The sequence below is a fragment of the Marinobacterium sedimentorum genome (assembly GCF_024267675.1).
GTDB classification, from domain to species: Bacteria; Pseudomonadota; Gammaproteobacteria; order Pseudomonadales; family Balneatricaceae; genus Marinobacterium_A; species Marinobacterium_A sedimentorum.
This window is the reverse complement of record NZ_JALDYX010000033.1, coordinates 1-51,755: the sequence shown is the minus strand read 5'-3', so window position 1 is coordinate 51,755 and position 51,755 is coordinate 1. Positions and strand designations below refer to the sequence as shown.

General features: G+C 59.7%; 47 protein-coding genes. 17 read left to right on the top strand and 30 right to left on the bottom strand.

What is annotated here, in order from left to right; translation table 11 throughout:
• Window positions 1–13: 13 nt before the first annotated feature.
• The gene (locus MRS74_RS20010) at window positions 14–301 is read right to left on the bottom strand and encodes a helix-turn-helix domain-containing protein (RefSeq protein ID WP_254582050.1); all 288 of its coding nucleotides are present in this window, start codon (window positions 299–301) and stop codon (window positions 14–16) included.
• 235 nt (window positions 302–536) lie between these two features.
• Between MRS74_RS20010 and MRS74_RS20005 the strand changes: the two genes are divergently transcribed.
• Entirely contained in the window at window positions 537–1,889 is a 1,353-nt protein-coding gene (locus tag MRS74_RS20005; RefSeq protein WP_254582049.1) for a DEAD/DEAH box helicase, read from the top strand.
• A 135-nt stretch (window positions 1,890–2,024) separates the two neighbouring features.
• Here MRS74_RS20005 and MRS74_RS20000 read toward each other — a convergent pair whose 3' ends face one another.
• Entirely contained in the window at window positions 2,025–2,447 is a 423-nt protein-coding gene (locus tag MRS74_RS20000) for a VOC family protein (protein ID WP_254582048.1), read from the bottom strand.
• 100 nt (window positions 2,448–2,547) lie between these two features.
• On the opposite strand from MRS74_RS20000, the gene MRS74_RS19995 reads away from it, so the two are divergent.
• Together MRS74_RS19995 and MRS74_RS19990 are read left to right on the top strand one after the other, a co-directional pair.
• Window positions 2,548–2,853, top strand: a complete 306-nt coding sequence (locus MRS74_RS19995; RefSeq protein WP_254582047.1) for a putative quinol monooxygenase — start codon at window positions 2,548–2,550, stop codon at window positions 2,851–2,853.
• A 164-nt stretch (window positions 2,854–3,017) separates the two neighbouring features.
• A complete protein-coding gene (locus MRS74_RS19990; protein ID WP_254582046.1) occupies window positions 3,018–4,775 on the top strand; it encodes a DEAD/DEAH box helicase family protein in 1,758 nt (585 codons plus the stop codon).
• 70 nt (window positions 4,776–4,845) lie between these two features.
• Here MRS74_RS19990 and MRS74_RS19985 read toward each other — a convergent pair whose 3' ends face one another.
• The 3 genes from MRS74_RS19985 to MRS74_RS19975 form a co-directional block, all read right to left on the bottom strand.
• Window positions 4,846–6,327 carry an amidohydrolase family protein gene (locus MRS74_RS19985; protein ID WP_254582045.1) on the bottom strand — a complete coding sequence of 494 codons (1,482 nt, stop codon included), beginning with the start codon at window positions 6,325–6,327 and terminating at the stop codon, window positions 4,846–4,848.
• Window positions 6,328–6,342: 15 nt separating this feature from the next.
• Window positions 6,343–7,533 (bottom strand): amidohydrolase family protein, encoded by a 1,191-nt coding sequence (locus MRS74_RS19980; protein ID WP_254582044.1) that lies wholly within the window; start codon window positions 7,531–7,533, stop codon window positions 6,343–6,345.
• 118 nt (window positions 7,534–7,651) lie between these two features.
• Window positions 7,652–8,356 carry a GntR family transcriptional regulator gene (locus MRS74_RS19975; protein ID WP_254582043.1) on the bottom strand — a complete coding sequence of 235 codons (705 nt, stop codon included), beginning with the start codon at window positions 8,354–8,356 and terminating at the stop codon, window positions 7,652–7,654.
• Window positions 8,357–8,831: 475 nt separating this feature from the next.
• On the opposite strand from MRS74_RS19975, the gene MRS74_RS19970 reads away from it, so the two are divergent.
• From MRS74_RS19970 to MRS74_RS19935, 8 genes are all read left to right on the top strand, one after another.
• Complete coding sequence (locus tag MRS74_RS19970; RefSeq protein WP_254582042.1) at window positions 8,832–10,403, top strand: ABC transporter substrate-binding protein; 1,572 nt, start codon at window positions 8,832–8,834, stop codon at window positions 10,401–10,403.
• Between the two features lie 67 nt (window positions 10,404–10,470).
• Window positions 10,471–11,457, top strand: coding sequence for an ABC transporter permease (locus MRS74_RS19965; protein ID WP_254582041.1), 987 nt, complete (start codon window positions 10,471–10,473; stop codon window positions 11,455–11,457).
• A gap of 57 nt (window positions 11,458–11,514) precedes the next feature.
• Window positions 11,515–12,447, top strand: a complete 933-nt coding sequence (locus tag MRS74_RS19960) for an ABC transporter permease (protein ID WP_254582040.1) — start codon at window positions 11,515–11,517, stop codon at window positions 12,445–12,447.
• Between the two features lie 14 nt (window positions 12,448–12,461).
• Complete coding sequence (locus MRS74_RS19955) at window positions 12,462–13,571, top strand: ABC transporter ATP-binding protein (RefSeq protein ID WP_254582039.1); 1,110 nt, start codon at window positions 12,462–12,464, stop codon at window positions 13,569–13,571.
• A gap of 2 nt (window positions 13,572–13,573) precedes the next feature.
• Window positions 13,574–14,620: an ABC transporter ATP-binding protein gene (locus MRS74_RS19950; RefSeq protein ID WP_254582038.1), complete on the top strand. Its 1,047-nt coding sequence runs from the start codon at window positions 13,574–13,576 to the stop codon at window positions 14,618–14,620.
• A 134-nt stretch (window positions 14,621–14,754) separates the two neighbouring features.
• The gene (locus MRS74_RS19945; protein WP_254582037.1) at window positions 14,755–15,399 is read left to right on the top strand and encodes a flavin reductase family protein; all 645 of its coding nucleotides are present in this window, start codon (window positions 14,755–14,757) and stop codon (window positions 15,397–15,399) included.
• 135 nt (window positions 15,400–15,534) lie between these two features.
• Window positions 15,535–16,008 (top strand): hypothetical protein, encoded by a 474-nt coding sequence (locus MRS74_RS19940; RefSeq protein ID WP_254582036.1) that lies wholly within the window; start codon window positions 15,535–15,537, stop codon window positions 16,006–16,008.
• A 6-nt stretch (window positions 16,009–16,014) separates the two neighbouring features.
• Window positions 16,015–16,605, top strand: coding sequence for an acyl carrier protein phosphodiesterase (locus MRS74_RS19935; RefSeq protein WP_254582035.1), 591 nt, complete (start codon window positions 16,015–16,017; stop codon window positions 16,603–16,605).
• A 48-nt stretch (window positions 16,606–16,653) separates the two neighbouring features.
• Here the strand turns inward: MRS74_RS19935 and MRS74_RS19930 are convergent, their stop codons facing one another.
• Window positions 16,654–17,973 carry a Na+/H+ antiporter NhaC family protein gene (locus tag MRS74_RS19930; protein ID WP_254582034.1) on the bottom strand — a complete coding sequence of 440 codons (1,320 nt, stop codon included), beginning with the start codon at window positions 17,971–17,973 and terminating at the stop codon, window positions 16,654–16,656.
• 283 nt (window positions 17,974–18,256) lie between these two features.
• On the opposite strand from MRS74_RS19930, the gene MRS74_RS19925 reads away from it, so the two are divergent.
• Together MRS74_RS19925 and MRS74_RS19920 are read left to right on the top strand one after the other, a co-directional pair.
• A complete protein-coding gene (locus MRS74_RS19925; RefSeq protein ID WP_254582033.1) occupies window positions 18,257–20,266 on the top strand; it encodes a DNA topoisomerase III in 2,010 nt (669 codons plus the stop codon).
• Window positions 20,267–20,448: 182 nt separating this feature from the next.
• Entirely contained in the window at window positions 20,449–21,213 is a 765-nt protein-coding gene (locus tag MRS74_RS19920) for a TSUP family transporter (RefSeq protein ID WP_254582032.1), read from the top strand.
• A 241-nt stretch (window positions 21,214–21,454) separates the two neighbouring features.
• Here the strand turns inward: MRS74_RS19920 and MRS74_RS19915 are convergent, their stop codons facing one another.
• The 8 genes from MRS74_RS19915 to MRS74_RS19880 all read right to left on the bottom strand — a co-directional run bounded on the left by MRS74_RS19915 (window position 21,455) and on the right by MRS74_RS19880 (window position 31,028).
• Window positions 21,455–21,691, bottom strand: coding sequence for a hypothetical protein (locus MRS74_RS19915; protein WP_254582031.1), 237 nt, complete (start codon window positions 21,689–21,691; stop codon window positions 21,455–21,457).
• Window positions 21,692–22,170: 479 nt separating this feature from the next.
• Window positions 22,171–22,335, bottom strand: coding sequence for a hypothetical protein (locus tag MRS74_RS19910; RefSeq protein ID WP_254582030.1), 165 nt, complete (start codon window positions 22,333–22,335; stop codon window positions 22,171–22,173).
• A gap of 250 nt (window positions 22,336–22,585) precedes the next feature.
• Window positions 22,586–23,533, bottom strand: coding sequence for a hypothetical protein (locus MRS74_RS19905; RefSeq protein WP_254582029.1), 948 nt, complete (start codon window positions 23,531–23,533; stop codon window positions 22,586–22,588).
• Window positions 23,534–23,675: 142 nt separating this feature from the next.
• Window positions 23,676–25,733 carry a hybrid sensor histidine kinase/response regulator gene (locus MRS74_RS19900; RefSeq protein ID WP_254582028.1) on the bottom strand — a complete coding sequence of 686 codons (2,058 nt, stop codon included), beginning with the start codon at window positions 25,731–25,733 and terminating at the stop codon, window positions 23,676–23,678.
• 113 nt (window positions 25,734–25,846) lie between these two features.
• Window positions 25,847–26,569: a response regulator gene (locus MRS74_RS19895; protein WP_254582027.1), complete on the bottom strand. Its 723-nt coding sequence runs from the start codon at window positions 26,567–26,569 to the stop codon at window positions 25,847–25,849.
• Between the two features lie 34 nt (window positions 26,570–26,603).
• The gene (locus MRS74_RS19890) at window positions 26,604–27,146 is read right to left on the bottom strand and encodes a hypothetical protein (RefSeq protein WP_254582026.1); all 543 of its coding nucleotides are present in this window, start codon (window positions 27,144–27,146) and stop codon (window positions 26,604–26,606) included.
• Window positions 27,147–27,281: 135 nt separating this feature from the next.
• Complete coding sequence (locus MRS74_RS19885; RefSeq protein ID WP_254582025.1) at window positions 27,282–29,930, bottom strand: ABC transporter transmembrane domain-containing protein; 2,649 nt, start codon at window positions 29,928–29,930, stop codon at window positions 27,282–27,284.
• A gap of 171 nt (window positions 29,931–30,101) precedes the next feature.
• Window positions 30,102–31,028, bottom strand: coding sequence for a LysR family transcriptional regulator (locus tag MRS74_RS19880; protein WP_254582024.1), 927 nt, complete (start codon window positions 31,026–31,028; stop codon window positions 30,102–30,104).
• A 237-nt stretch (window positions 31,029–31,265) separates the two neighbouring features.
• Between MRS74_RS19880 and MRS74_RS19875 the strand changes: the two genes are divergently transcribed.
• The gene (locus MRS74_RS19875; RefSeq protein WP_254582023.1) at window positions 31,266–32,090 is read left to right on the top strand and encodes a YiiX/YebB-like N1pC/P60 family cysteine hydrolase; all 825 of its coding nucleotides are present in this window, start codon (window positions 31,266–31,268) and stop codon (window positions 32,088–32,090) included.
• Here the strand turns inward: MRS74_RS19875 and MRS74_RS19870 are convergent.
• The 4 genes from MRS74_RS19870 to arsC are packed head-to-tail and all read right to left on the bottom strand — an operon-like array spanning window position 32,087 to window position 35,217.
• Window positions 32,087–33,853 carry a SufS family cysteine desulfurase gene (locus MRS74_RS19870; protein WP_254582022.1) on the bottom strand — a complete coding sequence of 589 codons (1,767 nt, stop codon included), beginning with the start codon at window positions 33,851–33,853 and terminating at the stop codon, window positions 32,087–32,089. The two genes, MRS74_RS19875 and MRS74_RS19870, sit on opposite strands and share 4 nt — an antisense overlap.
• The gene (locus MRS74_RS19865; RefSeq protein ID WP_254582021.1) at window positions 33,853–34,245 is read right to left on the bottom strand and encodes a DUF2069 domain-containing protein; all 393 of its coding nucleotides are present in this window, start codon (window positions 34,243–34,245) and stop codon (window positions 33,853–33,855) included. Before MRS74_RS19865 ends, MRS74_RS19870 begins: the two co-directional genes overlap by 1 nt.
• On the bottom strand, window positions 34,242–34,865 hold the full coding sequence (gene wrbA, locus MRS74_RS19860; RefSeq protein ID WP_254582020.1) for an NAD(P)H:quinone oxidoreductase: 624 nt from the start codon (window positions 34,863–34,865) through the stop codon (window positions 34,242–34,244). Before wrbA ends, MRS74_RS19865 begins: the two co-directional genes overlap by 4 nt.
• Window position 34,866: 1 nt before the next feature.
• Window positions 34,867–35,217, bottom strand: a complete 351-nt coding sequence (arsC, locus tag MRS74_RS19855; RefSeq protein ID WP_254582019.1) for an arsenate reductase (glutaredoxin) — start codon at window positions 35,215–35,217, stop codon at window positions 34,867–34,869.
• A gap of 163 nt (window positions 35,218–35,380) precedes the next feature.
• On the opposite strand from arsC, the gene MRS74_RS19850 reads away from it, so the two are divergent.
• Window positions 35,381–36,634, top strand: a complete 1,254-nt coding sequence (locus MRS74_RS19850; RefSeq protein WP_254582018.1) for a virulence factor BrkB family protein — start codon at window positions 35,381–35,383, stop codon at window positions 36,632–36,634.
• On the top strand, window positions 36,634–36,924 hold the full coding sequence (locus MRS74_RS19845) for an acylphosphatase (RefSeq protein ID WP_254582017.1): 291 nt from the start codon (window positions 36,634–36,636) through the stop codon (window positions 36,922–36,924). The genes MRS74_RS19850 and MRS74_RS19845 overlap by 1 nt, the downstream gene beginning before the upstream one ends.
• Before the next feature lie 10 nt (window positions 36,925–36,934).
• Here the strand turns inward: MRS74_RS19845 and MRS74_RS19840 are convergent, their stop codons facing one another.
• From MRS74_RS19840 to MRS74_RS19825, 4 genes are all read right to left on the bottom strand, one after another.
• Window positions 36,935–39,871: an HD domain-containing phosphohydrolase gene (locus MRS74_RS19840; protein ID WP_254582016.1), complete on the bottom strand. Its 2,937-nt coding sequence runs from the start codon at window positions 39,869–39,871 to the stop codon at window positions 36,935–36,937.
• Window positions 39,872–40,092: 221 nt separating this feature from the next.
• On the bottom strand, window positions 40,093–41,811 hold the full coding sequence (locus MRS74_RS19835; RefSeq protein WP_254582015.1) for a proline--tRNA ligase: 1,719 nt from the start codon (window positions 41,809–41,811) through the stop codon (window positions 40,093–40,095).
• Between the two features lie 124 nt (window positions 41,812–41,935).
• A complete protein-coding gene (locus MRS74_RS19830; protein ID WP_254582014.1) occupies window positions 41,936–42,415 on the bottom strand; it encodes a 2-thiouracil desulfurase family protein in 480 nt (159 codons plus the stop codon).
• Between the two features lie 72 nt (window positions 42,416–42,487).
• The gene (locus MRS74_RS19825) at window positions 42,488–43,525 is read right to left on the bottom strand and encodes a diguanylate cyclase (RefSeq protein WP_254582013.1); all 1,038 of its coding nucleotides are present in this window, start codon (window positions 43,523–43,525) and stop codon (window positions 42,488–42,490) included.
• Between the two features lie 291 nt (window positions 43,526–43,816).
• Between MRS74_RS19825 and MRS74_RS19820 the strand changes: the two genes are divergently transcribed.
• On the top strand, window positions 43,817–45,160 hold the full coding sequence (locus MRS74_RS19820) for a L,D-transpeptidase family protein (protein WP_254582012.1): 1,344 nt from the start codon (window positions 43,817–43,819) through the stop codon (window positions 45,158–45,160).
• Between the two features lie 51 nt (window positions 45,161–45,211).
• Here the strand turns inward: MRS74_RS19820 and MRS74_RS19815 are convergent, their stop codons facing one another.
• The 8 genes from MRS74_RS19815 to ccoS form a co-directional block, all read right to left on the bottom strand.
• Window positions 45,212–45,841 carry a YigZ family protein gene (locus tag MRS74_RS19815; protein ID WP_254582011.1) on the bottom strand — a complete coding sequence of 210 codons (630 nt, stop codon included), beginning with the start codon at window positions 45,839–45,841 and terminating at the stop codon, window positions 45,212–45,214.
• On the bottom strand, window positions 45,834–46,988 hold the full coding sequence (locus MRS74_RS19810) for a cation diffusion facilitator family transporter (RefSeq protein WP_254582010.1): 1,155 nt from the start codon (window positions 46,986–46,988) through the stop codon (window positions 45,834–45,836). The genes MRS74_RS19815 and MRS74_RS19810 overlap by 8 nt, the downstream gene beginning before the upstream one ends.
• A 397-nt stretch (window positions 46,989–47,385) precedes the next feature.
• Window positions 47,386–48,018 (bottom strand): 7-carboxy-7-deazaguanine synthase, encoded by a 633-nt coding sequence (queE, locus tag MRS74_RS19805; RefSeq protein WP_254582009.1) that lies wholly within the window; start codon window positions 48,016–48,018, stop codon window positions 47,386–47,388.
• 101 nt (window positions 48,019–48,119) lie between these two features.
• A complete protein-coding gene (gene rdgC, locus MRS74_RS19800) occupies window positions 48,120–49,055 on the bottom strand; it encodes a recombination-associated protein RdgC (RefSeq protein WP_254582008.1) in 936 nt (311 codons plus the stop codon).
• 116 nt (window positions 49,056–49,171) lie between these two features.
• On the bottom strand, window positions 49,172–49,714 hold the full coding sequence (locus MRS74_RS19795) for an adenine phosphoribosyltransferase (protein WP_254582007.1): 543 nt from the start codon (window positions 49,712–49,714) through the stop codon (window positions 49,172–49,174).
• A gap of 96 nt (window positions 49,715–49,810) precedes the next feature.
• Window positions 49,811–50,566 (bottom strand): fumarate/nitrate reduction transcriptional regulator Fnr, encoded by a 756-nt coding sequence (gene fnr / locus MRS74_RS19790; protein ID WP_254582006.1) that lies wholly within the window; start codon window positions 50,564–50,566, stop codon window positions 49,811–49,813.
• Between the two features lie 134 nt (window positions 50,567–50,700).
• Window positions 50,701–51,363 (bottom strand): sulfite exporter TauE/SafE family protein, encoded by a 663-nt coding sequence (locus tag MRS74_RS19785; RefSeq protein ID WP_254582005.1) that lies wholly within the window; start codon window positions 51,361–51,363, stop codon window positions 50,701–50,703.
• Window positions 51,356–51,598: a cbb3-type cytochrome oxidase assembly protein CcoS gene (ccoS, locus tag MRS74_RS19780; protein ID WP_254582004.1), complete on the bottom strand. Its 243-nt coding sequence runs from the start codon at window positions 51,596–51,598 to the stop codon at window positions 51,356–51,358. The genes MRS74_RS19785 and ccoS overlap by 8 nt, the downstream gene beginning before the upstream one ends.
• Window positions 51,599–51,755 lie beyond the last annotated feature (157 nt).

Sequence of the window (51,755 nt, the reverse complement as noted above, 5' to 3'; positions counted from 1 at the left end):
AATCCATCAGATGCTATTGCTCCAGCTCCTCTTTAAGCAGCGGTAGATTGCTGCGTACCCAGCTTCGCCTGATAGGGCCCCAATCCATGACCCGGTAGAGACCGCAGTTATTGCGTTCGCCATTGCTCTGTTCAAAGATGCAGCGGATGCCGATATCTTCGAGGTCCTTGAGGCTGTCCTGCAGGGTGCGTCTTGGCATGCCGGTTTTCTCCTGCAGGGTGCGCAGGTTGTGTCGGCCATTATCTATCAGCCAGGCTAGATAGATTTTGCGGAAGAACGCGCGTTGAGATCTGCGGGTCATTTGCCGGTTCCTCTCGTACGTAACTGCAATCAGCCTAGTCCAACGCACGCAGTCTGACCATTTTCAGGCGCTGCAAGGCTTGCAGGCCGATGCGTGGCACATTATCCACGGTGTTGAATAGTACTCGCACCCGGGGGGGCTTTACGGTAAGCTGCGCCGCTTAGCTGTATCCTGGGCCGGTGCCGTATGAACAACACGTCAGGGCCTGCCGACCGATTCCACACTACGGACATTCATGACTGCTTTTTCCTCTCTCGGACTTTCCGACGCACTGCTGCGTGCTGTGCAAGAGCAGGGGTACGAAACCCCATCCCCAATTCAGGCCCAGGCAATCCCGGTTGTACTGGAAGGGCGCGACCTGCTGGCCGCTGCCCAGACAGGCACCGGTAAAACCGCCGGCTTTACCTTGCCCATGCTGCAACTGTTATCCGAGCATCGTCCACCGGACGGTCACCAGCTGCGTGCGCTGGTACTGACACCCACCCGCGAACTTGCCGCCCAGGTAGGCGAGAGCGTCAGCACTTACGGTCGTCATCTGCCGTTGCGTTCGGCCATCGTCTTCGGTGGTGTCAGCATCAACCCGCAGAAAGACCTGCTGCGCCGCGGCGTGGACATTCTGGTGGCGACACCGGGCCGCCTGCTGGATTTGCAGGGCCAGGGGTGCGTTGATCTGTCCCACGTCCAGATGCTGGTGCTCGACGAAGCCGACCGCATGCTGGACATGGGCTTTATCCACGACATCAAGCGCATCCTGAAACTGTTGCCCAAGAAACGTCAGAACCTGATGTTCTCGGCCACTTTTTCGCCGGAAATTCGCCGCCTGACCAGTGACATCCTGCATAACCCCACCAGCATCGAAGTGTCGCGCAATGTCACGGCGCACAAGATCGAACAGCGTTTCCACTCAGTGGAAAAGACCGAGAAGATGACGGTGCTGGCGCACATGATTCTGGCCGGTAACTGGTCCCAGGTGCTGGTGTTCTCGCGTACCAAGCACGGTGCCAACCGCCTGAGCCAGCAGCTTGAGCGCAACGGTATCAGCGCCGCGGCCATTCATGGCAACAAGAGTCAGAATGCCCGTACGCGCGCGCTGTCCGATTTCAAGGGCGGGCTGGTGCGGGTTCTCGTGGCCACCGATATCGCGGCCCGTGGTCTGGATATCGACCATCTGCCCCATGTGGTGAACTACGAGCTGCCCAATGTACCGGCGGACTACGTGCACCGTATTGGCCGTACTGGTCGTGCTGGCGCCAGTGGTGAGGCGATTTCCCTGATCAGCCGCGATGAAGACAAGGAATTCCGCGCCATTGAGCGTCTGCTGCGTCAGAAGTTCGACGTACAGCCTGCGCCTGCGGTGGATCTGGATATGTTGCAGGCCAGCGCCGCCAGCTATGTACCCCAGCCTGAGCCACCGGCTGCTGCGCCAAGAGCCGCCAAAAGTGGCAATGGTCAGCGTCGTGGTGGCCCGGGTCGCGCGAAACCCGCGGGTGGCGAACAGTCTCGCCGTGCCAGCGGTAATGAAGCGGCGCCGGGCAATAAGCCGCGTCGCCGGCGTCCCCGTCGCAGTGCACCGTCCGCGGCACATTAACCGACAACCCGCTGTAGCGGCACTTTCGAGTGCCATCTCGCTGCCGACCCGTTGTGATCCTTGCCCTGTGCATTGATCATGGCGGGTCGGCAGTGTCGTTTGCGGGGGCTGTTATCCTGGCCTCTCGCCTGGTTGTCAGGGCTTGACCAGGCGCTGGCCTGATACCGCCGGGTGATAGATCGGCTGTACGGTATTGCCGGCGGGGTCCAGGCAATAGAAGCTGCGTACCCCAGGGTCATTGCTGTGGTCGTGAGGGCGGCCGAGGATTTCCACTCCCTGCTGTGCCAGGTAGTCCGCCCAGGCGTCCACATCGCCGGGTTCGTCACAGATAAAGCCGAAATGATCCAGTCGTTGCGGCCCGCTGGCACGCTCAGATGCGCTGCCACGACTGAGTGACAGGTTGTCGTTGCCCAGCGTCAGATAGACCAGATTCTGGTGCGGGCGGTGCAGTACCTGCATGCCCAGCAACTCGACGTAAAAGCGTTCCACTTCTTCCAGGTTCTCCACCGTAAAGGCGATATGGCGCATGCCATTGAGGGCGTTTGGCCGGGTGCTCATTGGGGCTCTCCTTGTTTTAAATGCAGTTTGTAATTAAAGTCTCAATAAATTGTGCACATAACATAATAATTATTGAGAACACTTACAATCGGAGATACCCATGTACTGCATTTTTATCAGTGTCGATCTCAAGCCCGGCGCAAAAAAAACCTACCTGGAGCTGATTCAGGCCAACGCCCGGGCATCGGTGGAGCAGGAGCCAGGCTGCCATACCTTTGATGTGCTGCTCGACCGCGAGAATGACAGCCGGGTCTATCTGTACGAGCTATACGAGAGCCCGCAGGCGCTGCAGGCGCACAAGGAAACGCCGCATTACCTGCGGGACCGCGAGCAGATCAACGCGCTGATCGAACGCCAGCAGGTCGTGCGGGCCGATGTGGCGGGCCTCTTTCCGCCCCGGGGCTAGGTTAATGTGGTCTCAAGTAATATTGGCTGCGCTATCTAAATCCCGGCGTGAAGGTTTCTGATGGGACGGACGGCTTAGCTTGAGTGATTGGCGGGCACGCTTCCTGTTGTAAGATAGGGGGCTGTGGTAAACGTTCTTCGACTTTGCTGACCCAGGCGTTATCTATGAAAAGCACCGAATATTCAGCGTGGAACCCCGGTCTTGGATCAGATATTCCTGTCGAATATCTATCCCTTGAAACTATCCATCGACCGGAAAATGTCTTCACCAACCGTGCTGATGTGGGAGAAGTCGCCCAGCAGGCTGGGCTCGCGCAGGAAGAGTTAGTCGCTTTCAGACCCGAGCGTCTGGTATTGCATGAGCTTCTGGTTAGAGTCACCGCTGATATCGTGGCGTTTGAAGGGGAGGACGAGTTTGGTCTTGGCGTCCACTTTCGGCAGATTGCCGAGCAGCTTCTCTGCGATTATATCGAACCGAATTTGACCTCTATTACGCAGGCGCATGTCGAATTGCGGCAGCAAGTAGAGACGCAGGTACGCCAGGAGCTGACAAGTGCATTGATTGCGCCTGTTCAGGCGAAGGAGCCAGAAAGACGCTTTTCTGTCCTTCGGTTAATTCTAAAGCCCAGGCCCAAGCCAGGTTCCAGGGTTCAGGAGTCCACCCAGGAAAAACAGTATCGCATCATTGCCGGGTTCAAAGAGAAAGGCCTTGTCGAGCGAAGTCCCCTCGCCAAGGCGGTCTACAGAAGTCTCTATCGCGTACTCGGGTCCATTGCCAGTTCGAGCGGCTTTATCGGATCCGATATCGAGTATCTTTCAAGGCTGGTCACTAACCATGTGTGCAACAGCTATGGCAGCCAGGTGATTGGCCACCAGATTGCGCCCCTGGTACAAGGAGCGATCCAGCAGCTTGGGCTTACGCCCACAGTCGCGGCGGAAAAACCGGTACTGATAAGCTTGAAAGGGTCCTCCGCTGCAGGCAAAAGCTCCCTGCGACCCATGCTCAAAAAAGTTATGGGCGATCACGGCATTCAATCGGACGGCTATGGCACGATCAGTCCCGATATCTGGCGGCGCCTTCTGCTGGATTACGCCACGCTGGGCGACGCATACAAGTATGCCGGACGATTGACCAGCAAGGAGGTGGCAATAATCGATCGGAAACTGGATTACTACATTCGCGACAAAGCCAAACGAGATAGGTCGATCCCTCATCTGCTGGTCGACCGCTTTCGTTTCGACAGTTTTTCCACCGAAAGCATATCGCGAATACTGCATAGTACCTATGCCCAGTATGTCGATACGATGCTGATGTATTTCGTGATTACGCCGCCGGAAGAAACGGTACAACGGGGCTGGGAAAGAGGACTTAAAGTCGGTCGCTACAAAGCCGTGGAGGACTTTCTCGGCCACAGCGTTGAAACCTATGTCGGTATCCCAAAATTGTTCTTTAAATGGCTGGCGTGTCGCAAACCGATTTACAAATACGAGTTCCTGGATAACAGTGTGCCCAAGGGGACCTATCCCAAGACCATTGCCTTTGGCAATCAGCAAGAGATGGTCATTTTCAGCCCCCTGGCGTTTATCGATATCGAGCGCTATCAAAAAATAAATATAAAAGCCAAGTTACCCGACGAGGTTTACCCGGACAATGCGGCATTGTCTGCCAGGAACAACCTGGGATTCCTGATGCAATGTCTTGGCAAAATACCCGTGGTCCATTTTATGGACGAGGCAACGAATGAAATTTATCTGAGGGTAGAGTCAGGAGTGATTGAAGTTGTAAGCCCGCGGATAATGGCAGCAAAGCTGTGCGACCCCGGCACGCGTGATATTTTTCAGTCAATGGCGCCGAAAATTATTGAGAATTTGGAGCTTGACGTCTCCGGTGCGGGGCCGGTGGGGGCAGAAAGCGACGCCTGATTGCAACAGCCGACCACGCCGACAGCAGACCGTTGTCAGTCGACAGTCTCCAGTTCGCGCGTCTCAGGCCTCAGCGGTCTTCATCCGCAAGCAGCGGGGCAAAGCTTGGCGCAAAGATGTCCTCAACCGGTGGATGCAGGTGGGTGCGCTCCGGGTAGCTGGCGCGAAGCCGGTCGTACTGATCCTGGGCGCGCTGGTGCCAGTCTGCGTAGGGCACTCCCTCGATGCGGTAATCCTCCACCCGGATGCGGCCGTCGACAATAACGGTTTTAAAGTCGCTGCCGCTGCCGTTCATGATCATGGTCTGGATAGGGTCAACGCGCTGGCCAAGGTGAAAGCCCGACAGATCGAACACCGTGATATCCGCCTTGGCGCCGGGCGCGAGACGGCCGAGGTCGTCGCGCCCCAGGGCGCGGGCGCCATCCAGGGTGGCGGCATTGTAGAAGTCGGCGGCGCTTACCGCCTGGGCGTCATCCTCCAGCACCCGGTTCAGCATCACGCCGGCGTGCATGTTGCGGATCAGGTCCGCCGGGAAGGTATCGGTGCCCAGGCCAATATTGATGCCACGCTGGCGCAGGCGGCTGAAGCTGTTCAGTGCCTTGCCGCTGCGCCCGAACACAATGGGGCAGTGCACCAGGGTGCTGCCGGAATCCGTCAGGCTGTCCAGCTCCTGCTCTATGTCTTGGTGTCGCGCCTGGACGCCCCCCAGAAAGAGCCCGTGTGGCAGCAGGGTGCGGGGGCCCAGAAAGCCGATGTCCTGCAGCAGCGCAAGCGACGAGGTGCCAAAGCGCTGATGCATGCTGTCCACTTCCAGTTGTGACTGGCAGCAGTGCAGCCGCACCGGGCACTGCAGTGCGTTGCTCGCGTCGCGGGTGCGTTCCAGCAATTCCCGGGTGCAGCCCTCGATACGGTCGGGGGCCAGCATGGCACGTACCAGGCCGCCGTGGCTGTTGTCGAAGGTTTGTGCAAAGCGAATTCCATCGTCCAGTCCTTGCAGGCCCCGGGCCTCATTCCAGTGCATGTCGAAACGACCATCAGGCCGGATCATCGACAGCCCGGTGCGATAGGCCGGCCCCAGATAGACCCGCAGGCCCATTTCGGCGGCGATGTCGGCGGCGCGGGCAAACTCGTCGTAGGTTTCGGCCCATTCACGGTACAGCAGGGATGTAATGGGCAGGGCGGTGGTAATGCCGTTGTGCAGTAGCTGGGCATAGGCGTAGCGCTTCATGAAATCTTCGTCGCTGCGGTCATAGACTTCCCGCGGGCCCTGCTCGACGTAGCTGCTGGCCCAGACGCGGCCACAGCGCCAGGCCGGGCCGTTGTCGAAGGCCAGCACGGTGGAGTCCAGATCCGCCAGCGCATCCAGATCGATAAAGCCCGGCCCCACCACCGCGTTGCCGGCGTCGATCTCCCGGTCGACCTGACCGCTGTAGCCAAAACCGCAGAAGACGATGCGGTCATCCTGATACACCACTTCGCCGTTTTCCAGCAGGCGATGGCCCGTGCCATCAAAACCGATGACATAGCGGCCGGTAATGCGGGTGCAGCTCATGACGGTGCTCCTCGTTCAGACCAGGCATTCGCCGTTGCGGGCGACAATGCGGCCGGCCTTGCAGACCAGGGCGCGGGACGGGCGGCTGACAATGGCGTGGGTGGGTGTTTCTGCGTCCACCAGCACAAAGTCGGCGCTGCAGCCCGGTTCCAGTCCATAGTCGGTGGCGCCCATCACCCTCGCGCCGCCAAAGCTGCAGATATCCAGAAGCATTTCCAGTTCGTCATCGTGGCGGTAGTTGCTGCGAAGGCCCATCAGCATGGCGCGCTCAAGCATGTCGGCATTGCCGTAGGGACCCCATGCATCACGGATGCCGTCCGAGCCTGCGCAGACCTTTACACCTGCTTCATACAGCCGCTTGATGGGCGGGAAGGCGATATGACCCGGGCCGTGGGTCATGATGGTGATATCCAGAGCCTGGAACTGGGTGATCAGTTCGCTCAGCTGGGCCTCGCCGATCATGCCCAGACAGAAGGCGTGGCTGATGGTGACCTTGCCCTGCATGCCCAGCGCCCGGGTGCGCTCCAGAATCAGCTCGATGGAGGTCGCGCCCAGCTGGTCGGCCTCGTGCAGGTGAATGTCGATGCCGACCTGCTTGCGCTCGGCGATATCAAAGATGCAGTCCAGATGGCCGGCGGGGTCGCGGTCGATAGCGCCGGGGTCAATGCCGCCGACCAGGTCGGCACCCGCGTCTATGGCGGCTTCCAGCAGTTCCTGCGTGCCGGGCCGAGTCAGCAGGCCGCTCTGGGGGAAGGCCACCAGCTGCAGTGTCATGCTGTCGCGGAATATCTCCTTGCTGGCCAGTACCGCTTCGATGCTCGACAGGCCGATGTCGGTGTCCACATCCACGTGGGTACGGATATGGGTAGTGCCCATGCGGATGGCCTGGCGGATCTGGTTGGCGGACTGCACTTGCGCGGACAGGTTGAGCTCGCGACGCAGGCGGCGCTCGTTCTCGATCTTGTCGATGATGCGCGGACCCGCCTGGTGGCGTTGCCAGGGCTGGCCCCAGAAGGTCTTGTCGATATGGGTGTGGGCGTCGACCAGACCCGGCAACAGCAGCTGCCCGGCGCCGTCGATGAGGTCTGCATCGGCAGCTTCGAGACCTGGGGCCATGGCGGCTATCTTGCCATCGCGCAGCAGCAGGTCGGTGGCGTTCCTGCCCAGCGGGCGTATGTTTTGGATCAGCAGGCTGTTGTTATGCATTGTTGTAGTAGCTCCTATCACGAAAAAAAGGCAAAGGCAGCCCGGGGCTGTACAAGGCACAGCCTGGCGGGGGCTTGTATCGGTCAGATGGCGGCGGGGTTGGCCGTTGCCGCCGGGCTCAGGCGAATACTTTTTTCAGGTCGACGTGCTGTTCCAGTGGTGGATCCAGGTCGAGCTGGTTTTCGAGTTCCTGCAGGTGCTCGTCCATGACGGCCGCGGCCTGCTCGACCCGGTGTGCGGCGATAGCATCAATCAGGTCATGGTGCTCGGAGCAGGCGCGGTCACCGGCGCTGCGGCCGTTGGCCGAGTGGGAGCGCTGGTACAGCGCCACAATAAGCGAGGCGCGGGAAATGATTTCGTGCAAAAACTGATACAGCACCGGGCGCTCGGCCAAGGCGCCAATCAGCAGGTGAAATTCCCCCGACAGCCGGATACGCAGGCTCTTGTCGCCGCTGGTATGGGCTTCATGTTCGCGGTGCACATGCTTTTCCAGCATCTTCCGGTCCTGGGCGCTGCACTTGCGTGCCAGTTCGCGCACCATCTCTAACTCCACCAGGCGGCGGGTCTTGAAGACTTCCAGCGCCTCTTCGCGGCTGGGACGGGCCACGAAGGCGCCGCTGTTGGGTATCAGCGTGACCAGGTGATGATGGGCCAGCTGCTGCAGCAGCTTGCGCACATGGCCCCGGCTGATGCCGAAAGTTTCGCAGAGATCATCTTCCTTGAGCCTTGTTCCGGGCAGCAGCCTGTGGGAGACAATGGCCCCCCAGACACGCTGGTAGGCGGCATCAAGCTGATTGTTTACGGACGTCTTGTCGGTGCCCATGGCAAGTTTCTCATTCTGTAAAAATGATCATCAGTACAGCACAGAGAATGCTTTCTGTGCAGTCCCGCCAGGCATGCAGGTAAGGGCCAGAGCCGGGACACTGAAAACTAGGCTAGCGCGCTTGTGCTAACGATGCAATAAATAATCGTTAACGAAAATCGGGCTGGTGCCCTGGCTGCACCCGCCGGGGTGCCCAATCCTGCCCGAGTGAAATTATATCAAGTGCAGCCCCAAAGTCTGCGTTACTTCCAAGTCGCTGAATTAAGGATACAAGCGCCGATAAGCTGACTAATTGGTCAGGTGTAATCCAATATTTTTACTTGACAGTCGCTAACGGGTGGTGTGTATTGAATGCAAGATTGTTAACGAAAAAATAATTGATCGTTAACCTCTGGTGTCGGAGTTGTCGCAGAGCCACAGGTGGCAATTCCGGTGGAACCTTGACGGTAAGAGCAGCAGCCACGAGAGAATAATAATGCGAAGAAAACTGCTTTGTGTAGCAATGACCCTAAGCCTGGGCGCGGCGATGACGTCGCAGGCGAATACCCTGCGCATGGCCGAAGCCTCGGATATCGCCTCGCTGGATCCCTATTCGGTGACCGAAAGCAATACCCTGGGTTTTCTGCACCATATTTACGAGCCGCTGGTGCGCTATAACGCCGACCTCAAGCTGGAGCCGGCCCTGGCGACGAGCTGGGAGCTGGTTGAGCCCAATGTCTGGCGCTTTGAGTTGCGCGAGGGCGTCAGCTTCCACAATGGCAATAGCCTGAACGCCGATGATGTGGTGGCCTCGATTCATCGCGCCATTGACCCCAATGCACCCATTAGGGTCAACGTGCCGACCGTGGTGGATGCCCGCAAGGTGGGGGAGATGAGCGTCGAGATCGTGCTGAGTACGGCGGATCCGCTGCTGCTCAATTACCTCACCAACGTGTACATTTTCGACAAGGAATGGATGACCGAGAACAATGCGCTCAATGCCATTGATCTGCGCAAGGGTGAAGAGAACTACGCCACCACCCATGCCAACGGCACCGGCCCCTTCCAGCTTGAAAGTCGCCAGCCCGATGCCAAGACGGTGCTGGCGGTCAATCCCAGGTGGTGGGATACACCGCAGCACAATCTGACCCGCATCGAGTTCACCCCCATTTCCTCCGATGCAACCCGCGTGGCGGCCTTGCTGTCGGGTGAGATCGACCTGATGTACCCGGCACCGCTGCAGGACGTGAAACGCATCGACTCCACCGCCGGCGTCAAGGTACTGCAGGCGCCCTCGCTGCGTACCATCATGTTTGGCATGGATCAGCGCGACGACCAGTTGCATGACTCCGATATCAAGGACAGGAATCCGCTCAAGGATGCGCGGGTGCGCAAGGCCCTCTATCAGGCCATCAACATGGAGCTGATTCATAAAAAGGTCATGCGCGGCAATTCTCGCAATTCAGCCCTGGTGGTGGCGCCGGAAGTGCCGGGCTATGACGCCGCGCTCAATCAGCGTTTCCCGTTCGATCCCGAGGCGGCCAAGGCGCTGCTGGCAGATGCCGGCTATCCCAATGGTTTTCGGGTCGGGCTCGACTGCACTAACGATCGCTATGTCAATGACGAGGAAATCTGCCAGGCGGTGGTCTCCATGTGGGCACGGGTGGGCATCAGGGCCAACCTGACCGCCCAGAGCAAGGGCAACCACTTCCAGAAAATGCTTGGCGGCGGCTCGGACATCTACATGTTTGGCTGGGCGACCTTGCCAATGCTGGATACCTTCAGCGCCCTGACAGGCTTTCTGGCAACACCGGCCGACAAACTGGGTACCTGGAACCCGGGTGGCTATTCCAATGCCCGTATCGACAGTCTGATCGATCAGATTTCCGGTGAGCTGGATGAGCCCAAGCGCCGCGCCATGCTGGCGGAAACGCTGGAAATTGCGCGCGACGAGGTGGCGGTGATTCCGCTGCATCAGCAGCCGCTGTCCTGGGGTATCCGTGATGGCATCACGCTGCCACAGACACCGGATGACAAGCCTCGCCTGTGGTACGCCAAGGTTAACTGATCACAGCGGCCGGCCGCTGTGCCGGCCCTCTGGTAACCCATATCCGTTATCCGCAGGAGTCATTCCCATGCTTAGTTTTCTAATCCGTCGGCTGGGGCAGTCGTTGCTGGTGATGCTGGCCGTCGCCTTGCTGGCGTTCAGCATGTTCCGCTACGTCGGTGACCCGGTCACCAATATGCTGTCCCAGGACGCCTCCGTGGAGGAGCGCGAACAGCTGCGTGAAAGCCTCGGGCTGAGCGAGCCGCTCTATGTGCAGTTCTCCACCTTTGTGGTGCAGGCCGCCCAGGGCGATTTCGGCATCTCCTATCGTAACCAGCGCCCGGTGTCCGAGCTCATCGCCGAGCGCATGCCGGCCACGCTGGAGCTGGTGGCGGTGGCCTTTATCATCTCGCTGCTGGTGGGGGTCCCCATGGGGGTTTATTCGGCCCTCAAGCCCCACAGCTGGCTCAGTCATGTGTTCCAGACGCTGTCGCTGATCGGCATCTCGCTGCCCACCTTTGTCACCGGCATACTGCTGATTCTGACCTTTTCCGTCACGCTGAACTGGCTGCCATCCTTTGGCCGCGGCGAGGTGGTGAGCATCGGCTGGTGGAGCACCGGCCTGCTGACCGCCAGCGGCCTTAAATCGCTGATTCTGCCGGGCATCATGCTGGGGCTGTTCCAGGTCACGCTGATCATGCGCCTGGTGCGGGCTGAAATGATGGAGGTGCTGCGCACCGATTACATCCGTTTTGCACGGGCACGGGGCCTGAGCAACCGCGCCGTCAACTTTGGTCATGCCCTGAAAAACACCCTGATGCCGGTGATCACCATTATCGGTCTGCAGCTCGGTGCCATGATCGCCTTCGCCATCATCACCGAAACCGTGTTCCAGTGGCCGGGTATGGGCTTCCTGTTCATTCAGGCGGTGAGCTTCGTTGATATCCCGGTGATGTCGGCCTATCTGCTGCTGGTGTCGCTGATCTTTGTTGTGATCAACATGATCGTCGACATGCTGTATTTCATGCTGGATCCGCGCCTGTGCGCCGATCGCGGCACCGCCAATTCACACTAGGAACCTCGCCATGACAAGTACCCATTGCTTTGTTTCACCGCGTGGAGGGCAAGCACCATGCAACGCTTAATGAATATGCGCGACGACTGGCACCGCTTTCTGGACAGCGACCTGTTCTACAGTTTCAAGGGCTCGCGCATTACCGTGATCGCCACCCTGGTGACGGTACTGATGATACTGGCGGCGCTGTTTGCGCCCTGGATCGCACCCCACAACCCCTTTGATGTTGCCACCCTTGACCTGATGGACAGCGAACTGCCGCCGATGTGGCTGGAGGGCGGCGATGCGCGCTTCCTGCTGGGTACCGACAGCCAGGGGCGCGATGTGCTCTCGTCCATGCTGTATGGCCTGCGGGTGTCCCTGGTGGTGGGTTTTGCCGGCGTCTTCGTGGCCATGATCATAGGCGTGGGCCTGGGGCTTTTGAGCGGATTTCTCGGTGGCGTGGTGGATGCTTTCATCATGCGCCTGGCCGACATGATCCTGAGCTTTCCGGCCATCCTGGTGGCACTGCTGATCAACGGCGTAGCGCTGAGTTTTCTGCCCCAGGAAGTGATGCACGAGTCGGCCCTCTATGTGCTGGTGCTTGCCATTGCGCTCACCAGCTGGGTGCAGTATGCCCGCACCGTGCGTGGCTCCACCATGGTGGAAAAATCCAAGGAATACGTGCAGGCGGCCAAGGTGATCGGGCTGCATCCGCTGCTGATCATGATCCGCCATGTACTGCCCAATGTGCTGGGGCCTGTGCTGGTCATCGCCACTATCAACCTGGGGCTGGCGATTCTGACCGAGGCCATGCTGTCGTTCCTGGGTGTGGGCATGCCGCCGACCGAGCCGTCCCTGGGTACCCTGATCCGTATCGGTAACGAGTTCCTGTTCTCCGGTATCTGGTGGGTGGTGATCTTCCCGTCGCTGACGCTGGCGCTGCTGGTGCTGGCGGTCAACCTGCTGGGTGACTGGCTGCGCGATGCGCTGAACCCGAAGTTGCGCTGAGAGGAGAGTTGAACATGAACAACAACAAGACAAACAGCGGCGCCCTGCTTGACGTCAAAGGTCTGCGTATCGAGTTCCCGACCAGGCGCGGTACCCTCACGGCCATCGACGGTGTCTCCCTGAGCCTCAAAGCCGGTGAAATTCTCGGTGTGGTGGGGGAGTCCGGTGCCGGCAAGTCTCTCACCGGCACCGCCATTACCGGCCTGCTGGAGCGGCCCGGGCGTATCGCCGGCGGCGAGATTCACTTTAACGGTCAGCGCATCGACAACCTGCCGAGCGAGGCCATGCGCAAGCTGCGTGGCAAGCAGATAGGCTCCATCTTTCAGGATCCGCTGACCAGCCTCAATCCGCTGTTCAGCGTCGGCCGCCAGCTGATCGAGACCATTCGCACCCACACGGACCTGACACCGCGCCAGGCCCGGGCACGGGCCATCGAGATGCTGACTCAGGTGGGGATACCGGCGCCGGAGCAGCGTATCGATCAGTACCCGCACCAGTTTTCCGGTGGCATGCGCCAGCGGGTGGTGATCGCGCTGGCGCTCTGCGTCAATCCCAAACTGGTGATTGCCGATGAGCCGACCACGGCGCTGGATGTGTCGGTACAGGCGCAGATCATTGATCTGCTCAAGACCCTGTGCCGCGAGCACGGTTCGGCAGTGATGCTGGTGACCCACGATATGGGCGTTATCGCCGAAACCTGTGACCGGGTGGCGGTGATGTACGCCGGTCGTCTGGTGGAAATCGGTCCGGTGCAGGAGGTGGTCAAGCATGCGCGCCATCCCTATACCCGAGGCCTGATGGGGTCCATTCCAAAGCTCGGGGAGGAGGTGGAGCATCTGGTGCAGATCGACGGCGCCATGCCGCGCCTGAGCCATATTCCCCAGGGCTGTGCCTTTAACCCGCGCTGCCCCTACGCCACGGCACGCTGTCGTGAGGAAAAGCCCGAATTTGCCAATGTCGGCCAGGGCGAGGTGGCCTGCTGGCTGTGGGATGGCGTGGATCCCGCCACCGATCCCGACCGGTTGTTTAGTAACGTGACGCTGGCGCAGCGTGCCAGACAGCAGGCGGACGGAGTCGGTTCTGCGCCAAAGAAGTCCATGCAGGCCTGCGAGCAGGAGGTGTAATGATGAATGCAAATGTAGCGCAAGGCCGCATGGCGACGGCAACCGATGAGGCCGCAGCAGAGCCGATTCTGCGGGTGCGCAACCTCAAACGCCACTTCGATGTGTCGCCACCCTGGCTCAATCGGGTGCTGGAACGCAAGCCGCGGCAGTTCCTGCGGGCGGTGGACGGTATCGATTTCGAGATTAAAAAGGGTGAAACCTTTGGCCTGGTGGGCGAGTCCGGCTGTGGCAAGTCGACGGCGGCGCGCCTGGCCGTGGGGCTCTATGCGCCCAGCAGTGGCAGCATCGAATTCGAGGGTGTGGATATCGGGCCCCTGAGCCGCAAGCAGATGGCGCCGCTGCGCAGCCGCATGCAGATGATTTTTCAGGACCCTTACGCCAGCTTTAATCCGCGCTGGCGTGTAAGCAAGATCATCGCCGAGCCAATCCGGGTGTTTGGCCTGCTTAAAACCGCGGCCGAAGTGGATGCACGGGTGGCCGAGCTGCTGACCCAGGTAGGTCTGATGCCGGTCGATGGCGACAAGTACCCCCATGAGTTCAGCGGCGGCCAGCGCCAGCGCATTTCTATTGCCCGGGCGCTGGCGAGCAATCCGGATTTTATCGTCTGCGACGAGCCAACCTCGGCACTGGATGTGTCGGTACAGGCGCAGATTCTCAATCTGATGCGCGACCTGCAGCGCCAGTATCGCCTGACCTATATGTTTATCAGCCACGATCTGGCGGTGGTCTTCCATATTTCCGATCGCGTCGGGGTCATGTATCTGGGGGCCATGGTAGAGCAGGCGCCCTCGGCCGAGCTGCTGCGCAACCCGCGTCACCCCTATACGCGCATGCTGCTGGATGCCATTCCGGATCTGGACATGAGCGGGCGGGCCCGCACGCCGGTCAGTGGCGAGGTGCCCAGCCCGATCTCACCGCCCAGCGGCTGCACCTTTCACCCGCGCTGCCCCCACGCCAATGCGCGCTGCACGTCGGAGCGCCCGGCTACCATAGCCACCGATGGTGGTGGTCAGGTGGCCTGCCACGCAGTAGAGGAAGGGCGTATCTGACCTCAGACCCCTATTAACCAGGTTGTACCTCCGGTGCCTCGTTGGCCCGTCGGCTCCTTAGAGCTGGCGGGTCCTTCTTCGCGCCGGGATGAACAATGCCGCACACGGGCACAGGGCCCGTCTGGAGATCCATGATGGAATTTGATTTCACGCGCCTGAGCAAGCAGGAAAAATACAAGCTGCTGGTGAGCTTTGTTGTGCCGCGCCCCATAGCGCTGGTGACCAGCCGTTGCCCCGACGGAATCAACAATGCAGCCCCCATCAGCTTTTTCAATGTGTTCAGTGACGAGCCACCGCTGCTGATTCTGGGCATTCAGCACAAGCCAGGTGGTACCCCCAAGGATACGACCCGCAATATTCACGCGACAGGCGAATTTGTCGTCAATATGGTGGACGAGAGCATTGCCCGCCAGATGATCGTTTCGTCGATTGATTTCCCGCCGGAGGTGGATGAGTTGGATGCATCGGATTTGACCTGCGCCGACAGCAGTCAGGTGATGCCGGGTCGCATTCTGGAGGCGCCGGTGGCATTCGAATGCCGCCTGGAGCGCAGTGTGGAATACCCCAATCGCTCAATTATTTTTGGTGAAGTGGTAAACATGCACGTGCAGGATCAGTATATCGATGCCGAACGCCTGCGTGTGCGCTCGCCGGCCTACTGCCCGATCTCGCGCATGCACGCCGATACCTACACCTCGACGCGGGATCAGTTCCAGTTGCCAAGAGTCAGCTACGAAGAGTGGCTCAACAGTCACGAGCGACGAATCAACCAGGCCTGATGGCATCTGTCATGGGGGCGGCTATGCAGCTGCTGGTGCGCCTGGCCGCGCAGTGCCGCAGGAGGGCGGGTATTGTCACAGCGGGCCGGGTGGGGGGGCTGCCCTAACCCCGTCGGGCGTGCTACATTGAATTCCATGTCCCTATCCCGATCTGCCATCGATACCAAGCCCTATGCCCGCGCCGGACAGGCGGATCGCAGCAAGATTTTGCTGCGCTGCCTGCATTTGGCCGTTGGTTTGCTGGGCCTGCTGGCGTTCCTGCTGGCAGGGCTTTATTTCTATCTGGAATTGCCCGACCGTAGCGATGTTTCTCAGGTGTCCAGCTTGCTCTATCGCGCCAACCATATCTATCTTCTCTGTGCGGCCCTGCTCAATGTGCAGCTGGGCTGTTACCTCAGCGTGCTGAATCTTCCCCTGGCCCGTGGGCTGCAATGGACCGGGTCGCTGCTGCTGTTACTGGCCCCCGCGCTGCTGTTGCTGTCCATCTTTGATGAACCGGTGAATAGCGGGCCCGAGCTGCCCTACACCTTGCCGGCGGTGATCGCATTGTTCGTGGGTGTGACCCTGCATGCGGCAGCCCGTGTGCTGGCGCGGCGGCAGAGTCGTTGACGCGACATGAACTATCTGGCCCATTTTCATCTTGCCACCCGTGCGGGCAGTTCGCTGACCGGCAACTATCTCGGTGATGCGGTCAAGGGGGCAGCGCTGGATGCCTGGCCGCTGGCGATCGCCGAGGGTATTCGGCTGCATCGCAGCGTCGATGCCTATACCGACCACCACCCTGAGGTACTGCGTACCCTGGGGCTGATTGAGCCACCGCGGCGTCGGTTTGCCGGTATTATCGTGGATATGGCTTTTGACCATTTCCTGGCCCGCCACTGGGCGTCGTTTCACGCTGACCCCCTGGCTGATTTTAGCCGCGCAGTTTACGAGACCATGGCGCCGGAGGCGCCCCTGATGCCGGCCCTTGCAAGGGCGCGTTTCGCGCACATGCGCGAGCATGACTGGCTGCTGAGTTACCAGCGACTGGAGGTGATCGATCGGGCGCTGGATTCCATCGCCGGGCGCCTGAGTCGGCGTACCGCGCTCTATGGTGCGGCGCAGGAGATCGAGCGCCACTACGGGGCGCTCGAAGAGGCATTTCTGTGTTTCTACCCGCAGTTGCTGCACTGGGTAGAGCAACCGGAAAGAGCCAGCAAGGCCTAATCCTAAACTCAGCCGCTGGCTAAATTGGCCGGGGCAGATAACGCGGTCTCAGGCCTGGGGCAGGGGTGAGGTCTGTGTCTGCAGGCGCGGCAGACCGGCAATAATGGCGATGATCGCGGCTATCCCCAGCAGCCAGCAATAATAGATGCTGCCAATCAGCGCCAGCGGCGACAGCGCAGCAATGGAACCTGCCAGCAGCACCTGGGCGCCATAGGGCAGCAGGCCCTGGACCACGCAGGAAAATATATCCATCAGGCTGGCACTGCGCCTTGGGTCCACGCCGTGACGCTGGGCAATGTCCCGTGCCAGTGAGCCGCTGAGAATAATCGCTACCGTGTTGTTGGCGGTCGCGAGATTGGCCAGTACCACGCTGGCGGCGATGCTGATTTCACCGCTGCGCCGCTGACTGCCCCGCGCCAGACGATCGATCAGGCGGGCGAGAAATTCCAGCCCGCCCTGATGTTTCATCAGGGCGCCAAGGCCGCCAATCAGCAGCGACAGAATCAGGATCTCCTGCATGCTGCCATAACCCGCGTATATGTCGGCCGAAAGCGTGGCCAGGCTGTAGTCGGCAGTCTGGCTCAGGCCGACCAGGCCCGCCAGCAGAATGCCGCTGAACAGCACCAGCATGACGTTCAGCCCCATCACCGCCAGTACCAGCACCGCCACATAGGGCAGCACCTTGATCAGGTCATAGTCTTGCGGGGCCTTGATGCTGCCGCCGCTGCCCTGCAGGTAGAGTACCACCAGAGTTATGAGCGCCGCCGGAACCGCAATCATGAAGTTGAGGCGAAACTTGTCACGCATCTCGCAGCCCTGGGACCGGGTGGCGGCGATGGTGGTGTCAGAGATGATCGACAGGTTGTCGCCGAACATGGCGCCACCAATCACGGTGCCGACGGTGAGTGTCAGCGGCAGATCGGTGGCGTCGGACAGACCTACGGCCACCGGCGCTATGGCGGCTATGGTGCCCATGGAGGTGCCCATGGAGGTGGCGACAAAGGCCGTAATCACGAAGAGCCCCGGCAGTACCAGGGACTCGGGTACCACGCTGAGGCCGAAATTCACAGTGGCATCCACGCCACCCACGGCCTTGGCGACACTGGCAAAGGCGCCGGCCAGCAGGTAAATAATGCACATGGTGATGATGGTGCTGTCACCCACGCCCTTGATAAAGGTCTCTATGCGGCTGTTGAGCGCACCCCGGCCAAGCAACAGAGCCAGCACTATGGCGGGGAGAATCGCCACAGGTGCGGAAATCTGATAGAAGGCAAAGTCGGTGTTCTGCGCCTGGTAGTACAGACCGCTGCCGATAAAGAGCGTCAGGAACAGCAGCAGAGGTAACAGGGCGATCGCTCTGGGTTGCATCGCAGTCTCCAAGAGTGTGCCGCCTTGTAGGCGACGGATAAATAACAGGGCGCTGGGGTAAAACGCCTTAGTGGTCAGGCTCGCTGCAGTGCGACTGCGTGGATGATTCTGACGGCAAGCGCGGCATTATACGGGTAGCGCTGCGGGGTACTAAAGATTGTCTGGTTATATTCTAATAAGTTCTTATTTATTTGATTTATATAACTAAGACCGCTTTCGTGACGCTGGCGCCGGGCAGGGCTTGCAGCTAATATGACTGTCTATTTATACAGCTATTGATGCCATGATTCTTTATATCGCAGAAAAACCGAGCCTTGGCCGCGCCATCGCCGATGTATTGCCCCGGCCCCATCAAAAAGGCGACGGCTTTATCCGTGCCGGCAATGGCGATACTGTCAGCTGGTGCATCGGACACCTGCTGGAGCAGGCCGAGCCCGATACCTATGATCCGGCCTTCAAGCAGTGGCGCCTTGAGCATTTGCCCATACTGCCGCAGCAGTGGCAGCTGACGCCCAAGCCCAAGACCCGCAAGCAGCTGACGGTGCTGCGCAAGCTGGTCAAGGAAGCGGATCAGCTGGTGCATGCCGGTGACCCGGATCGCGAAGGCCAGCTGCTGGTGGATGAGGTTATCGAGTATCTGGGCGTCAAGGATGCCAAACGTGCGGCGGTACAGCGTTGCCTGATCAGCGACCTGAACCCCGAGGCGGTGCGCCGGGCCCTGCAGCGCCTGAGGCCCAACCGGGAGTTCATACCGCTGTCGACTTCGGCCCTGGCCCGCTCCCGGGCCGACTGGCTGTACGGACTCAATATGACCCGCGCCTACACTATTCAGGGGCGCAAGGTGGGGTACGACGGTGTGCTGTCTGTCGGCCGGGTACAGACGCCGCTGCTGGGGCTGGTGGTGCGCCGGGATCAGGCCATTGCCGCTTTTGTACCCAAACCCTTTTATGAGGTGCGCGCACATCTGCTGACCGATGCGCGCGAGGCCTTCCATGCGAAGTGGCAGCCCAGTGAGGCCTGCGCGCCTTACCAGGATGAGGAGGGGCGGGTACTGTCCAGGCCCCTGGCCGAAAACGTGGTAAAACGCATTAGCGGGCAGCCCGGTACTGTGCTTGAGGTCGACAAGAAACGTCGTCGCCAGGCGGCGCCCTTGCCTTACAGCCTGTCCAGTTTGCAGATTGATGCCGCCAAGCGCTTTGGTCTGAGCGCCAAGGAAACCCTGGATTGCTGCCAGAGCCTGTATGAAAAGCACAAGCTGATCACCTATCCCCGTTCCGACAGCCGCCATCTGCCGCTGGAACATCTGGCCCGCGCGCCCCAGGTGCTGGGCGCCATTAGCCACAATAGCGAGGCGCTGCAAGATGCGCTGGCGGCGGCGGACAGCCGGCGCAAGAGCCAGGCCTGGAACGACAGCAAGGTGGATGCGCATCACGCCATCATACCGACCGAGAAGAAGCAGGCTGCGAGCGGGCTGCAGGGGCGGGAGCGGCAGCTGTACGAGCTGATCGCGCGCCAGTATGTGGGGCAGTTTCTGCCTGACTTCGAGTATTTTGAAACCCGGGTGGAAATCGATATTGCCGGCGGGCGTTTTCGTACCCAGGCGCGGGAAGTCATAGTGGCGGGCTGGAAACCGTTCTTTGGGCGCCAGGAACCAGCCGGCGATGAGGCGACGCAACTGCTGCCCGCACTCAGTGTGGGTCAGGTACTGCAGTGTGAGCGTGGCGAGCTGTTGGAAAAGATGACCCAGCCGCCCAAGCACTTTACCGATGCTACCCTGCTGGCGGCCATGACCGGTATCGCCCGCTTTGTGGAAGATCGCTCGATCCGCCAGATTCTGAAGGATACCGATGGCCTTGGCACCGAGGCGACCCGTGCCGGCATTATCGAATTGCTGTTCCGCCGCGGTTTTCTGGAGCGTCGGGGCAAGGCCATCCATGCCACGCCTGCAGGCATCGGTCTGATCGACAGCCTGCCACGGCAAACCACACTGCCGGACATGACGGCGCAGTGGGAAGCGCGCCTGGAGGCCATCTGCCAGCGTGAGGGCAGCTATGGCGACTTCATGGGCGCGCTGGTGACTGCACTCGCAGAGTTAATTCAGACCGCCAGCAATACGTTGCCCCAGGGACTGCAGGGCGTTCGCAGCGCCACACCCGGGCGGGGTCGGCGCAGGGCGAGTTCAAGTAGCGGCGCAGGCCGTAAAACGGCCGGTAAGAGTGCGTCTGCAACGCCCGCCCGCAAGGCACCGGCCAGGCGGCGCAGTCCCGCAAAATCAGCCAGCAAGACCAGTTAAGTCTTCTTTGCCGGGATTCGGCGCCGGTTTTTAGTGCAGTGCAATACCAGACTGTTGTGCGGGGCCTGGGGCAGGCGTAGAGTTCAGCCCGCCGCGCAGGGGCCCGTAACAGGGAGTACGGCGCGGGATCTGGCCCATCCGTTCGAGATGGTTTCTGAGCGATCTTGCGAGAGAAATACTACATGGATCTGGTTTTGTCACCGGAGTTGCTGGCGGCGCTGTTTGGTGTTGCGCTGCTGGCGGGGTTTATCGACACCATTGCAGGCGGCGGTGGCCTGCTGACGCTGCCGGCCCTGTTGCTGGCCCAGGTGCCGCCGGTGGCGGCATTGGCCACCAACAAGCTGCAAAGCTCCTTTGGCAGCCTGACGGCGGCACTCACCATGTTGCGCCGGGGGATTGTCAGATTCGATGATATTCGGGGCCTGGTGGTGGGGAGTCTGGTGGGCTCGGTACTCGGGACCCTACTGGTGCAGTTTACTGATCCGGGCATTCTGATGTTTCTGATTCCGCTGGTGCTGGTCATGATCGCGCTCTATTTTTTGCTGGTGCCCACCGCAGGGCTGGAGGAAACGCCGGCGCGCATGAGTCGACGCACGTACAGCATGACGCTTGCGCCGCTGGTTGGATTCTACGACGGTTTTCTGGGGCCCGGTACCGGCTCCTTTTTCGCCTTCAGCAAGATCTGGTTTCGCGGGCGTAACCTGCTTGGTGCCACCGGAGCGGCCAAGGTGATGAACTGCGCCAGCAATGTGGCTTCACTGGTGGTCTTTATCGCAGGAGGCAAGGTGGTCTGGAGTCTGGGCGCGGCTATGATCGCCGGGCAGATTCTGGGCGCGCTGATTGGCAGCCATACCATGATTCGCCATGGCAGCCGGATTATTCGCCCGCTGGTGGTGTGCATGTGCCTGTTGATGGCCGTCAGCTATATCTGGAAAGAGGTTCTGTAGCGCAGCGCTAGGCTGGCAGCAGAAGGGGTGTCTTTAAACCGTGCTGTAACAAAGGGTGAGGTACTAAATCGTTAGCAACTACCGTGAGTTACTAAATGGTGGGGTACTGAGCGGAGCGGGGTAAGCTTTGGGTCTAGCCGGTGTCGTCAGATGGGAAAGACGGCTGGCATGTGACTTGTGCCGCTTCGCAGCTCAGCCTGTGGCCAGGATGGGCTGCGAAGCGGGCGGTGGCACTGCATGCTCAGCGTCCGAGCAGGGCGTGCAGGCTGGGGGTGCGGCTGACGTGGAGCTTGCTCAGCAGGTTCAGCAGCGAGGTTTTGATTTTCAGCATGCGGGCAGCACGCAGTTCAGCCTTTTTGGCAGCCTTGGCTTCATTGGCAATACGGAAAATGTATTCGATTTCCGTTTCGCGACGGCTGCCCGGGTAGCCGACAGGCGAGTTCATGTGCATGTTGTAGTGTGGAAGCATGTTGTTCATTAAATTCTCCTTGGCAGGGCATTCGGGGTAAAGCCCTGAAGGGCTGGATGCTCTTCATGTCTGCTTTACCTGCGGTTGTTACCGCTAACCTGCAACGCCAGAATACGGAGATTACGCAGGTGCAGCAAATGATCCTTTTTTTTCTAAGAGGTGAAATTATCTCACCTATTTATTTCTGACGCTGTTCGCGATCAAGCCCTAGCCTCATTCTGAATGACAGATAAACGCCGACAGGCCAGGGGTGTCGCTCATTTTTGATCTCAGCTTCTTATCGCTTGGCGGCACAGGCCATCAGGTAAGAGCAAGCTTCCTTCATGGATGCTGACAGATTACACAGCTGGTTGCCCGGGCGTCGTGAGGAGGATGGGCAGATGATTACAGGGGGTGAAAACTGCAGTGTGTGACGGCGACAATCCGGGACAGGTGATGGGGCCCGTCCCGGTCTGTTGTGGTTGCAAACGCCGGGACAGCCCCGGTTGTCATGACGCCAGCTCGCGCCAGAGTCGTTCATTCCTGCGGTGTTCCGCGGCCATAGGATCGACCCCGATATCCCTGAGCGTATGCGCGCTCAATTGGTGCAGCGGTTGGCGCTCGTCACGGCTTTTGCGGTTTTTTTGCCTAAAGATACGTTTGAGGATGTTCATGGCTGGTTTCTCCGACGTCGGGCCAAATAAGGGCCGGCAAAAAAGCAGACCCGTATTGGGGTCGTTGCGGTGATGCTGGTGACTGCTAGGAGTCTGTCGGGCTTGGCCGATCATAGCGAGGGAAAGTCCGTTTTGAGGCAGTTTTTGAGCTCTTTTGAGGCAAATAGTGGTTCTATTTAACAAAAAAGAGCACGCATAATGACCAAAATCGGCTTTTCCGCAGTAGATCAGTGTTAAGTACGACAGGCTGCTAGGCGACCTGCTGGGCGTTGGACTCTGCTGTCAGGATGGGTGCCAGGGCCTGCTGAATCCGTGTTAGCTGGCTATCCGTGGTTAGCTCTGACAACACTCTTACAAAGTGCGGATGTTGTACGCCCGAAACAATGAATTGCCAGCGGTAAGCTTTAACCAGTGTTGCAGCAATGCATGCCTGCTGCGCCGGACCATAGGATTGAGCCGTATTGCGACAGAAGTAATCAGCATCGCTGGCAGCCTGAGCGCAGACAATGCCGTCTACGGCCGCCACCAGATCGATCAGGTCGTCAACAGCCTGCTCCCTTTGTGCTTCACTGAGCTGGCTGTCCTCACGACGCCATTCTATTTCATCCATGATTGCGTGCTGGGACTCTTCTCGCCAGTGGTACAGAAACAGGTCCTTGTAGAGCGGCGACAGCGCCATATCCGGTGCGATGCTCTGCTTGTAATGCAATTGCGTAAACAGCTCGATATGACAGGTTAACGCGAGCACCGCCCAGGTACACTTGCTGAGCACGGCCTGCGCCACGGCGTTTGCCTGTGGCAGGAAGCAGTAGCCGGCGGGCAACTGTTCAGCCGCCATCTGCTCGATACGGCGAAACAGGGCCTGATGTTTGAGTTCTTCGTCGCTAAAGCGGATCAGGCCTTCGAGTGCGACCTGATCATCCAGCAGGTAATCGCGGCTCAGGTCCAGAATCTTGGCGCAGATAAAGCGCTCAACCAGGCCGAAGATGTTGGCGTAGGTGCGCCCCTGCACCTGACTGAACAACTGTTTGTCCGCCATGCACATGAAGTCCAGATCCTGTACACAGGACAGCCCGTCGGGCAGAAATTTTCTGTCTGCGTCAAGTGTGCGGCCGCGGATCAGGTCCTGCTCTATGTCCCAGCGTACCCGTTTGGATGCATCGATACAGTGGGCGTAACTTTTGGTGTTGGCGTGCATGCTGGCTGACCTCGTTGTTTTGTTTATTGGACGAGATCAAGCATATGAGCTGGAGGTATCGGTCGGATGTCTGTCAGGTTTCTTTATGTAACTGTTTTGTAGTGCAAAGCGGCAGTCTCCGTCGGTTCAGCGGTTCAGCGGTTCAGCGGGACAGCAGCCGCGCCAGGGTCTGACGTAACCGGTCTGTATCCACCGGCTTGCGGAAGAATTCGCGGATGCCACCCTGACGCAAGGCCGCATCATCGATGCCTTCGGCGAAGCCGCTGTAAAGAATAATCGGGATATCGGGCCGGACGCTCATCAGTTGACGGGCCAGCTCGGTGCCGGTCAGGCCAGGCATGGTCTGGTCAGTGATAACGATGTCAAATTTGTCGCCGTCGGTATCCATTCGCTTAAGCGCCTGTTCGGCGCTGTGGCATATAGCGACTTCCAGGCCCCAGGTGCTGAGAAGATCCGCCATAAACTCGGCGACGGTGGCTTCGTCATCCACCAGCAGTAAACGCCCGTAGAGTTTCTCGTTTAACGGTGCCTTTAGCGGGTCCTGGGTTTCGTCCGGCAAACGATACTGGCTGGGCGGAAACAGGATGCGGAATGCCGCTCCCGTCCCGGGTGCTGTATCCACCAGTATATGGCCGTGATGCTCATGCACTATGCCATGTATCATTGCCAGTCCCATGCCGCTGCCCTGGCCGGCGGGTTTTGTGGAATAGAAGGGCTCGAAGACGCGCTCGAGGGTGAGCGGGTCCATGCCGGGCCCGGTATCGGCAACCTGCAGCTCGATATAGTCTCCGCCCAGGTTTGCATGGCAGGAGGCGCAGACATGGTCCTGCAGATGCAGGGCATTCAGTGAGACCCTAATGTCGCCGTTGCCCTTGAGTGCATCGCGGGCATTGATGCACAGGTTCATCAGAATCTGTTCGATCTGCATCGGGTCGGCCAGTACCGTGGGAAGGCGCGTACCCAGGTGTTCATTCAGGCGAATGCCAGAGGGCAGTATGGCGTCCAGCATGCGCAGGCCTTCGTAGACAGGATCAGACAGCTGAATGGGTTGTCGTTCACCCTGCTGACCCCGGCTGAAGGTGAGCAGCTGCTGGATTTGATGGCTGGCCCGCTGGCTGGCGGCTTGAATGCGGTCAAGATATCGCAGCATCAGTGGATCCTGAGACCCTGCTGCCTGCTCTTGGGCGAGTACGATATAGCCCATCACCGTAGTCAGTATATTATTGAAGTCATGGGAAATACCCCCGGTTAACTGTCCAATGGCCTGCATTTTCTGGGCCTGACGTAGTTGCGATTGCAACCGTTTTTCAGTGCCCAGGGCTTGAATTCTGTCCCGAATATCACGCAGATAGCCGATAAATATCGCACTATCCTCTTCATCGCGGGCGACCTCGATGGTGAGCTCGACCGGGATTTCCTCGCCATTGGCGGCGAGCGCCGGTACCTCGACCCGGCGACCGATATAGTCGCCTTTCCCCATGGCATGAAAACGGGCCAAACCGGCCTGGTGTCCGGTTCGAAGACGCGCTGGAATCAGTACTTCGGCCAGCGGCTTGCCGATGACGGTGTTTTTCTTGTAGCCAAAGCAGGCCTCTGCTGCCGGGTTCAGATCGATAATGCGACCCTCCCCATCCATGCTGATAATCGAGTCAAGTGCGGCCTCGAATATGGCGCGATAACGCAGTTCGGAACGCCTGTGGGCACTGGTATAGTGCTGGCGTTCAAGCTCAAGTGCTGCCCGGGAGGAAAAGATGCGCATGACCGGCTGAATCATGTCTTCGTCCTGCAGCATTGCGCTGTGCATGGCGAGCATCAGGCCAAGGGTGTTTCCCTGCGAATCAAACAAGGGTATGGCGGCATAACTTTCGATATTGAGTTCGACCAGGTGCGGATCGGGGAACAGCTGGCGCATGTTGCGTGGGAAATAGCGAAAGCGCTGGCCGACCACCTGCTCACAGGGCGTTCCGGCCAGGTCATACTGGTAACTGTCGACGACGTTTCCCAGGCTGTAGCCGGTGATCACCTGGATCCGATCAGTCTGACCCGGTACCAGCACGCCGATCAGGGCATGTTCAACCCCCAGTGCCAGTGTCAGGCGCCTGGCCAGTTCTCGCAAGATATCGTCACCTGCGTTGCAGGTTACGGCTTCAGCTGCCTGATTCAATGCCTCGCGCAGCCGGTGCTCGATCAAGTGCTTCATGGTGGTCATCGCCCTGGCTGTTCCCATAGGCTGCAGTCTATCAGCGGGCTGCTGGCCGGATGGTTTCTGAAACCGATCGTTACAATTGATACGCGGCTGAAACAAACCGGATGTCAGTCACTGCACGGCACGAACATGTAACCGCTGCCTCGAACGGTGCGGATACTGCGGGGGCGTTCCGGGTCGGATTCAATCTTGCGCCGCAGCCTGGCGATACGAATGTCAATGCTGCGGTCATTCGGGTCCCAGTCGCGATTATGGGTGAGGTTCAGAATCTGATCTCGGCTCAGCACCCGGTTGGGCCTTTCGATCAGGACGCGCAACAGATCGAATTCCATCTGTGTCAGTGGCAGTTCCTGATCCTGCGCATCGAACAGCTGCTGTGACGCCAGATCCAGGCGACAGCAGCCGACCCGCACGGGTTCGGAGGTTTCCATGCCGGGGCGGGCGCTGGCGGACTTTTCGTAGCGTCGCAGCACACTGCGGATCCGTGCCAGTAATTCCCGGGGATCAAAAGGCTTGGCCAGGTAGTCATCGGCACCTATTTCAAGACCGACAATGCGGTCTATGGCTTCACCGGCGGCTGAAATAATGATGATGCCGATATCCATATGTTCACGAATATAACGTGCCAGCGACAGGCCATCTTCACCGGGCATGCTGATATCGAGCAAGACGACCGAGGGGGTTTGCTGCATCAGCAAGGTGCGGGCAGCGGCGGAATTTTCGGCTTCCAGGATGCCGTATCCCTGCAGCCCCAGGTAGTCGCTGATCATCTCCCGTATCGCGGCATCATCATCAATCAGCAGGACCCGATGTTCGTGCTCTGTTGTCATATGCAACCTCTGCGCACAAGCTGCTAAGGCGTCTTCAGTCGTGAATGCGATGCAATTCGGCGGTGACTGTCTTGCTTATGCTTCCATCCAGAATGCGGGTGTACGCCAGCGCCATATCGCCATTGTCGAGCAGGGTGCGGTCATAAATCTGCATGTCGTAGGCCCCCTGATTGGTAATCATCATCGCATAAACGGTGAGTGTCTTGTCGTGGATACGGGCCCAGACAAAGGGGTCTCCAGCCAGTGGATCCATGGGGATATGCTTGCCGAATACATTCATGCGCATGGCAGAGGCATAGATGGCGCCACGGCGCGTTTTGCGAAACAGAATATGGTAAACGTGATCTTTCTGTGACAGGTCGGAGCGCTTGACGCGGGTGGTCCAGGCGATTTCGAAATTGTCGCCCATGGGTTCGATCGAGACAGACAGCTGCCGGTGTTCGGATTCCCCATCGACCTGTTCATCGGCGATGCCGGTGAAATGACCATAAAACGCCTCGATTTCCAGATCCTGGGCATGGAGTCGGCCTGCCAGCAGCAGGAGAGTCAGGGTCAGGAGATACATCGTCTGGCGCATGCGGTGTTCCGTGTAAGCAAGAAGGTTGATGGTGACTGGGTGGGCCAATCATGTCCGGATGTCAACGGTCAGCCATGCCGGTCGTTCTATCAGCAGCCGTTAGCACACCCGCTAGTATAGCGTTCTGTAGAAAAATTACAGATCACTGCTGGCAAGGCTGGGTAATGGAAGGGTTTCGAGGCTATGCAACTCGTCGGCGCTAATTTCGTACTGGGCGCTGAACAGTTCGCCCGGCGGAATTTCCTGATCAAGATAGATGAGGGTCAGGTCCGGCAGGCGGGTCCGGATACGCCGCAGCACGGTGGCTCGCTCTTCCAGGCTCATGGCGGTAAGGGCTTCATGCATGACCAGCACCTTGGGGTGCTTGACGATGGCACGCAGCAGCTGGATGCGCTGGCGCGCAATCAACGGCAGGCTGCCACCACGGATGCCGACCTGGGTGAAACCGGCGAGTACCATGACCATGGATTCGGCATCTTCATCGCGCATCGCTTCATCAATGAGCTGTTGTAACCGAGCAAGCTCAGCGGGGTTGGTGCCGATCACCTTGCCGTAAAGAACATTCTCACGCACGCTCAGGCCGCCACTGATCTGATCCTCGCTGAAATGTTCGAAGCTGCTGCACAGCGGGCAATCGGTGCGCGCGAGTACCACCTCTCTGGCGGCGAGCAACTGCTCGATGACCTGTTTTTCCAGCAGATCGTCACCGTGAAGTAACGGGGTAATACGCAGGAACAGCTCCAGCAGTAACTCCAGGTCTTCGGCACTACGGCCCGGGTCCCGACGTTCCGGCCGCCTGCGGTGCGTTGCGCCGTGAACCAGATCCCGGCGCTCAAGTTCGCTCACCCGCTTGCGAAATTCCGGAGTATCAAACTCGCTGAAATTATCCGGCAGCGGGTCCAGTGGACCGGCTTCCAGCGCCAGCTCACGTATACGGCCGGCCATCAGGCGGCCACAGTCAAGCGCAATGTTGGTTAAATTGAACTGTTCGAGAAGCGCACTCATCTGAGGATGGGCAGCCATGGCGGCCGGTGTGCTGATCGGCGGGCAGGGGATGCCAAAGCCCAGGTTTTGCGCCACGGACAGACCGCAATTGTACTTCAGTGGATCAAAACGCACGATCAGCTGTTCAAGGCCGGACTCCGGCACCCGATGCAGCAGCTGCTTGCGTACCCTGAGCAGACCATCAGACAGCTCCTGCGGGCGCTCAACCGGGTTGTATTTCTGGTCCATGCCCACGTTATAGATGAGTTCATCGGCCCCCACGACCTTCAGGCCTTCGTACAGCCAGTGGCGCATGTCTTCCCAGTTTTCGGCGTGGGCGAGGGAAAAGTCGGTCCAGATACCGTCGAAGCGATCGGTACTGTTGCCGGAGGCTTGGGCTTCGCGAATTTCCCAGCGGCGCTGGTTGTCGAGCTGTTCCGGCGACTCGGCAGGCGGTTTGAGACGCATGCTGTAATTGATGTTCTGCAGCATATTGCCGGAAAACAGGAAGGCATCGGGTCCGACGTAGGTCAGCTCACGGGCGAGCAGGTCCGATGGCAGGTCCTTTAGGTCGTCATCGCCAAACATCAGGTGGCCGCTCAGGGGCGGGTTGATCCGAATCAGGGCGCGTGCCAGGGCGCGCAGGCGCGATGGGTCCTTGCAGCATATGGCCACGCTACTGCCAGGCGGCAGCTCGATATTGATGTTGCGCACCAGACGGTTGCCAATTTCGCTGCCCACCGAGACCTTGTCGAGGCGAATGTGGTTGTTCAGCTGGACCGGGCTGGTGGCACTGGCGGGGACTATGGGCATCAGATCATGGGACTGGAACTGTTCCAGTATCTGTTCGTACTTGATCATGGAGTCCTGATACTGCTGATAGTAATCAAGCAGCTCCTTCCAGGGCGCGGCCAGATCCTTGTGCGCCGCGACTGCCGCGACCAGTGCCCCTATAGTCAGGTCTCCGCGAATGGCCAGCACACCGCCAATGGAATAGAACATCAGCGGTGTCAGCTGGTTAATGAGGTTATTGAGAAACTTCATGAAGAATTTTTTCTTGTAGATATCGAGCCGTATGCGAAACAGCTCTCCCAGGATCTTGGAAAATTCGGCCAGGTGATAGGGGCGGGTGCCGTGCAGGCGGATTTCCATCATGCCATCGACACTCTCGCCAATGCGCTGGGAGAAGTGGCGCACCGTTTTGACCCTTTCCTTTTTCAGCAGATTGATTTTGCGCTGGAGTCTTGGAATCACCAGAATCTGCAGCGGAATCAGCGCAATGGACGCGATGCCCAGTATCGGATCCTGCATGAACATGAACAGCAGGATGGTGAGCATGGTACCGCCCTGGAATGCAGGCAGTGCGATACTGTCGCCGATGAAGCCCGCCAGGGGTTCGGTTTCCGCCGTGATGGTGGAAATCAGCTCGCCCTGGCTGACCATCTGAAAGCGCCTGGGCTGAAAGCGCAGGATAAGCTCGACCAGCTGATACCGCAGGCGCCGCACCAGGCGCTCGCCGACGATGCCCTTGTAGGTGTTGATGTACATCTTGACCATGCCGTTGATCAGAATCATCGCCAGCAGCAGGCCGCAGAGCGCCAGCAGGTAATACATCGGCTCAAAGGTGGTGCCCAAGACCTGTTTGAGACTGGCCGCATCACCGATGGCGTCGTTGATGATGATTTTGGGCAGTTCCAAGGATATATAGAGTATCGGGAAGGAGCAGAACGTCATCAGCAACAGACGAATCTGCTGTGGCAGGCTAAAGCGCAGAATAAATCGGACAATGGACTTGTCCATAGGTCGGTCTCCGATCCTGACAGCCAGGCCCTGAACGCGCATCGTTCAAGGGCCGCAACAGGCCGCATGCAGCGGTAAAAGGTGAATTTTGCTGCTATGCAACAAACTTATCTTAGTAGTGTAGTCGGGCGCAGGGGAAGTTTTTAGTACTTGGCTTGAGCATTTTTCCATTCAGCCTGGGTTGGCGCCGGGCAGCTGGATCAGCGCATCACTGGCCCAGGGGTGCTGGCGCAGCTCGGCATGCAGGTGATCAAGGAACAGGCGTGTTTTGGGATTGAGGTGCTGGCGGCTTGGGTAAAGGGCATTGATCGCGATACTGGGGACCGGGTATTGCCGCAGCACCGCTTCAAGCTCTCCGCTGTCCACCAGGGGCTGGGCAAAGAAACAGGGCAGTCTGGCGATGCCAAAGCCGCGTCTTGCCATGTAGCGCATGAAGTTCAGGCTGTTGGTGCGCAGGGGGGTATCCATCTGCAGGCTGTGGCTCTGATCCCAGTTGTCGAAATGCAGCGGGTCCGAGCGCTGCAGCAGGCCAAGATAGCGATGCTGTTGCAGGTCATGGGGGCTCTGCAGTGCTGGGCGCTGCTGCAGATATTCAGGCGCTGCATAGAGGCCGCGGGCTACTTGGGCGACGGGCTGAGCTATCAGGCTGGAGTCTTCCAGCGCGCCGACCCGAATAGCAACGTCTATACCTTCTTCCACCATGTCGAGGACTCGTGATGTCAGCTCGACTTCCATCTGGATTTTTGGGTACTGCTGCATGAAGCTCGCAATGATGTTATCGAGCATGGCCAGTGCCAGTTCCGTCGGCATGGTGAGTTTCAGTCGCCCCTGGGGCTCCGGCTGATTGACACTCAGGCGGTGGCGGGCATCTTCGAGCTGGCAAATCAGTGGCCGGCAACGCTCGAAGAGTTCTTCGCCATCCGGGGTCAGGTGCAGCTTGCGGGTGGTTCGTTGCAGCAGACGTATACCCAGTTCATCCTCGAGCTGCGAGATGCGCCGGCTCAGGGTGGATTTTTGCGTGCCCAGACGTTCGGCGGCGGCGGTGAAGCTGTTGGCTTCAACCACGCGCACAAAATAGCGCAGGTTATCGAGATTCATACGGGAGTCCGGACAAGGATTAATCTCGTATTATTGCGTTATTTGCAACAATGGCAAAGTGACAATGTTGTTGTACTATCAGATTTGTCGGCAGGGTGACGCCCGCTGAATTCCCAATACGGCTTCGCAGTGATTCTGGGCGGGTGTGTATTGCGAGGTTGTCGAAGGGGCTGTCGAAGGGGCTGCTGGAGCGGGGTACTGGTCCCCCTGATTCCCAATCGGATCTGAGGCGCGGTTATGTGGCAAATGCTGGAGTTCGTGGGTCACCGGCTGTCGGTGTACCTGTCCCACCCCCGCGAGGGGCTGGCGCCCAAGGCGACGAGTTCTGCCGACAAGCTGCACCGCTGCCTGCAGCCTGGCGATGTGTTGCTCATCGAAGGCACCAGTCGCATCAGTACGGCCATCAAGTATCTGACGCAATCGACCTGGTCCCACGCCGCTTTCTGTATCGGCCATGCTCTGGATGGGCCCGAGCTGGGTGCGCAGGCGCGCATTCTGGTCGAGGCCGATGTATCGGCCGGCGTGCGGGCCATCTCCCTGCAGCGTTATGAGTCCTGCCATACCCGCATTTGCCGGCCGGTGGGTTTGGCGGCGGCTGAAGTGAAGGTCATGACCGACTATCTGATGGCGCGCCTCGGGCAGCAATACGACCACAAGAATATCTTCGATCTGCTGCGCTTTCTGTTTCCCACGCCCCCGGTTCCGACGCGCTGGCGCCGCCAAATGCTGCACCTTGGCAGTGGCGACCCCACCCGGGCCATCTGTTCATCGCTGATTGCTGAAGCCTTTCAGGCCATTGCCTATCCGATACTGCCGGAGGTGGTGCAGAGCGATAATGCCGGTTTCCCGGTGCGGCTGTTCCGGCGGCACCCGAGCCTGCTTACGCCGCGGGACTTTGATGTGTCGCCCTATTTCAAGGTCATCAAGCCGATGCTGGAAACAGGTTATGCGTACAGGAATATTATCTGTCTGGGTGATCCGGAAGCCGCTACCGCCGCGCCGGATCAGGCCCTACCTGCGCCGGGCAGCGTTGTGTCCGCGCCCGGTATTGACGGTGACTAGTCACCGTTCTGGCGGCTGTGGGCATGCTGATAGATGGCATCGACAATGGCCTTCAGGCCATTGCCTCTGGAGGGGCTCAGGTGCTGCATGAGCTGGAGTCGCTTGAAAAGCCCCTGCAGGTCGAAGTCCAGAATCTGCTGCGCACGCTTGCCGTTGAAGAGCGCCAGTAGCAGGGCAATCAGGCCGCGGATAACGCGGGCATCGGAGTCCATCTGCAGCCATAGCTTGCCCCCGTGATAGTCGACAATCAGCCAGACATGACTCTCGCAGCCGTGCAGGCGGTTGCTGTCAATGCGCTGTGCGGCATCCAGGGCGGGCAGATTCTTGCCCAGCAGCATGATCTCCCGATAGCGTGCCTGCCAGCCGCGGCAGGCATCCAGCCGTTGCAACAGCCCCTCGGCGGCTAATTCCGGCTCTGCCTGGAGCCATCCCTGGGACGGACTCTGCTGTTTTTCAGGCCCCGATTCTCGATCAGGATTCGGCGCCTGGACCTCTTTGCGCTCAGACGGCGGACTCTCCCTGCGAGCAGGTGCCTGGTGCTCCAGCACAATCTGTTTGAGCACGGCGGCAAAGCGCTCGACTTCCGCCAGGGTGTTGTAAAACGCGAAGGAGGCTCGCAGTGTTCCCTGCAGCCCAAGACGCTGCATCAGGGGCATGGCGCAGTGGTGACCGGCGCGCACGGCGATACCCTGCTGATCCAGCAGCAGACCCAGATCCTGCTGGTGCATTCCATCGATGCAGAAGGACATCAGACTGACGCGCCTGGGGGCATTTCCAACGGGAACAAAGCCTGGAATCTCGCTGCACAGCTCCAGCGCCCGGGCCAGAAGCTGCATTTCGTGGGCCTCCAGCGCACTGCGATCATACTGCTGCAGGTAGCCGATGGCCGCATCCATACCGATCACGCCAGCAATGTTGGGCGTGCCGGCTTCAAACTTGAACGGCAGGCCTGCGAAGCGGGTGCCTTCAAAACTGACATGTTCGATCATTTCGCCGCCGGCCTGCCAGGGCGGCATGGCGTCAAGCAATGACTCCCGCGCCCAGAGCGCGCCTATGCCGGTGGGTCCGAACACTTTATGGCCGGAAAACACAAAGAAGTCACAGCCCAGCGCCTGTACATCAATGTTCAGATGCGGCGTGGACTGGGCGCCATCAATCAGTACCCTGGCACCGGCGGCCTGGGCGGCCCGGGTCATCTGCGCCACCGGGTTCAGGGTTCCCAGTGCGTTGGAGGCATGGGTCAGCGCCACCAGGCGGGGGCCCTGTTGCAACAGCTGGTGGTAGGCGGCCTGATCCAGGCTGCCGTCATCCAGCAGCGGGATGGCTTCAAGGCGTGCGCCAATCTGCTGCGCCAGCAACTGCCAGGGGACGATGTTGGCGTGATGCTCCAGCGTCGACACCAGCACCAGGTCGCCGGCGTGCAGCTGCGAGCGCCCGTAGCTGTGCGCTACCAGGTTGATGGCCTCGGTGGCGCCGCGGGTCCAGATGATTTCCCGCGGGCTGGCGGCGCCAATAAAGCGCGCCACGTTTTCGCGGGCCAACTCGAAAGCCTCGGTGGCCCGGCTGCTGAGGCAGTGGGACGCGCGGTGTACATTGGCGTTGCTGTGACGGTAATACTCGGATTGCGCATCGATCACCACCCGGGGTTTCTGGGTGGTGGCAGCGTTATCGAAGTAGATCAGCGGCAGGCCCCGCACTGGTTCCCCCAGAATGGGGAAGTCGGCGCGCAGGCGGTCTATATCGAGCATTGGTGCGTCCGGCATCAGTGCTGCCGGGTACTGCGCAGTAGCTGGCTCTTCCAGCGGGCGTAATACATGGCGGCGCCAAACAGCACGCTGACCAGAATGGCATAGCTCAGACCCAGGCCAAAGGTGGCCGGATGGGTGGCTGCCAGCACCGCTTCAATGAAGAACAGCAGCAGCATGAAACAGAGCCAGGCATGGGCGCGTGGCCGGCCCAGTATGACCGAGGGGGCAAAGCCCAGCAGCGGCACCAGATGCCACAGCCAGACCACCCAGGGGTGATCGCCAGGTGCCGGCGCCAGCCACAGATACCAGACGCTGAGCAGGCCCAGCAATGCTGCATAGCTGCTCAGGGTCAGCAGGCGGGCAATGCGTAGCTTGGCATCGAGGTTGCTGTCGAGGGTGGTTTTCATCGTGGGCTCCGGGGTAAGAGTTTCACTGCCAGTGCACCCAGACGCCTGCCCTGGGCCTGGCACAACTTGAGTTCGGTGGCATCGACGCTGCGTCCGGCCTTGGGGCCCGCCACATGGGTCGGGCCGTAGGGCGTGCCGCCGGTCTGGGTGGAAAGCAATTCCTGCTCGCTGTAGGGCAGGCCTGTGATCAGCATGCCGTGGTGCAGCAGGGGTAGCATCATGCTCAGCAGAGTGCTTTCCTGACCGCCGTGCAGGCTGGATGAGGCGCTGAAAACCGCCGCCGGTTTGCCGATCAGGGCGCCGGAGAGCCAGAGCGCGCTGGTACTGTCGATAAAGTACTTGAGTGCGGCTGCCATGTTGCCAAAACGCGTGGGACTGCCAAGGGCCAGACCGGCGCAGCCGGCCAGATCCTGTTCACCGCAGTAGAGGTCGCCCTCGGCCGGGATGCTGTCCGCAGTGGCTTCGCAGACGCTGGAAATCTCAGGTACGGTGCGCAGGCGCGCCTCGATGCCGGATTGTTCGATGCCGCGGGCAATCTGTTGCGCCATGGTGCGGGTGGCACCGTGGCGACTGTAGTAAAGCACCAGTACGTAGGGGCTATCCTGGTCTGGGCGGGTCACCTCAGAGTATCTCCAGCACGGACTCGGGCGGGCGGCCGATGCGGGCCTTGCCATCGCGGATGGCGATGGGGCGCTCGATCAGCTTGGGGCATTGCACCATGGCGGCAATAATCTGATCATCGCTCAGGCTGGTATCACTAAGCCCCAGCTCCTTGTATTCCGCTTCCTTGGTGCGCAGCAGCCCGCGGGCGCTCATGCCAAGAGCGTTCAGTACTTCACGCAGTTCGTCGGCGCTGGGGACATCTTTCAGATATTCGCGCACCAGAGGTTCGATGCCGTTGTCCCGCAGCAGCTGACAGGTTTCTCGGGACTTGGAGCAGCGTGGGTTATGATAAAGGGTAACTTGACTCATGGCGCTTCCGTATCGAATTTTTGGCGGCGCCTATTGTAACTGCCAATGCTTTAACGCAAAAGGATTTCACCATGAGTGCTGTTTTCCTGCGCAGGTTTAACCTGCTACCTGACTCCCGCGCCCATTTGCTCAGAGCCAGTCTGCTCCAGGGGAGGGTTGCTGCATGAATGCCCTGCTAGAGATGCGCGGGCTGCGTTTTCTACGCTATCTGCTGCACCAGTTTGTATCCAACCAGGGCGTGCTCAATGCCGCGGCCCTGACCTACACGACGCTGTTTGCCGTAGTGCCGCTCATGACGGTGACCTACTCGATGCTGGCGGCGGTGCCGTCGTTTCATGGCGTGGGTGAAAGCGTTCAGGGCTGGGTATTCGAGAACTTTGTACCCGCCACCGGCGAGGTGGTGCAGGATTATCTGACCAACTTTACCTCCCAGGCACGTAACCTCACGGCCATAGGCGTGGCCTTCCTGGCCGTGACATCGATCATGATGATGAAAAGCATCGAAGCGGCCTTTAACCGGATCTGGCGCGTGTCCCGGCCCAGACGCGGCATGTCGAGCTTTTTGCTGTACTGGGCGATTCTGAGTTTGGGTCCGGTGCTGATCGGCCTGGGGCTGGTGCTCAGTTCCTATGTCGCAAGCCTGTCGATTGTAAATGATGCCGCGGCCGTTGTCGGGCGCGGGCGCCTGCTGAGTCTGCTGCCCATGGTGCTGTCTGCGGCGGCCTTCACCCTGCTCTATGCCGCGGTTCCCAACTGTCGGGTGCCGCTGCGCAGTGCCTTCATCGGCGCCCTGGTGGTGGCGGTGCTGTTCGAAACCGCCAAGCGGGGTTTTACGTACTTTGTTACCCAGTCGCCATCCTATCAGCTGATTTATGGCGCCTTTGCCGCCGTGCCGCTGTTTCTGCTGTGGATCTACATCTCCTGGGTCATCATCTTGCTCGGGGCGGAACTTACCCGGGCGCTGAGTGTGTACCAGCCGGTACGACGCCAGGTGGCGACGTCCCATCTGCACACCCTGGTGGCGGTGCTCTATCGCCTGTGGCAGGCACAGCAGGCGGGTGCTGCACTGTCAGATCGGGTGCTGCTGCAGGAAGTGGAGGGGCTGGATCAGGGCCGCTGGGATGAATACCAGGTGCTGCTGATGGACGCCGGCATAGTGCAGCGTAATGAACAGGGTGGTTATTTGCTGTGCCGCGATCTGTCCCATTACCGGCTGCAGGAGCTCACAGAGGCCTTGCCCTGGCCGATGCCTGAGCCCTTTGCCCATGAGTCCATCAACCCGTGGCAGCGGCGTCTGGATCTGCGTCTGCAGGCACTGGCCCATCAGCGCAGCAGGCAACTGGATGTTTCCCTGCTGAAGTTGTTTGAGTCGGATCAGACCGGTATCGACGCCGGTGCCGCTAAGGAGGAAGCCTGATGCACAGCGCCGTCTTGATTGAGGCCCGGCGCATACGCGTGACCGGGCGTGTGCAGGGCGTGGGCTTTCGTTACTTCGCCTGCGAGCAGGCGCGCCGCCAAGGCCTGCTGGGCTGGGTGCAGAATGAGCCCGATGGCGCCGTTACCGGCTGGCTGCAGGGAAATACCGAGGCTTTGCAGCGGATGTTGCTCTGGTTGGAGCAGGGGCCGGACGATGCACGGGTGCTGCGGCTTGAGGTCCAGACCTGTGAGCTGGACCCAGGCTTGCAGCACTTCGAAATACGCCGCTGAGCGATACGACTTACAGATAGTGTTCGATATTAATCCGGTCGCGTTGTGCGGCCGTCAGATAGTGACTGGCGTAGTCTTCACAGACGCCGCTTTGCAAAAACAGCCGGAACAGCTGCGGGTCAATATGACCCCGGTCGCGCATCTGCCCCATGATGTTCAGCGCCTCGCTGAGGCACTTGGGTTCCTTGTAGGGCCTGTCCGTGGCGGTGAGGGCTTCGAAGATATCCGCGATGGCCATCATGCGCGCCGGCAGTGACATCTGATCGCCGGTCAGCCCGCGGGGGTAGCCGCGCCCATCCATGCGTTCGTGGTGGCCGCCGGCAATTTCCGGTATGCCGCGCAGATGACGCGGGTAGGGCAGCTTTTCCAGCATGATGATGGTCTGCACTATATGGTCGTTGATCTTGTAGCGCTCTTCGGGCGTCAGGGTGCCGGCCCTGATCAGCAAGTTGTACAGTTCCCCCTGGTTGTAGAGATGTTCCGGCTGGCTGAGCTTAAAACCCCAGGGGTTGTCGGCTGCAATACGGTCGGCCTCGGTGCGCGGATGGATATGAAAATCCTTGTCGGCCAGCAGTTTTTCTCGCACAGGAAGGGCGTCGTCGGTGTTGCTGCGCCTTTGGCGCTCTTCCCATGAAATGCCAAGGCGATCATCCAGGGTGCGGTGCCAGGTGCGCTCGGCGATCTTTCGAAGGCGCTGCTGATCCGCCGTCGCCATCTGTTCACGGCCGAGGTTGCAATGGGCGACAAAGGCAAAGTCGGCATCCAGCTGGCTGAGTTCTGCCTGCAACCGGGCTTCGAGACTTGCCCGCGAGGGCGTCTGCGTGTCGCCCCCCTGTTCGTGTGACTGGCACAGCTGTTGCCAGAAACCCAGCTGTGCATCGCGCTTGAGCACTTCGAAACGGGTGCGGATTTCATGGATGCGATCGTAAAAGGTTTCCAGCTTGGTGGCTTTCTCGACCACATATTCAGGCGTGGTGACCTTGCCGCAGTCGTGCAGCCAGCTGGCGATATGCAGCTCCTCCCATTGATCTCTATTAAGGCTGAAGTCCGCAAAGGCGGGCTCTGTACTGTTGCAGGCGGCCCGGGCCAGCATCTCGGTGAGCGCCGGCACGCGGGCGCAATGTCCGCCGGTGTGGGGTGACTTGGCATCGATGGCGCCGGCAATCAGCTCGATAAAGGCTTCCAGCAGGGCTTTTTCCTTGCCAATAAGCTGGCGGTTTTCCAGCGTCAGCGACGCAAAACCGGACAGGGTTTCGATAAACGCCAGCAGGTCGCCTTCACAGTGGGCATGGCCGTTGCCGTAGAGCAGGCAGAGCACGCCGACGGACTCGCGCTTGCGATTTTTCAGCGGTATGGCGATGACCATGAGACGGCTTGTCTCCAGGGCCTGCAGCAGCGCGAACATCGGATGGTTTTTACTGTCGGCGTTAAGGGTTTTCGAGAGGCTCGACTCCTGCAACAGGCAGTCAGCCAGCTGGTGGTTGCCGTGCACGGAGCAGGGGGGCAGCACCGGCACCCTCTGGCTGGGCTCGGCCAGCTTCAGACTGGCGGGTTCCAGGCGGCTGTCGTCGTCACTGACCAGGTAGATCGCAGCCCCTGCCGCCTGGCTGACGCTCATGGTCTGGGTGGTAATCAGTTCAAGCAGTGGCATAAAGGCAGTTTCTGCCGACATGGACCCCAGCATGCCAAGAAACTGGTTCAGGGTGTCCTTCATCACCGTCATGCTGTGGCCAAGGTCGTCGATTTCGCGAATGCGAGAACGGGTGCTGATGGGCTGGTCGAGCTGAAAGCGCCGGATCATGCTGGCTTCCAGCGCCAGCTGGCGCAACGGACGGGATATCTGGTGTGCCAGCAGCCAGGTGAGTGGCAGTGCCAGCAGCAGCATAATGCCGGTGATCAGGTTGGACTGGCGACGGATGATCAAGGCCTCGCTGAGCAGTTCATCTTCGGGCACCAGGGTCAGCAGATCAAAGTGGATGCTGTCGGCGGGCTCGAGCGCATAGAGCTCGCCGCGCCAGACCTGGCCGTCGAACTCGAGTCGAAAACGCCGTTGGCCGGCGGCGACGGGTTTGCTCGCGGCATCCAGCACCTGGGAGCCGAGACTGTCGAGGCGGGCAATATCGATGATCTTGTCCTGGTACAGCAGCACCAGCTTGCCGGGGTCACGGTAGGCCAGTGCATTGAGGTTCTGATCCAGCAGCACGATTTCACTGCGCGGTGTGATATGCAGCTCGGATACGGACTCCGACAGCCGGTCGAGGGCGACATCGGCGGCGATCACTGTGCCCTGCAGCGGGTCGCGGCTGGAGAGCGTAATGCCTACCTTGCGGATGGCAGTAAAGAAGTAGGGCTCGGTGACGACGTGCTGGTCACGGCTCAGGGCGAGCTGGTACCAGTTTTGCTGGCGCGGATCATAGTCCGAGGGCACGGCGTCGCGCTGCTCGATAAGGTGTAGCTCAGCGTCGAAAAAATACTCTTCGTGCAGCCTGTTCTCATCACTGTCGACGCTAATGCTTTGGGCGATGAGTGTGCTGCCTGGGGGCGGGTTGAAGCGTGTGCCCGGCTGGTCTTCGTTGATGGGGCGCACGACCAGATAGTCGCCATTGGCGTAGCCGATCTGCAGTGCCGTAATCTGGGGGCGCTGTTCCAGGGCTCTGGCCAGCAGGGTAAGTCGGGCCAGTCGTTCCGTCGGTGTCTGGGCCTTGACGATGGAATCCAGCGTCAGCATGTTGATCAGCTGCACTATGGGCTGATAGGTGCGCAGAAACTCCAGACGCAGGCGTTCACCATATTGCTCAAACAGCTGGGTGGAGGCGGTGAGGATCAGGTCGCTGGACTTGCGGTAGTTGTACCAGGTCAGGCTGCCGCCGAGCAGCAGAATAAGCAGCATGAAGAGTGCTGTGATCTGCAAATGCAGCGGGTAATGTCGCGGCTTGACGCTGAACATGGGATTGGGGTCCGAGCAAGGTATCGGCCCGTGAACTATAGCGTATCGTACCTCGGCTGATGGGTTTCGAGCCGTGGAGAGGTCAGTAGAAATCTGTGGGAAATGCAACCCGGCATGGAGAACCCTGGGCAGAGTCCGCTTCAGGTATGCGGTTCAGGTACTTGCCAGAGCAGGGAAAAACGCCAACCCTGCAGTGCTACGGGGTTGGCGGGATAGCGTCGTTAGATGCTGAGCTTGTCAGCCAGGGTCGCCAGCAGCTGGTCGATGGCGATGTCCTGGTTTTCACTGTCACGACGGCCCTTGTACTCAAGGGTGCCGGCAGCGATGCCGCGATCGGATATCACCACGCGATGCGGGATGCCGATCAGTTCCATGTCGGCGAACTTGACGCCCGGGCGCTCCTTGCGATCATCCAGCAGCACGTCGTAACCAGCCTGCTGCAGGTCCAGATACAGGCGGTCCGCCAGTGCTTTGACATCGTCGGACTTGTCGTAGTTCAGCGGTACCAGGGCTACGTGGAAGGGGGCGATGGCGTCGGGCCAGATGATGCCCTTTTCGTCGTGGTTCTGCTCGATGGCGGAGGCAACCACGCGGGACACGCCTATGCCGTAGCAGCCCATGTCCATGAGTTTGGCCTTGCCGTTTTCGTCCAGCACGGTGGCGCCCAGCGCCTCGGAGTATTTCTGCCCCAGCTGGAATATGTGGCCCACTTCAATACCTCGACGAATGGACAGGGTGCCCTGGCCATCCGGGCTCGGATCACCTTCAACCACGTTGCGCAGATCCGCCACCTGGGGCAGCTCCAGATCACGCCCCCAGTTGATGCCGAAGTAGTGCTTGCCATCGATGTTGGCGCCGGCGCCAAAGTCAGATGCCATTGCTACGGCGCGGTCGACTATGCACGGAATCGGCATATTGACCGGCCCGAGCGAGCCTGCGCCGGCACCGATGACCGGGCGGAATTCGTCTTCGCTCGCCATGGTGAGGGGGGCTGCGACCAGGGCCAGCTTCTCGGCCTTGAGCTCGTTCAGCTCATGATCACCGCGCACAAGCAGGGCGACAAAGTCGGATTCGCATTCATCAGATGCCCGCACGATCAGGGTCTTGATGGTTTTTTCGATCGGCGTCTCGTGCAGTTTGACCAGGTCCGCGATGGTTTTGGCGTCCGGGGTATCAACCAGGTGCATGTCCATCGTCGCGGCGGCCCGCTCGCCGGCCGGTGCCAGGGCTTCGGCCAGTTCGACGTTGGCGGCATAGTCGCTGCTGTCGGAGAAAGCGATATCGTCTTCGCCTGAGGACGCCAGTACATGGAATTCGTGGGAGGAGTTGCCGCCGATAGAGCCGGTATCAGCCAGCACCGGGCGGAAATCAAGACCTACGCGGTTAAAGATGTTGTTGTACGTCTGGTACATCAGATCGTAGGTGGCCTGCAGCGACTCGGTGCCCAGATGGAAGGAATAGGCATCCTTCATGATGAATTCGCGCGAGCGCATGATGCCGAAGCGCGGACGGATTTCGTCGCGAAACTTGGTCTGGATCTGGTAGAAGTTGGCCGGCAGCTGTTTATAGCTTTTTACTTCGCGGCGGATCATGTCCGTGATTACTTCTTCGTGGGTCGGACCGACGCAAAATTCACGGTCATTGCGATCACGCAGGCGCAGCAGTTCCGGGCCGTACTGTTCCCAGCGGCCGGATTCCTGCCACAGTTCTGAGGGCTGAATGGCGGGCATCAGCACTTCCTGGGCGCCGGAGCGGTCCATTTCCTCGCGCACGATACGCTCGACCTTGCGCAGCGTACGCAGCCCCATCGGCAGCCAGTTGTAGAGGCCGGAGGCGACCTTGCGGATCAGACCCGCGCGCAGCATCAGCTGGTGGCTGATAACTTCCGCGTCGGACGGAGTTTCCTTGAGTGTGGCAATCAGATATTGGCTAGCGCGCATAGATCCTAAACCCAGAAATCGGAAAATGTTGCGGAAAATCGCACCATTGTAGGGACGCGGGGGGCGGCAAACAAGCCTGTTGCGCACTTGCAGGCCCTGCACCGCTGTTTGTCGCTGTATGGGCTCAGGCTGCGCTCTGATCCTGCATGGCCATAAAGGCATACAGTTCGCTCAGCTGAGTTTCGTCAAACACTGCGATACCGTGGCGCATGAGTTCTGCGGCGGCGATGCCGCTGCCCTGCACCAGTACCTGGCGAAACTGGCCGTCGTATGTCTGATCGCGGCCACAGGCGGGGCTGAGGGACTGCAGCAGGGCACAGCAACAGTTTTCCCGCTGCGCAACTTCCAGTGCGCGTTCTGCACCCTGCAGGTATGCCGGTGTAAGGTCTGCGCCATCGCGATCGGTGACCAGTATGGGAAAGCGCTGGCGTATTTCAGCAGGACGTCTGGGAGTGGGCAGGCCGCCGGCGACTTCGGGGCAGAAGGGTACCAGGCGCCCCTGGCGCTGCCACTGCTCCAGCAGGGGATGGGAAAGCCGGCTGTGCTGTGCATCGTAACGAACGTTTTCGCCCAGCAGGCAGGCGCTGATGAGTATTTTTCCCATGACGATAGTCTTCTTTGTTGTGCAATCGGATGACGACGACGCGAAGACTATCAGGGCTTTGTGAACAGGGTGTTAAATCGCCGGGGTGCTTTCGTCGGCGCATTGCACCTGGTTACGCCCCTGGGACTTGGCCTGGTAGAGCGCGCTGTCGGCACGGTCCACAAAGTCGTCGGAGCTTTCGCCGGATCGGTACTGGGTGACGCCAAAGGACGCGGTGATGGAGCTGATGACCTCGCCGGACTTCTTCAGCTTGATACGAATGGCCTGAATCTTGTCGCGCAGTCTTTCGGCCAGACGGGCGCCATCGTCAAGCGTGCTGCCGGGCAGGAGAATGGCGAATTCTTCGCCGCCAAAGCGCACCGCAAGTATGGGTTCTGCGCTATTTTCCTTCAGCAGCTTGCCAACGTACTGTAATACCTTGTCACCCATGAGGTGGCCGTACTGGTCGTTGAAGTTTTTGAAAAAATCGATATCCAGCAGCACTATAGTGGTGTCGTGGCGGTCGGGGCTGCTGATCAGCTGTAGCAGCTCAGCGTCGAACACGCGGCGGTTGAACAAGCCGGTGAGTGGGTCGACGCGGGCATCCTGTCGGGTGCGCTGCAGTTCGGCCTTGAGGGTGGCAATTTCGGCCTGGGCTTCGTCGATACGTACCTGGAACTGGCGCGTGGTTGCACTGATGGCTTCGGTATTGAGTGCCAGGTTCTGGATAATGGACTCGAGGGGCAGTTCACTGTATTCCCCGTCGGCGAGGGCACTGAGACTGTCCTGCAGTACTTCGCTGTAATCACCGGTACGCTTGGCGGTTTCATGGGCGTGATCATTCAGATCATTCAGCAGCGATATCAGGTTAGTCTGAATATCCTTGGCCGATTCGAGTTCATCCTTGATCATGTGTTCGCGGAACAGCTGCTCGCTCACCATGACCGGACAGGTGCCGTAGGTGGTCACTGTCTTGTCCAGCACACTGTTGAGTTCTGGCATACGGTCGGAAACGTAGGTATACCACAGGGCGTAGTTGAGCGGATTGGGCGGGATGTTGTACTTGACCATCAAGGGGATGGCCCGCCGCAGGTAGTCTGCCGCCTGATTGGAATTCTCCGCGAATTTCATAGTCGTCCCTTAATGGCTCGCCGGATTTAAGTTGGGTGCTGCATGCAATTACGCTTGCCAGTGCCGATATTTCAGGCGTTGCAGAGGTACTATAAAAGACTTTCAGTGCCGAGTGCCAGTCATCGAGTTGTTACACATTGCTAACGTACCAAATAAACGGACATCAGGGTGTCGTATAGCGCATGGGTGTGGCGGTGCAGACTTTTAAAGCGCATCCTAGCTGCCCGGCAGGGTGTTTTCCAGCGGCTTGATCGGGACTATCCTTATATAGGCAACGTCTTGGGAGGTGCTGTGAGACGAGTTACGCGTGTTTCTGCTGTGCTGCGCACAGTCATTCTGCGAAGCCTTATTCTGCTCGCCAGGGTACCGGGCACCGCCGCTGTTGTGAGCGCGGCGGTGCTCGGTGGTCTGATCAATGTCGCTGTTGCTGCGCCGCCATTTACAGCCGACGAGCCGGCATACGAGTCACAAAACCCGGCTGCGGGGCAGCCTCAGGCTATGGTGTCGGGGCAGGGGCGATTCGAGTCTATCGAGGGTGCCCTGGCCCGTTACCGTGCCCTGACGCTGGAGTACCGCTGGCCGCCGATTGTTCCCACAGCGACCCTGCGCCTCGGTGACATCGACCCTGTGGTGGCCGATATTCGCAATCGGCTGATACTGCTGGGCGATCTGCAGGCCGGTATAGCGCCCGCAGAGCCCTGGCGCTTTGATGAGGCACTGCAGGCGGCGCTGGTGCGCTTTCAGCGTCGCCATGGGCTTGAGGCCGATGGCCTCTGGGGACGGCGTTCACGTGCAGCGCTTGAGGTTTCACCAGGGCTGCGCTATCGGCAACTGCAGCGCAACCGCGAACGCCTGGATCAGTTCGAGGTACAGCGCGGTGCTGCAAATACCTACGTGGTGGTGAATATTCCTGCCTTCGAGATGCGCTATTTCGAAGCCGGCAAACCGGTGTTGCAGATGCGCGCCATTGTCGGCAAGCTCAAGGCGCGCACCCCGCTGTTGGTCAGTCAGATTGATTCGCTGGAACTGAATCCGGACTGGAACGTGCCCAGCGGCATTGCCTACCGCGACATAGTGCCCAGCATGGAACAGTCGCCGGATGTGCTGCACAGCAAGGGTCTTGAACTGGTGGTCGGGCACGGCGCCGCTATGCGTTCCTTGCCGCTGAGCGAGCTGGACTTCGAACACCTGTATCGGGGTCCGCAGCCGCAGCAGCGTTTCTGGCAGGCGCCGGGGCCCAGCAACCCGCTGGGTCAGCTGAAGTTCAATTTCCCCAATCCCTATCTGGTGTATATGCACGGCACCCCGAGCGCGGGGTTGTTTAGCAAGCCGACGAGGAACTTCAGCTCTGGCTGCATCCGTATCGAGTATCCGGATAAGCTGGCAAAACGGCTGTTCGGCCTTGCTGGTGGCGACCAGGGGGCTGCATCGGTATCGCGACTTGAGCGGGAGATCGCCAGCGGCAAGAACCGCGTGCTGTCGCTGCCGGTGCCGGTGCCGGTTTATACAACCTATTGGACCGCCTGGCTGGATGATGAGGGGCAGCTGCAGTTTCGTGATGATCTCTATGGTCATGACAGCGATGCCGAACAGCACGTCTCGGTGACGCAGCAGGTCCGGATTGCCGGCCCCTGAGTTCGTGCGCTTTGCCTGTCTCTTGGCCGCCGTCGAGTCGCGCTGGAACCGCTATTGACCGGTTGGCTTAGCCGGCTTGAGCGTCGCAAAGCTGACGGCGGGCAGGGGCGCCAGGCGCAGTTCGAGTTCCTGCGCCTGCCTGGGGTCCAGATCCAGCAGAATCTGCAGCTGATCATGCCATTGGCGATCAAGTACCCTTAGGTTCAGCTGCTGTATCAGATGCTCCAGGGTGCCTGTGAGGGCGTGGGGTGCAAGCAGCTGGTAGGTCTGGGTGAACACCCGTGTTTCGCTTGGCAGCGTTGCCAGGCATTCCTGTACCGCCTGGCTGTAGGCCCTGACCAGCCCGCCGGCACCGAGTTTCACACCACCAAAATAGCGCGTCACGACCAGGGTGATGTCCCCAAGGCCCGAGTGGCTGAGCACATTGAGCATGGGCTTTCCGGCGGTGCCGCGGGGCTCGCCGTCATCGCTGCAGTTCCACAGATTGTAGTCTCCGGGCGCGCCTGCAACGTAGCACCAGCAGTGGTGACTGGCATCGGGGTAGCGGCTGCGCACCGCGCTGATGAAGTCATTGGCGGCCTCGACACCGACGGTAGGCGCCGCCTGGCAGATAAACAGGCTGCGCTTGATTTCAATGCTGACCGCATGCTCCTCACTCGGTCGCAGATAGGTCTCAGGCATTGCTGGGTGTGAGCCACAGGCTCAGGCTGGCGTACCAGTAATACGGCTGCAGCTTTTCACGCAGGGCCTGCTGCACCTCGTTTCCGCCGAGTCCACAACGGGCGAGTTCGGCGCTGTCGAAATTCAGCTCCAGCTCGATTCGGGCCTTAATGTAGTAGAGCGCGAGTTTTTCCCATTTCAGCTGTGGATGCAGCTCGGTCAGGGCGGCCCTGAGGGCCTCTTCGACTTCTGCGCGCAGCGGCAGGGTATCGCAGTACAGACGCTGGTCATCGTTGTAGGTGTCGATATGAAAAATGACATCGCCAATGTCGTCGAAGCGGGTCTTGAGGATGCGCACCGCTGTGTCGCCGATATAGTGGCCTTCCGAGGCGCTCAGGTGACTTTCTACCTGAATATGCATTTCCAGCAGGCTCTGGCCACCCATCAGACGGGTTTTCAGACTGTGCACGCTGATCACGCCATCGACATCCTGCACGGCCTGTTCCAGCTCGCGCACCTGGGGTTCCGGCAAGGCGGTATCCACCAGCTCCTTGATGCTTTTCCAGGTCAGATCCCAGCCGATTTTTGCGATCAGCAGTGCCACCAGTACGGCGGTAAGCGCATCGAGCCAGGTCCAGCCGAGCATGGCGCCGGCAATACCGATCAGTACCACTATGGATGAAAAGGCATCACTGCGGCTGTGCCAGGCGTTGGCAATGATCAGATCCGACTTGAGGCGTTTGCCGGCCGCCAGGGTGTAGCGGTAGATCCATTCCTTGCTGACGATAGACAGCGCTGCCACAACCAGTGTGGGCCACTCGGGAATTAGCAGGGACTCACCGCTGAAAATCAGTCCGACGCTGTTGTACGCCATGGCGCCGGCGACAGCGATCAGCAGCGCGCCGAGCATAACGGTACCGGCAGTTTCGAAGCGGGCGTGGCCCCAGGGGTGGTCTTCGTCCGGCTCCTGGTGTGATACCCGCAGAATGAGCACGACCATGAAGTCGGTGGCCAGGTCCGACAGCGAGTGAACGCCGTCGGCAATCAGGGCGTGGGAATGGGAAAACAGGCCGACAAAAATTTTGGTGACGCCGAGAACGGCGTCCAGAAGACTGCCGACCAGTGTGACCTTCTGGGCTTCCTGCTGGCGTTGCTTGGCTGTGTACATTACGAATCCATAGAGTAATGAGCGCTAATAGTAGCGGCTGCGGCAGTATGCCGGCCAGTGCGGCATACTGGAAACTGCGTTGGGCCCTGAAGCCTGATCCGCGGTGCCGCTGGTTCAGAAACTTTACATAACAAAATCGCTACCCAACAGGCTAAATATCACCAGCTTCTTGAAAAAATCTCTACAACGTATTGATTTTATTTCACAAATAAAAACTGGTTAAAAAGTGATCAATCTGTGTGAGGCAACGCTATCATGGGCTGGGTGGCGGTTATTTTCCCTCTCACCCACACCCTTATCCACAGCAGATGTGGGTATAACGGTGCAGAGCTGTAACAACGGGCCTGTGGATGCTTGTGCAATGGCGTGATTCACAGCCGCACACGCTCGTTGATGATCAGTCGATGCCCAGAATCTTGTGGGTTTGCAGGCTCAGTTTCCACTGCGGGTGCTCCAGGCAGTACTGCACACAGCGGCGCAGATTGGCGTCGGCATCGGGTCCATCCAGCGGCTGCAGGTAGAAATGCTCAAAGGCCAGTGAGGTAAAGCGCTCGGGCGGGGCCAGTAGTTGCGGGTAGACCAGCTTGAGCTCCTGCCCGGCGGTCAGCACCAGTTCGGTGTTGGCCTTGGGGCTCAGGCAGATCCAGTCGATGCCCTTGGGCAGAGGTTTGGTGCCGTTGGTTTCAACGGCAATCTCGAAGCCTGCGGCCTTGAAGGCCCGGATCAGGGCTGTATCGAGCTGCAGTGCAGGTTCGCCACCGGTGCAGACCAGGTAGGGGGTGCCCTGGGCAGGGTCCGGCCAGAGCGCCATAGTGGCCTCTGCCAGGGCTTCTGCGGTGGCGAATTTGCCGCCGTTCTGGCCGTCGGTGCCGACAAAATCGGTGTCGCAGAAGTCGCAGATGGCGCTGCTGCGATCCTGCTCCCGGCCGGACCAGAGATTGCAGCCGGCAAAACGGCAGAACACCGCCGGCCGGCCGGCCTGGGCACCTTCGCCCTGCAGGGTGTAGAACATTTCCTTAACGCTGTACATGGGGTCTCCGGGGCCTTGCAGGGCCGTTGCAGCGGGCGGCTGGTCAATTCTGCTTCAGTATGGGTTCAACTGAATTGTTTCACCGTCCCTGTGGCGGCGTGTCACGCTTTTGGCGCGGGTTCCAGGGATGCGCCGGCGACTTCGCCGCCAAAGGCGTTGAGCAGGTCCGGAATCAGGCGCGTCAGCTCGAGCCCCAGTTGCGCCACATCGGCATCAAAGCGTGCCAGTTCGTCGTCGGCCACATCCTGCTGGCGTTCCTTGAACTGATCGGTTTGTTTAATGCGATGCACGCTGAGATCTTCGTGCAGCAGGAAGCGCAGGTTCTCGTCCCACTCCAGCGCCAGCTTGGCGACGCGTTTACCGGCTTCAAGGTGTGCCACGATCTCACTGCTGGTGAGCTCCTGGCCCTTGATGCGGATTACGCCGCCCTCGACCAGATTATCCTTCAATTCAGCCTCGTCGAGCAGCTGCAGCGAGGTTGGCAGCGGTTCCTGCTGTTCCAGCCAGTGACTCATGACCGCTGCGGGAGACTGCTTGACGTCCGTCAGAATGACCGGCAGTGAACCCAGGCTGGTGCGCAACTGGCTGAGCAGGTCTTCTGCGTTCTTGTGGCTTGAGGCATCGACCAGAATCAGCCCGGCCTGGGGCGCAATGAGCGCATAGGTCTGGCTGCGTTTGCTGAAGGCGCGGGGCAGCAGGTCAAGAATGATTTCGTCCTTGAGCTGGGTGTGCTCGCGACGATAGACCTTGCGTGCCTCTTCCTTTTCTATCTTCTGTACCCGCTCTTCCAGTGACTGGCGAATGACCCCCGAGGGCAGGATCTTTTCTTCTTTCTGGGTGCAGATCAGATGATAGCCGGCACAACTGTAGACCAGACTGTCCGGCAGGCCCCTGCAGGGGGCAATCCAGCCAGAGCGGCTCAGTTCCTGGCTGCCGCAGGGGTGGAAGGGCGTTTCGGCCAGCGCGCTTTCCAGCGTCTCGGTATCTTTGTCGAAGGCGGCGCTAAAGCGATAAAAGATCAGATTTTTGAACCACATGGTATATCGATGCCTGCTGAGTAGGGGCGCTATTCTAGCGGCTCATGGCGTAATTGCCATGGCGAATGGGGCAAGCCACCGGGGCGCGTAACATCTGCGCCTCGATGGCGGGCAGATCAGAGGCCTTCGTAGGCCAGCAGCGTGTGGACCGGAATGCCGGCATCCTGAATGCGGGTGGAGCCTTCGAGGTCCGGCAGGTCAATCAGCGCGGCGGCTTCATAGACGCTGGCGCCCAGTTCTTTTATCAGCATGCTGGCGGCCAGGATGGTGCCGCCGGTGGCAATAAGATCATCAAAGATCAGTACGCGGTCGCCAGGGCCCACAGCGTCGATCTGCATTTCAACGGTGGCGGTGCCGTATTCCAGCGCGTAATCAGCCTGCACGGTCTCGCCTGGCAGCTTGCCTTTCTTGCGCACCAGTACCAGGGGCAGATTGAGGTGGTAGGCCATGATCGAGCTGATCAGAAAGCCGCGGGCGTCTATGCTGGCAATATGGGTAACGTCGGTGCCGATATAGCGCTGTATAAAATCATCCGTGACCATGCGCAGGGCTTTGGGATCTTTGAAAATAGGCGTGATATCGCGAAACATGACGCCTTTTTCGGGCCAGTCCGCTACGGTGCGGATGACCGATTTTACGTAGCACTCATCGTAGGGCATGCAAGAACTCCTTGGGCGCAGCACGGCTGCGTTTGTGATGCGGTAATAAGTATCAGTAGTGTCGACCAGGTGCCGTAGTGGCGCTGGTCGATGGGGTCAGGTTGTCTGCTGCAGGTTTGGGCACTCACCGGACTGCAGGTACAGCTGGGAAATATCGGTAATATCGATTTCCTTGCCTTCCACCTGTATAAGGCCGCTTTTCTGAAAGCGGGTGAAGAGCCGGCTGACCGTCTCGATCGCGAGCCCCAGATAGTTGGCGATTTCGTTGCGTGACATCGACAGACGAAAGCGCGTTCTGGAATAGCCACGAATGCGAAAGCGTTCGGACAGCCGGATCAGGAAGGTGGCCAGACGCTGCTCGGCGGTTTTTTTCGACAGCAGCAGCAACATCTGCTGATCGTCTCGAATCTCCCGGCTCATGGTGCGCATGATCTGGCGTCGCAACTCCGGCAGTTCACCGGCCAGGTCATCAAGGCGTGCGAAGGGAATATTGCACACCGTTGTGGTTTCGAGCACCCGTGCAGCGTTGGGGTACTGGCCTGAGTCTATGCCACTGAGGCCGATCAGTTCGCCGGGAAAATAGAATCCAGTGATCTGTTCGTCGCCATCCGGTGTGACCGTATAGGTCTTAACGCTGCCGGCCCGCACCGCAAAGATGGAGCTGAATGCCTGGCCTTGATCGAACAACAGCGCCCCCTTTTTTAGCGGCGAACTCTTGCTGATGATGGTGTCCAGGCGATCAATGTCCGTCAGGCCCAGCGAGACCGGCAGGCAGAGTGTACTCAGGCTGCAGTTATTGCAGTGCGCCTGCTGAACAGGACGTGATGTCCCCGGCTTGCGTGGCTCATCCATAGGTACTTCCTGTTTCCTGGATTGATAGGGGGCTCGGATTGCAGTGCATGGCGGCTGACGGTGCCTAAGTGACAGAGGCCTGCAATTATCCCTCATTTGGCGCGCCGGTTGAAGCCATCTGCACAAGCGATGGATCAGGGTAGCAGTATCGGCACCAGGGTAAAGAGACCGAACAGGATAATCAGGCTGCCTGCCAGTTGCTGGGTCAGGCGCCGTGCCAGCAGCTGACGCAGCTGGGCTGCCATAAGCCCGGTGGCAAGCATGGCCGGCAGCGTGCCCAGGCCGAAGCAGGCCATTAGCAGGGCACTGGTCTGCCAGTCGCCGGCGGCGGAGGCCCAGATCAGGGTGCTGTACACCAGCCCACAGGGTAGCCAGCCCCAGAGCAGGCCCAGCGCCAGTGACTGGGGCAGGCTTCGAGCCGGCAGAAAGCGGCTGGCCAGCGGTCGCAGATAGCGCCACAGACCACTGCCGGCGCGCTCCAGATACAGCAGGCCTTTCCACCACTGGGCGATGTACAGCCCCATGGCTACGAGCATCAGGCCGGCCAGAGTACGCAGCACCAGGGTGGCCGTGCCATCGGCCAGCAGTACGCCGAGGCCGCCGAGCAGGGCGCCGGCCAGGGTGTAGCTCAGCAGGCGGCCGCCGTTGTAGCCCAGCAGCAGAACGATGGCAGGCGTACGGCTGTCAGGGCGGGTCATACCGACTGTTGCGGCTATGCCGCCGCACATGCCGATGCAGTGGGCGCCGCCCAGCAGGCCCAGCACCAGCGCCGTGCCGATTGAAAGACCCTCAGTCATGGGTATCGATCTTGGGCGTCTTGGTCGCAGGGGCCTGGACAGCAGGCTTGGCCGAAGGAGCGCGTTCCTGTTTGGCGTCGTCGGGGATCAGGCTGTCGTCATCATCAAACAGGATGCTGTGGGCGGGGGACTCCAGATCATCGTACTGGCCGCTGTTGACGCTCCAGAAGAAAGCCCATAGGGCGCAGCCGACAAAGATGATGGCGATGGGAATAAGCAGATACAGAATATTCATGGATCAGCCTTTGCTGTCTGGTGTAAGGCGGACTGGGGTTTTACGCATACTAACCTCTGATCTTTTTGCTGCTTTCAACGTTCAACTTTGTGTTAGTTGCTTGGCCTGCGCACGCGCCCTGAGAGTCGCAGAGCATTGCCTACTACCACGAGCGAAC

Excerpts from the sequence above, each read along its gene's own strand:
- MRS74_RS19835 (WP_254582015.1), bottom strand. The coding sequence starts at position 41,811 with ATGCGCGCTAGCCAATATCTGATTGCCACACTCAAGGAAACTCCGTCC.
- arsC (WP_254582019.1), bottom strand. The coding sequence starts at position 35,217 with ATGAGTCAAGTTACCCTTTATCATAACCCACGCTGCTCCAAGTCCCGA.
- MRS74_RS19905 (WP_254582029.1), bottom strand. The coding sequence starts at position 23,533 with ATGCACGCCAACACCAAAAGTTACGCCCACTGTATCGATGCATCCAAA.
- MRS74_RS19945 (WP_254582037.1), top strand. The coding sequence starts at position 14,755 with ATGGAATTTGATTTCACGCGCCTGAGCAAGCAGGAAAAATACAAGCTG.
- MRS74_RS19915 (WP_254582031.1), bottom strand. The coding sequence starts at position 21,691 with ATGAACAACATGCTTCCACACTACAACATGCACATGAACTCGCCTGTC.
- MRS74_RS19840 (WP_254582016.1), bottom strand. The coding sequence starts at position 39,871 with ATGTTCAGCGTCAAGCCGCGACATTACCCGCTGCATTTGCAGATCACA.
- MRS74_RS19980 (WP_254582044.1), bottom strand. The coding sequence starts at position 7,533 with ATGCATAACAACAGCCTGCTGATCCAAAACATACGCCCGCTGGGCAGG.
- MRS74_RS19995 (WP_254582047.1), top strand. The coding sequence starts at position 2,548 with ATGTACTGCATTTTTATCAGTGTCGATCTCAAGCCCGGCGCAAAAAAA.
- MRS74_RS19845 (WP_254582017.1), top strand. The coding sequence starts at position 36,634 with ATGCACAGCGCCGTCTTGATTGAGGCCCGGCGCATACGCGTGACCGGG.
- MRS74_RS19885 (WP_254582025.1), bottom strand. The coding sequence starts at position 29,930 with ATGGACAAGTCCATTGTCCGATTTATTCTGCGCTTTAGCCTGCCACAG.
- MRS74_RS19785 (WP_254582005.1), bottom strand. The coding sequence starts at position 51,363 with ATGACTGAGGGTCTTTCAATCGGCACGGCGCTGGTGCTGGGCCTGCTG.
- MRS74_RS19830 (WP_254582014.1), bottom strand. The coding sequence starts at position 42,415 with ATGGGAAAAATACTCATCAGCGCCTGCCTGCTGGGCGAAAACGTTCGT.
- fnr (WP_254582006.1), bottom strand. The coding sequence starts at position 50,566 with ATGGATGAGCCACGCAAGCCGGGGACATCACGTCCTGTTCAGCAGGCG.
- MRS74_RS19895 (WP_254582027.1), bottom strand. The coding sequence starts at position 26,569 with ATGACAACAGAGCACGAACATCGGGTCCTGCTGATTGATGATGATGCC.
- MRS74_RS19960 (WP_254582040.1), top strand. The coding sequence starts at position 11,515 with ATGCAACGCTTAATGAATATGCGCGACGACTGGCACCGCTTTCTGGAC.
- MRS74_RS19865 (WP_254582021.1), bottom strand. The coding sequence starts at position 34,245 with ATGAAAACCACCCTCGACAGCAACCTCGATGCCAAGCTACGCATTGCC.
- MRS74_RS19810 (WP_254582010.1), bottom strand. The coding sequence starts at position 46,988 with ATGTACACAGCCAAGCAACGCCAGCAGGAAGCCCAGAAGGTCACACTG.
- MRS74_RS19950 (WP_254582038.1), top strand. The coding sequence starts at position 13,574 with ATGAATGCAAATGTAGCGCAAGGCCGCATGGCGACGGCAACCGATGAG.
- MRS74_RS19965 (WP_254582041.1), top strand. The coding sequence starts at position 10,471 with ATGCTTAGTTTTCTAATCCGTCGGCTGGGGCAGTCGTTGCTGGTGATG.
- MRS74_RS19850 (WP_254582018.1), top strand. The coding sequence starts at position 35,381 with ATGAATGCCCTGCTAGAGATGCGCGGGCTGCGTTTTCTACGCTATCTG.
- rdgC (WP_254582008.1), bottom strand. The coding sequence starts at position 49,055 with ATGTGGTTCAAAAATCTGATCTTTTATCGCTTTAGCGCCGCCTTCGAC.
- MRS74_RS20010 (WP_254582050.1), bottom strand. The coding sequence starts at position 301 with ATGACCCGCAGATCTCAACGCGCGTTCTTCCGCAAAATCTATCTAGCC.
- MRS74_RS19930 (WP_254582034.1), bottom strand. The coding sequence starts at position 17,973 with ATGCAACCCAGAGCGATCGCCCTGTTACCTCTGCTGCTGTTCCTGACG.
- MRS74_RS19880 (WP_254582024.1), bottom strand. The coding sequence starts at position 31,028 with ATGAATCTCGATAACCTGCGCTATTTTGTGCGCGTGGTTGAAGCCAAC.
- MRS74_RS19975 (WP_254582043.1), bottom strand. The coding sequence starts at position 8,356 with ATGGGCACCGACAAGACGTCCGTAAACAATCAGCTTGATGCCGCCTAC.
- ccoS (WP_254582004.1), bottom strand. The coding sequence starts at position 51,598 with ATGAATATTCTGTATCTGCTTATTCCCATCGCCATCATCTTTGTCGGC.
- MRS74_RS19940 (WP_254582036.1), top strand. The coding sequence starts at position 15,535 with ATGTCCCTATCCCGATCTGCCATCGATACCAAGCCCTATGCCCGCGCC.
- MRS74_RS19985 (WP_254582045.1), bottom strand. The coding sequence starts at position 6,327 with ATGAGCTGCACCCGCATTACCGGCCGCTATGTCATCGGTTTTGATGGC.
- MRS74_RS19970 (WP_254582042.1), top strand. The coding sequence starts at position 8,832 with ATGCGAAGAAAACTGCTTTGTGTAGCAATGACCCTAAGCCTGGGCGCG.
- MRS74_RS19920 (WP_254582032.1), top strand. The coding sequence starts at position 20,449 with ATGGATCTGGTTTTGTCACCGGAGTTGCTGGCGGCGCTGTTTGGTGTT.
- MRS74_RS19825 (WP_254582013.1), bottom strand. The coding sequence starts at position 43,525 with ATGAAATTCGCGGAGAATTCCAATCAGGCGGCAGACTACCTGCGGCGG.
- MRS74_RS19910 (WP_254582030.1), bottom strand. The coding sequence starts at position 22,335 with ATGAACATCCTCAAACGTATCTTTAGGCAAAAAAACCGCAAAAGCCGT.
- MRS74_RS19890 (WP_254582026.1), bottom strand. The coding sequence starts at position 27,146 with ATGCGCCAGACGATGTATCTCCTGACCCTGACTCTCCTGCTGCTGGCA.
- MRS74_RS19900 (WP_254582028.1), bottom strand. The coding sequence starts at position 25,733 with ATGAAGCACTTGATCGAGCACCGGCTGCGCGAGGCATTGAATCAGGCA.
- MRS74_RS19925 (WP_254582033.1), top strand. The coding sequence starts at position 18,257 with ATGATTCTTTATATCGCAGAAAAACCGAGCCTTGGCCGCGCCATCGCC.
- queE (WP_254582009.1), bottom strand. The coding sequence starts at position 48,018 with ATGTACAGCGTTAAGGAAATGTTCTACACCCTGCAGGGCGAAGGTGCC.
- MRS74_RS19935 (WP_254582035.1), top strand. The coding sequence starts at position 16,015 with ATGAACTATCTGGCCCATTTTCATCTTGCCACCCGTGCGGGCAGTTCG.
- MRS74_RS19815 (WP_254582011.1), bottom strand. The coding sequence starts at position 45,841 with ATGCCTGAGACCTATCTGCGACCGAGTGAGGAGCATGCGGTCAGCATT.
- MRS74_RS19870 (WP_254582022.1), bottom strand. The coding sequence starts at position 33,853 with ATGCCGGACGCACCAATGCTCGATATAGACCGCCTGCGCGCCGACTTC.
- MRS74_RS19795 (WP_254582007.1), bottom strand. The coding sequence starts at position 49,714 with ATGCCCTACGATGAGTGCTACGTAAAATCGGTCATCCGCACCGTAGCG.
- MRS74_RS20005 (WP_254582049.1), top strand. The coding sequence starts at position 537 with ATGACTGCTTTTTCCTCTCTCGGACTTTCCGACGCACTGCTGCGTGCT.
- MRS74_RS19990 (WP_254582046.1), top strand. The coding sequence starts at position 3,018 with ATGAAAAGCACCGAATATTCAGCGTGGAACCCCGGTCTTGGATCAGAT.
- MRS74_RS20000 (WP_254582048.1), bottom strand. The coding sequence starts at position 2,447 with ATGAGCACCCGGCCAAACGCCCTCAATGGCATGCGCCATATCGCCTTT.
- MRS74_RS19875 (WP_254582023.1), top strand. The coding sequence starts at position 31,266 with ATGTGGCAAATGCTGGAGTTCGTGGGTCACCGGCTGTCGGTGTACCTG.
- MRS74_RS19955 (WP_254582039.1), top strand. The coding sequence starts at position 12,462 with ATGAACAACAACAAGACAAACAGCGGCGCCCTGCTTGACGTCAAAGGT.